Here is a 54,249-nt window from a genome sequence, read left to right on the forward strand (position 1 = left end):
AGACGGACCAGCTGGGTGACCATGCGGTCCCGGCGGGCCGTGTCTGCCCTGGAGGTGATCAGGAACAGTTCGGCAATCTCATCGATCAACACCACGATCGGCACCGGGCGCAGCTTCCTGGGCAGGCCCCAGATGTCGGAGGTGATGTCCTCCAGCGGGGTGCCCGGGGCGATGCCCTGGTGCAGGCACAGCAGGTCGAAGCGCTCTTCCATCTCATCCACGAGGGCGTCCAGCAGTCCGTCTGCCTGATCCGGCGTGATGGCCAACGCGGAGAGCCGCGGGGCGAAGGGACTCTGTTCGACTCCGCGCTTGCAGTCGATGCCGACCAGGGCGACTTCCAGGGGCGCGAGACCTTTGATCAGGCAGCGTTGGTACATCGACTTGCCCGACTTGTTCGCACCGAGCGTGAGGGCGTGCGGGATGTCCTGGTAGTTGCGGACGTAGGGCAGGCCGTCTTCCCGCAGGGCGACCGTCGCGGAGAGCGGTCCGGTGGGCAGTCGGCGCGGCATCCGCACGCGGTCGAGCACGTCGAAGCCGGTCAGGCGCAGATCCACCACACCGGGTTTGATCTCAGTGACGTGGACCGAGTAGATGGCCCAGGCGTGCCGCAGCCGCTCGGCCGATTTGACCACGTCGTCCGGAGCCAGGCCCGCAGCCAGCCGCAGGCGAAGGCGCAGACCGGTGCTGGTAGGGCGGATCCCGCGAATCCTCGGGATTCCGGGGCGGGCGACCTGCTCGCCGGCCGACAGCTTCTTGGCGAAGACCTTCCACCAGTGCGGGGTAACCGTGAGTTCGCAGGCTTCCATCGTGGGGCGGTAGGAGGACAGGACCCGGTACAGAGCGGCCGGAAGACCGACCAACGTCCAGTACACGGCAGGGGCCTTGACGCGGGCCACCAGGAGCAGAGCGGTAGCTATCACCACCAGGACTAAGAGCGTCCCACCGGACATGACGGTCAGCCCTGGCCGTTGGCGGCAGCCGGGACCTGCGCGGCCATCACCGCGGTCGCGCGGTAGCTGATGCCGTGCCCGAAGTCGTTCTCCCACGGGCGGGCCACCAGACCCGGCAGAGCCACCGGCACTCCAGGGAACAGGTCCGGCTGAATGCCATCCTCGGCAACCACGACCGTCACCGCGTCCGGCCGACCGTCCACGATCACGGCCACATTCACGTTGTAAAGAACCTTGCCCGACTGCTTGTCCTTCGCGACCTCACCGGTCTCCCGGTTCTTGACCTTCGGCTCGGGGGCCTGGATGAGCATCACCGTCATCACGGCGGTGTCCACGGGGATCTGACGCATGGCTTGCCTCCTGAGGGGATCGAGGGATGTTGACTACGTACATAGTCGGCTTGGCGTACCTAGTTGTCAAGGCGTTCTTGGCTTGCCTAGTTGAGCGAGTTGCCGCGAAACTGGATTCCGTGACGACCGCGAAGAGAGTGGACATGATCGAGAAGTCCGGCGTACCCGCTTATCTCCAGATCGCCGGGAACCTGCGCGAGCAGATTCAGCAGGGCCTGTTGACGCCCGAGGAGCCGCTTCCGTCGACTGCGGAACTCGGTCGGCAGTACGAAGTGTCAGCGAGCGTCGTCAAGGCCGCGATCAGCGTTCTTCGCACCGAGGGTCTCGTCGTTGGGCAACAAGGGAAGGGGGTGTTCGTCCGCCCCGCCGGCCAGGATCAGCGGCCGGAAGGCGTCGACGACGATGCGCTTGCCGCTCAACTCGGGGAGATCCAGAGCGCGATCCAGGATCTTTCAGGTCGAATGGCTGCGATCGAGGCCGCAGTGTTCCCAAAGAGTTCTCGAACTGGCCGATCCGACAAGTAAGTTCATCCAATTCTGCTCGGATGACACTCATCCGGCGCAGCAGGGCCTTTCTCTGATCTTGGGTCCGTGTCATTGCTAACCACTCCGTCTCTGGAGGCTCCGCCCCTGGCTAGCGGGCTTGCATCCATTGACGCTCAGTAGCCGCAACATCGCTATGGACCGGATGTGGACACGAGATCGGCCGGGTAACTGTCCACACGGGAGGGATGAATCTTGGCCCAGGAGCCCCGAAAGCTCACTCCTACCAGATCCGCTCAGGATCTTCTCGGCGCGGAACTCCGGCACTGGCGCAAGGTTCGAGGCCTCTCGCAGGACGAGGTTGGCGCGCGAGTCTTCACCAGCGGCGACACGTTAAGCAAGGTAGAGGGCGCAAAGCGCTTTCCATCACGGGAAGTGGTTGAGGGCTGCGACGTAGTCCTTGGCACTGGCGGGATCTTGACTCGGCTATGGGATCTTGCAGACGCCCAGCGTCTTGACGGGCGCACACGGTCAGCCAAGCAGTCAAACCATGTGGACACTTCCTCTCTCGATCTCCAGGGCGCCCTCTCCGCAGGCACGATGAAGCTGCGGATAGATGAGGAGGGCAACGTGTGGGCCGAGGTCAATCGACGATCGTTTCTCGTGGGCAGTGCTGCCGCATTACTCAGCCAAGGAGCTGCTAGCGGGGCCGCCGGTCTCAACAGCCTCTCTCACGGAGTGAGCACAGCGGATGATCCCTTTGGGTTCGCCAGAATGGCGACGTCGAACTGGCCCGACCTACGACTCTCCCGCCCAGTGCCCGACTTCGGAGTTGACTGGACTGCCCTCATGCCGGGGGGACGCTCGATGCTCGGTGCCAACATCCCGCTGCAACTGCACCCCGCCCGGATCGATGGCGGCCGGGCACTCGTCTCCATCCCCGACCAACGCCGCGCCAGCAGCTTCTTGGACCGCCCCGGACGCGGCTTGCTCGTTGGAGCTGCGGGCAACGACGATTCGCCCCAGTTCTATCTGCTCGACGGCCGGAACGCCCGAGGGCGCCTGAGCCGCACCGCAGGCATTCAAGAGATCACTGCCCCCCTTGCTTACGAGCTGGACGATCTGACCTACGGCATCCTCTGGGCTGTCTCCAACTACGACGATGCATTGCAGGCAGACGATCAGGACTTGGCCGAGACCCGGACCGATCTCGAACGGTACGACCGTCTGTCCTCGTCAGCCGTAAGCCGGGAAGCCGCGCCGGGACTCAACTCCGTTGCCCACATGTGGCTCGGATCGGACTTCTGCGCGCGCCACATCCTCAAAGCGCTGCCCGACCTGCCGGATCTACCAGCGTTCTGGACCCGAGAGCAGCGTGGCGAAGAAGCCAGTGCGTGGCTGATCTTCGATCACAAGTACCCGTACCTTCAAGCGACGACCCAGGCACTTGGAGGGCCGAGCACACGAGCGTTCTGCGTGCCCGAGGCCATCGTTCAAGCTTCACCCCGACATGAGCGGATCTTGCTCTTCCTGGCTGTGGCGCTCATGGAGTCTCTCGGCATCCATGCTCAGTTCACCACGGACGCGTCATACGAAGCCGTCGAAGGGTTCGTTGTCTCGCCCAACAAGGAGGCGATCATCGCCAACTGGGTCCGAGGCGACGGCATGTGGCATGTCGACGTGACTGGACGGACATCGATCGTCCGTGCATTCACCAACGCCGCAGGCGATGTCGCAGCAGATTCGATCACCGAGGCCCCAACGGCCGAGGAACGTCTGCGCGCCCTGGCGCACTACCTCGATCTTCCTTGGACCTGGTTGATCCATAGATGCGCCCAGCTCGGTAAGTACGGGACATCGGGCCTGATCCAGTCCCGAAGCCGACTCGTATCAGCAGTCGGCCTCGATGCGGCCTGTTCGTACGTCGGTGCACTGCCGATCGACAGCTAGCCTGCAAGCCGGAAACACAAAGGGGAAGGCTCAGATGACGGACACGCGTCGACGCGTTGCAGTGTTCTCACTCGGTGGCACCATCGCAATGACCTCGCAGGATGCGGGCGGTGCGACCCCGACGCTCTCAGCCGGTGATCTCGTGGCAGCCGTACCAGGTCTCGCCGAGACCGGTGTCGCGATCGAGGTCCACGACTTCCGACGACTGCCCGGTGCATCACTGGCCTTCCGGGACCTACTCGATCTCGTCGGGGAAATCGAAGCGCTCGATGTGGACGGCGTGGTGATCACGCAGGGCACGGACACCATCGAAGAGACCTCGTACCTGATCGACCTCGTGTACTCAGCCGAGATGCCGATCGTTGTCACAGGGGCGATGCGCAACGCGAGCATGGCGGGCGCCGACGGGCCGGCCAATGTGCTTGCTGCCGTCCGTGTCGCCGCCAGCATCGAGGCCCGGGGGACCGGGGCCGTGGTCGTGTTCGGCGAGGAGATCCACGCTGCCCGTTGGGTACGCAAGGCGCACGCCACCAGCCCTACGGCGTTCACGTCCTACCCAGGACCGATTGGCTACGTTGCCGAGGACCGAGTACGGATCTGGAGTCAGCCGAGCGAAGAGCCGAAGATCCCGCGCGAGCGACTCAGCAACGATGCCCGGACCGCGGTGGCGCTGATCGGACTCGGAGATGACGGGGTCGTACTGCGTGCCATCGGAGCGCAGGTCGATGGCTTGGTTGTTGCCGCGTTCGGCGCCGGGCACGTTCCTATGGGGTGCGTCGATGCGCTGGCAGACCTTGCCAAGGAGATGCCGGTGATCCTGGCGACGCGCACCGGAGCCGGACCTGTCCTGACCGATACGTACGGATTCCCCGGATCGGAAGCCGATCTGCTGGCCCGTGGGCTCCTCGCGGCCAACACTCTCGGGCCGATCAAGGCGCGGATTCTTCTCCAGCTCCTATTGATGCACGGTGCCGATCACAGCGAGATCGCAGAGCATCTCAGCCGCATCCACTGACCGAGGCCTACATCCCGAGAGGACTGTCTTGCGCAGCTACGAGTTGACCACCGGCCGAACCTTCGGGGTGGCCTTCGACCACGGCGACGACTTCTTTCCCACGCTCGCCGAGTTCTGCCGCAGCAACGGCGTTCGGCACGGATACATCCCCATGTTCATCGCGGGCTTCGCCGAGGCCGAGATCGTCGGCGCGTGCGAGAAGTTGGAAGACCCAGAGGCCCCAGTGTGGAGCAAGGTCCACTTGGCCGGGGTCGAGGCGATGGGATGCGGAACTCTCGCGTACGACGCCGAGACGGACACCGTGCTGCCGCACATCCATACGTCACTCGGAGAGAAGGCGCGCTCAGCCAACGGGCACACGAGTCATCTACTCAGCGCCCAGGTGCAATTCCTTGTCGAGATGCTCGTGGTCGAGGTGATCTCGCCGGTCATGACCCGTCCGCAGAATCCGGACCTTTACAACGTCCCGCTGCTGACCTTCGGTGCATGAGCTGCACACGCTGCCGCAACAGAGCGCGGACAGAGTTTCCCTACGTCTATCAAGGCTCGCTGCGCTCGCTGCCCGGGCGGTGTTCGGTCTGCGAGCGAGGCCTACCAGTCCAGCCGCCCCCCAGTCCAGCCACACGCGCACTGCCCTGTCCCATGCCCCCCATGCACCCGAGTGGCCCCCAGAAAGCAGCCGCAACGCCAGGCCACCAGCACCGGGATACCGCGGGGAAGCTCGGGAGAACACCACAGTTGACGCATCGAGCGTCTGCATTCCCGGCCTCCTGAACTGCGGTAGCAGTCTGACGCGAGGTCAGAGGGTGCCGCGCACAGCGCGGCGGCGCCGGCCGGACGCCGCCGCGCTTGCCCCTCCATGTCTACGCCACCGGGGCCGCACGTCGTCGCCCGCCCGCGCCCACAAGGGGGGCGAAAATACCAGGCCGGGGGTGGGGTCGGTCGGCTCCACGGCTTTACCCACACTCCCCGGTTCGGGTCCCGCGTCGAGCAAGACCAGGGGGCCACTCGGACACATTGCGGGCAGGGGTGAAGCCTGCCCGAGCAGCTGGCAAGCGTACGGCCCCCTGATCATGCTCGACCCCAAACCGGGCAGGACACCGGCCAAAGCCGTGGAGCCGACCTCACCAGGGGTTGCGACTTCCACCCGAATGGGCCCATGTCCAGTACACTCGGCGTTACGGCAAGTCGTGTACGCCGATCCGCAGCAGCCTGCGCCCACGTCGCATGCAGCACAGACGGTCAAGGCCCTCGGGGCCCACGCTGATCCTCTCACCCTGGCAACAGCCATGATCTGGTGGGGACGTGGGGCTCACCGAGATGTGGAGAAGGCTGTGACCAAGAAAGGCACCAACTCTCTCAAGCAGAAGGCCCGCAGGCTCGCCAGCTACGAGAACATCCCGTACAGCGCGGCCCTTGCCCGGCTTTCTTCTTTGGAAGCCCACGAGTGCGAGCTGGCGGCAACGACCGATGCGCCCACTCACTACGGCAATCAGGATGTCGGGCTCGTCGCGCGGCTGATGGCACCCGTCATCGCGTCGCAGCGGCAGTCGATCGCTCGGACCATGGCACCCGTCATCGAGATGCAGCGACAGTCGGCAGCCAGGATGCTGGCACCGGTCATCGAAGCGCAGCGGCAGTCGATCGCTCGGACCATGGCACCCGTCATCGAGGCGCAGCGGGCTCGTCAGGAAGTGACACGGCGGCTGATGGCACCCGTCATCGCGTCGCAGCGGCAGTCGATCGCTCGGACCATGGCACCCGTCATCGAGATGCAGCGACAGTCGGCAGCCAGGATGCTGGCACCGGTCATCGAAGCGCAGCGGCAGTCGATCGCTCGGACCATGGCAGCGCCGCCGGCCATCAAGGTGTTCCGGACGCCCATGGCGCGACTGCCGAAATCGGTGACGACCACGATCGCCCAGTCGATGTTCCGCGCATAGAGCTGCGGAAGCGGCCCCGAGGGAACCTCACCGTCGGGGCCGTCAAGCCCCGTTATTCTGCCGACATCAGCGGCTGACACCAACAGCAGCAAACCAGGGCGGTCCACGGCGAACCCGAGCGGAGCGCTGACCGGGCAAATCTCGCCAGCGAGTAGGGTGGGAGTTGGCTCCCGATCGACCTGATTAAGGATGCGGCCAGACCTCAAAGCCTGTGTACCGCGCGGGGCGCCGTTTTCAATCGACGGCGCCCCCGTCAGCTTGACTTGGCCATTGAGGCTCCGCCGACCTCAGGGACGCAGCCGCCGCTCGATCATGTCCAAACGGTCGACGGCTCGGCGGATAGCCTCCAATGACGCCTGCGCAGCTTCGTTCTGTTGATCGATCATGGCTTGGTCACGTTCGCCGGGTGGCTGGTTGAGGTTGGTGCCGAGAGCGAAGGCAAGGTGGTACTTCAGCCCCGCCTCACGTACGGCCGAAGCCAGAACCGGATCTTTCAATCGACCGGCATACCGAGACATGTCAATTACACCTGTGACTGCCTCATCGTCCTCCACCAGGTCTAGTGAAGGACTGCCGTGGACGGGTCGAGAAGCAATCGGCAGTACGTGGCTATATGCGGTATCCAGCAGCTGTCGCAGACCGTCAACGTCACGCGGCGCATGTCGGCGACGCCACGCTGTCACGGCCTGGGTGGTCAACGCCACCATTCCGGCCCCTGCACCAATGCCTTGGAGGACCGCCCATGCGTCTGCCACGGCCAGTCACCTTACGCAGCACGAAAGCAGCCTGCCGCAATTTTCCAAAGGATCCTGTGAGACAAGGGCTCGCGTGCCCCCTCTGTGCCTGATCGGCCGGGAAACCACGGAGAACAGCGGTCAATCACGGGGACCGGAAACGGAGAGAGCCCCCGACCAATGTCGCTGGTCAGAGGCTCTCACCCACTGCGGTGGGTGGGACTTGAACCCACGATGACTCGCGCCACGACGGTTTTCAAGATCGCTGGTGGACTTGGCTGGGCGCTTAGCACTCAGCGGACCGCGCTGTCTGCCAGAACAGAGGTACGGGTCCTCCAGGAAGCCTCGGCGGGCAGCTAAGGTAGCCATCCTTTACTCATGTCCAGACGCAAGGGCTGCGGCGTGGCGTACAACAGTCGGAGTGTTGGGCGCGGTCGTGATGCGCAGGATTGTCGATCCCTTGCGAACGTACGCTGCATACACGTGCCCGCTAGGCGGAGTTTCCACGTACGCGATCCTGCGTGGACCAAGCTGATAAATAGGTTGATACTGCATTCTTGCCAGCCACGTCCGTGAGGCCATGAGCCGCTTAGCCATGCTCTCTGTTGGGGCTGTCCACTCTACCGAAACACGTATTGTAGGCGCCCCGCCTCTATCTGGGACGAACGTACAGGCGGCAGGTTGCGGCAGCTTTACCCCAAAGACGCTGCGACGGCGCGGCACTGGAGTGTAGCGATGCGCTACTGAAAGCTTGCTGTGAGGTAACGTCGCACACGCATTGGGCCATGCGGAAGGAAACGCTCCACCGAGGGCCATAAAGCGGGTTGCCTCGCGCGAGCCCTGGGCATAGACGGTTAGGCGCCCAACCGTGATGTTAAGACCATCAGCGCTGGACTTCTGCCCAGTCTCTTCCCATGTGGCCAGGTGACCGTCCCCCACTCCCGCCATTGCGATGTGGAATTCGACTGCACCCAAAGGGATCTCATGAGGTCTCCCTCTTTTAATATCAACCTGCTCCAGGAAAGCCGGAAGAGGCCATTCCTCCTTACTTACCATTCCAATAAGTCGCCCACTCCAGAGTTCAAAGCCCCTCGCATATGTCGCAGTCTTCCACGCCACTCTTTCCGTGTTTACGTCGATCGCTTCAAGCAAGGTGGGACGAGAAGCAACCGTGTCGGCCGGAGCAAGGGATCGCGTAACATACAGCATGGACTCGATCCGAATCGGTTTGGAGACTGCCCCCTTCCCGGCACGCAGCAGACGTCCGCTACGGCTGTAAACGAAAAATTCATCTTGCCCATTGTTGAACGCGACATCCCCAGCCTCCGAAATCAACAATTCCTGTCGGTTGAGATAGCCAAGGTCGTCATAGAAGTATGGCGGTATTTCCGTCGGTAGCGATACAGGGCGCTCCCAGTACAGACGGCCTGAGAATAGGTCTCTATATCTGAGCAAGCCGAAGCCGTACATATTGGGGCACCACGACAGATCGACGAAAGCGTTTCCCGCCGACTGGAAGGCCACCTTACATTTAGGGTTAGAGTGTAAGGAAAATGCCGATTCTCCCCCTCGGAACTCCCAAAGCGGATCTCCTGTATGCAAGCTGTAGACCACAGCAGTCCCAGGTTCTGTTCCTGACGCAGCCACAACCGTTTGGTCGTTGAAGTAAATTCGTGGTTCCAGTACGTCAGCGTCCAATATGAAGAAACTGTTGCGCCACGTCGATCTCCCAGTTGCAGGATCAAAAATTCCGAACGCAACCTTGTAGGGCTCGTTAATCGGAGACGAGGCTACACCTAATTGACTCGTTCCTGCGATTTGAACTGTGTGCAGCTTTATCCTTCGTCCGCCCTCCGGGCGCATTTCTCTGATCTTCTCGCCGGTGGCGGCGTGCCTGACCTCTAAACCGGACTCATCCTTGGTGCGGTTGACGACGTACTGATCCACGAGCTCGGGCAGCGGTTGCTGCTGCATGTCGTCATGGACAGTAAGGTCCACGTGCCACACTTCTCGCAGACCTGGAAGCGTCGGATCACTACCGGATTTCCATCCGGAATTTCCGGTTAGCGGGCATAAGGCCAACGCAAGCATCGTCACTGCCACAAGAGCGTAAAGTCGTGCAGTGGGCCAGGAACGCTGGCTAACACTTCTCGTCACCGACAACTTTGCACCAGACCCTTCCGGCAGCCGGCGCCTGCACCCAAGCTTCACCTTGCTCCTTGAATACTTGGCTGTAACCGCTGGGCTTTGCTTGACGCGCCGTGATCAGGAATGGCTTTTTGCCCGGAAGCCTGATAGGCACATCGTGGATTTTGCCATCGGCGATTACGGTAGCAACAAAATCAAACTCGTACGCGGCGGCTTTAGCCGTCACGGAAATCGTTAACGTCACCTGCTCCCCGCGTGCCAACTCGAGTTGTTTTTCATGGAAATAATTCCTGCTCCCCTTTTTGCCTTGCGTGAAATGCGGATCGGGGTGATCTAGATCGGCAGATACTGAAATAGCTTCTACTTCACCCGCCGTTGCAGGTATGAAGTACGCTCCGCCCCAGCGAGTACTCTTGTGTAGAATGCGTGGCCGAAGATCTACTATCCGTATCTTACTTCGCCCGCCCTCCAGAACAATCTGCATATCCGCTCGATCCACCGGCGCTGCATTCTTTTCGCGAATGAAATTCTGCCACTCCCTGCTAGATGTAGGCTCTACCAGCATTGCCCTATCCTGTGGAGTCGTCACGGGCTTCTGCAGAGCAAAAGGAGCGGTTTGATCAGAGATATCGGCCGCGAAGCGCACTTCCAAAGCGGGAGAACCCAGAGCTCGACGAGATAGGTCTGGGGCGGCCTCCTGAAACCAACCCGTGAGAATTGCACTAACGACTGTGCCGACCACTGCTGCGGCCACTCCGGCAGTCCAGACCCATTTACCTCTGAAGGAAGAAAGGGCACTAACTGGTTCGCTAGCTGTAACCGTTGACGAGTCTATATCTGACGGTCGAGGCGGTATTGACCTGCCAGCGTCGCTCTCCGGTTCAATATCTCGCTGAAGACTGACCCTGAATCTTCTCCTTAAGGAGCTTATTGCGGCCTCAGTGAGTCGCCTCAACTTCAATCCTTAGAATTAGAGTCGGGAGTGGTCTTACGCACTTCCCATGATGGCACGCGGGTGACTGTCTGTAAACGGGCGGTGCAGATTGAGGGCCTCGGGAAAATACTCCGGTGTTCACTGTGGCCCGGGCAATTTATGATCGATTCTGCTCACCCTTGCCCACCCCTTACGAACTTGCTTACTGAGATCGAACTCATGGTGTCGTAGCGGCTGACAGAAGTTGATCCTCGCAGTACGCGTAGGACGGTGGATTGAGCGAAGATCGGCGGGAGTTACGCGAGAGCGTCCGGGCTGATGACCAAGGGACGATGTGCTCACATAGCACATCTCACATCAACGAGGGCGGACGCCAGCGAACGACGATGCTCGCGCAGGGAGTGGGCCCAACGCTGGACCGGCGAGCCTCAAAGGGTGAGGTGCTTACGGATCGAGAGTCCCCTGTGCCACAACCGCGCCAGATGGGGCGGGGACTCACGGGGAACTGCGGCTGCCGACGGGGCACAGCCAGCAGACGCCTTAGTCGGCGTCCCGCAGGTCAGGCCCCACCTCGCTCCTAACGCGGTGGTCAGAACACTCGGACACATGCCGAGCAGGGGGCAGTCGACCTCAGCGGCCGCCCCGCCGGTAGTTCGCATCGAGAGAGCCGGCCCGTGCCACAAGGTGTCAGAAGGAGCGGGGAGTCGTGGAGCTTCCCAGGGCCTGACGGCTCCTCAGACCGACACGTGCAGCCCGGCCGACCGTCGCATCCGGACCTGTCAGCGCGTCAATCGAGAGGCTACATCTGTCGAGGTGCTGTGCCGTCATCCACGCGACCCCGAACACCTCGATCGCCACACCGCTGAGAAGCATCACCCCCGCGAGTCCCGCGACAGGCAGCGGTACGGCGAGCGCGGCCGATGGCGCGGACAGCGGGAACACGCACAGCGTCCCGGCGAGCAGCATCCGGCGGGGCTTCCAGCGCATCATCAGCAGTGCCCCGCCGAGGGTGCCCACGCCGAACGCGGCGAGCGCAATGCCCCAGGGGCCCGCGCCGCCGAGCTCGTCCCGGGCGACCAGCGGCCCGTACACCGACTCGGCAGCCCCGACCACGGCGACGACCACCGAGAACTGGGCGACGATGCCCCACAGCCACGGCCGGCTGCTGAACTCCTTCCAGCCGTCGCGCAGATCGGCCAGCAGCCCGCCGCCGGGCCGGCGCGGGCGGATATGACTGACGTCGAGGAAAGCACGCAGCGCGCCCGCGACCGCGAATGCCGCTGCGTCCACGGCCAGGACCCACCCCGGACCGACCGCCGCGATCAGCGCGCCGCCGAGCGCGGCTCCGCCGATCGCCGCGCCGTGCATGGCCATGCGGAACAACGCGAAGGCCCGGCCGGCCTGTTCGCCGCTGACGCTGGACATCAGCATGCCCTCTGCGGCCGGGTTGAAGAACGCCTGGCCGGTGCCGCAGAGCGCGGTCAGCAGCATCATCTGCCACAGCTGCGGATCGCCGGCCAGGACGAGCACGGCGAAGACCGCCTGCGAGACGCAGTTGAGCGCGTTGGCGGCGACCATCACGCGGTGCCGCGGCACCCGGTCGGCGATCGCGCCGCCGATCAGCAGAAAGAGCACGAGGGGGAGGGTGCGGGCCGCCGCGACCAGGCCCACGTCGCCGCCGTCCCCGCCGGACTGCAGAACCGCGAACGCCGCCGCGATCAGCGCACCATGGGTGCCCAGGCTGGTGACGATCGCGGCGGCGGTCAGCAGGGTGTAGTTGCGTCCGGCCCACTCGGGGACGCGCGCACGGCGGCGGAGTTCGGCGGCGGGAGTGGTCACCTCGGGACTATCCCCGCTGCCGGACCGCCATGCCAAACGGATTAGCCGGTGGGCGTGCCCGCCAGCCGGACCGTGCTCAGGATCTGTGCGATGGTGGCGTCCGGGACCTCGTCCTTGACGCCGGTGTTGGCGTACAGGACCCAGCTCTTGAAGTCACCCTTGCTGTCCTTGAAGGTGAAGGCGATCGACTTGCCGTCGGTCTCGCACTTGTTCTCCTTCTTGACACCGAGCGCGGTGGCCGTCGCGACACTTCCACTGAGGCCGGACTTGGTGGTGTACGGCTTGGCCTTGGTGATCTTGACCGTGCCCTTGGGCTCGGTCTGCGCGTAGCCCGCCCACACCCAGTTGCCGGCCTCGTTGTAGGCAGCCGTGGCACTGTCGGTGGCGCCCTTGCCACCCTTGGTGCCGACCGAGCTCTGCCCCCACGTCTCGAGCTTGCCGTCCTTGTCGGTGTCGAACGTGCACCACTTGGACTTGTAGTGGGCCGGAGCCGACATGACGACGACCGGCGAGCCGTCGCCCTTCTTCTCGTCCTCGAAGAAGGTGCTGATGCTCGAACCGGCCACCTCCCAGGAGGGCGGGACGTCGAACTGCGTTCCGTGCTTCGGGTTGCTGACGACCTTCCAGCCCGCGATGGTCGGCTTGCCCTCATCGCCGCCGCGGGGGTTCTCGGTCGGCGACGCGGGAGCCTGGCTGGGCTTGTCCGCCGCGGGCGTCTTCGAGGAGCTGACCTTGCTGCCCTCGTCCTCGGTGCCCTTGTTGTCGTCCTTCAGCACGATGACGCCCGTGACCACCGCAGCCGCTACGACTGCCGTGGCCGCGACGATCGCGACGATGGTCGTCTTCTTCTTGTTGTCCTGCGGCGGCTGGGGCCCACCGGGCGGCTGCCCGGGCACGCCGTACTGCGGCACAGTCGGCTGCTGGTACGGGTTGGGCTGCTGCTGGTAGCCCGGCTGCTGGTGCCCAGGCTGCTGGTAGCCGGGCTGCTGGTACGGATTCGGCTGCTGGTACCCCGGCTGCTGGTACGGGTTCTGGTCCTGCGGGTTCTGCTCGCCCCCGGGCGGCTGCTGTCCTGGCCACATGGCGAGTAACGATAGAGGTGCCGTGTCACGGGGGCTACGGCCGCCCCCGACCAGGGATGGCCACTAGCGCTACTCGCGGGTAACATCCCGTCCATGAGCGCTGATCAGATGTCCGTCGGCGAGATGCTCGCCGCCACCGTCCCCATGGCCCGGACCCTCAACCTGGAGTTCGTTGAGACCACCGCCGAGCGTGCTGTCGTCCGCCTGCCGGACCAGCCCGATTTCCACAACCACGTCGGCGGACCGCACGCCGGGGCGATGTTCACGCTCGCCGAGTCCGCGAGCGGCGCGATCGTCATCGCCGCCTTCGGCGACCAGATGACGCGGGCCGTGCCGCTCGCCGTCAAGGCGGAAATCGGCTACAAGAAGCTGGCGATGGGAGTCGTCACGGCGACCGCCACCCTGGGCCGTCCCATCGCGGACGTCGTCGCGGAGCTGGACGCGGGCGAGCGCCCGGAGTTCCCGGTGGAGATCGCCATTCAGCGCGCGGACGGCGCGGTGACCGGCGAGATGACGATCGTGTGGACGCTGCGCCCGGGCGCCTGAGGCCCTTGGGGCTGGCGCATCGCTGACCAGGTAGGCTGCCCGGCGTACGCCGACGGGGGCGTACACCGGGCAGCACAGGCCCAAAAACTCGGGAGGAACCGGCGTTGCACGTCCAGGAGTGGCTCGAGACCGTCCCTGCGGTCAGCATCTACCTCCTGGTGGGGGTGGTCATCGGGCTCGAGAGCCTCGGCATCCCGCTGCCGGGCGAGATCGTCCTTGTCAGCTCGGCGCTGCTGGCCTCACAGCACGGGGACATCAATCCGTACATCCTCGGCGCCTGCGCGACCGCCGGCGCGATCATCGGCGACTCGATCGGGTACGCCATCGGCCGCAAGGGCGGGCGCCCACTGCTGACCTGGCTCGGTGGGAAGTTCCCCAAGCACTTCGGCGACGCGCAGATCGCCATGGCGGAGCGGTCGTTCGAGAAGTGGGGCATGTGGGCCGTTTTCTTCGGCCGTTTCGTCGCCCTGCTGCGTATCTTCGCCGGGCCGCTCGCGGGCGTGCTGCGGATGCCGTACTGGAAGTTCCTCATCGCCAATGTCTTCGGCGGGATCCTCTGGGCCGGCGGCACGACTGCCGTCATCTACTCCGTCGGTGTGGTCGCCGAGGCCTGGCTCAAGCGGTTCTCCTGGCTCGGCCTGGTCCTCGCCGTGCTGATCGGACTCACCTCGATGCTGGTGCTCAAGAGCCGCGCCAAGAAGGCGGCCGCACAGGCGCAGACCCGTCCGGCGGTGGCCGAACCGGAGCCCGTGCCCGCCGGTGACTGAGCGGCCCGAGATGAACCGGCCCCTGAACGAGTCCATGAACGAGGAGAAGGCGATGGCAGGACAGGCGCTGATCGCGGGGGTGGGCGGCAAGAAGCCGAGCATCGCGCCGGACGCCTTCACCGCTCCCACGTCCGTCGTGATCGGTGAGGTCACCATGGCCGCGGGCTCCAGCGTCTGGTATCACACCGTGCTGCGCGCGGACTGCGGTCCTATCGTCCTCGGCGCCGAGACCAACATCCAGGACAACTGCACGGTGCATGTCGACCCGGGCTTCCCGGTCACTGTGGGCGAGCGTGTATCGGTCGGCCACAACGCCGTGCTGCACGGCTGCACCGTCGAGGACGACGTACTTGTCGGCATGGGGGCGACCGTCCTCAACGGCGCGCACATCGGTACCGGGTCGCTGATCGCGGCGCAGGCGCTCGTACCCGAGGGGATGCGCGTCCCGCCCGGCTCCCTGGTCGCGGGCGTGCCCGCCAAGGTCAAGCGCGAGCTGACCGAGGAGGAGCGCGAGGGGATCAAGCTCAACGCCGCGATGTACCTGGTGCTGGCCGAGGGCCACCGCGAGGCGTCCGAGACGGACTGAGCGCCGGGGGCCTGCCCCCGGCCCCGTCGCGACTAGACGGACGGCCCGCCGTACCGGGCGGGCATGACGATCTCCGCCACCACTACGCTGCCGGCGTCCAGGCTGCGTGTGGTGATCCGTGTCGCGAAGGACTCCACCAGCCCCAGCCCATGACCGCAGTCGGCATGCGCGTCCAGCGGCTCCTGACGCCGCACCGGGCGGTGCTTCCACCGCCCGCCGTCCCTGACCTGGGTCGTCAGGGTGTTGCCGCGCACCTTGATGGCCACCGCGACCCACGGGCTGCCGCTGTGCAGCACCACATTGCTGACCAGCTCGGTGACGATCACCGACAGCGCCTCGTGGAAGTCGTCGGCCAGCCGCCAGCGGTGCGCCGCGGCGCGGGCGAAATGTCTCAGCATGCGCACCGCTTCTGGTGTCGCCGACATCGCACACTGGGCCAGACCCGAGATTCCGCTATGCGGCACAAGGCCGGAAGACGGAGGGTGGGAGGACTCCTCTGATGCGATCACGTCGGCTCCTTTTTTGCCCAGGGGATGCCCGGGCGGCAGCTCTAGGCTCATGGTCGCCGCGTACTCGCGCAATTGGGGAGACTGAAGTACGGATACGTAAAGAAATGAAATGACCGGAAATGTCGAGGAGAGTGAGCCGGTGAGCACGCTCAGTGACGAGGCCTGGGAACGGTGGCTGAAACAGACGCTCGCCCATCCCACCCGGCAACCGGCATTGCTCCTGATCGAGGGGTCGGCCGGAGTCGGCAAGAGCCGACTGGTCGACCGGCTGCTCGAGGCCGCGGAGACCGGCCCGCGACCAGGCGTGGTCCTGACCTTCACCGCGTCCGGCGTCGCATTCGCCCACCACGCTGTCCGCTCGGCGCGCTCGGATGCGGGCAGCGGCCGGGCCGCCGGGCGGGCGCGCCACGAGCCGCTTCCCCTGCCGCCGCGCCTGTACCCGGACGCAACCGCGCTCGCCGACGACCTGGTGCCGCTGCTGGAATCCGACGGTCCGGTCCTGCTGATCGCCGAAGACGTGCACCGCGCCGACCGGGGCGGCCAGGAACTGCTGCGACGAGTGCTGGAGCGGCCGCCCGCCGGGCTCGCTGCCGTACTGGCCTACCGGCCCGAGGAACTGGCCGAGCCCGGACTGGTCCTCGGCCGGGCCGTGACCTATCCCGCCCGGCTGTCGCTGCTGCGGATACGCCTCATGCCACTCGACGCCGAACAGGTGCGCCTGATGGTCGAGGAGCGGCTCGGCGCCGAGAGCTGTCCGCCGGAACTGGTCGCCCGCATCCATGAGCGCTCGGCCGGCGTGCCCCAGGTAGTCGTCGACCTGGTGCGCCAGCTCGAGGACGTGTGCGGGCCGAAGGAGCGGTACACCGCCAAGGACGTGGACGCCACGGGGACGCCCGTACGGCTGGCCGAGCTGGTCCTCGGCCGACTCGCCGCGCTGCGGGAGGAGCACCGGGCCGTCGTCCGGGCCGCGGCGGTGCTGGATGAGCCCAGCAGCGCCGAGGATCTGTACGCGGTGGGCGCGCTGCCCGCCGAAACCGGCCGGCAGGCGCTCGTCGCGGCCCTGCGCAGAGCCGTACTCCAGGAGGCCGGCCGGGACGTGTACGGCTTCCCCTCGCCGCTGGCGGGCGCGGCCGTCTACGAGGAAATGCCCGGGCCGCTGCGGCAGGAGATGCACCGCCGGGCGGCCGACGTGCTGGCGCAGCGGCAACCGGTGCCGTGGACCCGGCTCGCGGAACACCGGCACCGCGGCGGGCGGCTGCGCGGCTGGCTGAGGGCGGTCGAGCGGGCCGCGCGGCAGTGCGCCGAGGCCGGTGAGCACCAGACGGCGATCGACCTGCTGGAGCACGCGCTCTCCCACCACGCGGTCCCCCGGGAGATGCGGGCCCGGCTCGCGCCGCTGCTGGCCCACAGCGCGGTGCTGGGGCTGCACACCGACCAGACGGTGCAGGTGCTGCGGCAGATCCTCGACGATCAGTCCCTGCCTCCTGCCGTACGCGGCCAGATCCGGCTCGACCTGGGGCTGGTCCTTTACAACCAGGCGGGAATGGGCCTGCAGGGCTGGGTGGAACTCGAGCAGGCGGCCGGCGAGCTGGCGGAACGGCCGGCGCTCGCCGCACGTGCGATGTCGGCGCTCGCCATGCCCGTCATGTCCGCGGTCCCGCTGGAACGCAACCTGCACTGGCTCGAGAAGGTCCAGAAGCTGGCTGCCCACAGCGACGACGCCGAAGTGCGAACGGCGGTCGCGGCCAACACCATCGCCGTGCTGCTGGAGACCGGGGACCCCACGGCATGGGACGTGCTGGAACGGCTGCGCACCGATACGGACACCGATACCGATCACACCGAGCGGCTGCCGCATGTGGCCCGGGGTCTGGTGAACGGCGCGGACGCCGCCCTGTGGCTGGGGCATCCGCAGCGCGTCGGGGATCTCCTGGAGGAAGGGCTGGATCTGGCGGCCCGCAGCGGAGCCTCCTACGTCGAGCAGGACGGGCGTGGCAGCGGCCTGCTGCTGGACTGGTTCACCGGCCGGTGGACGGGACTGTCCGGGCGGGCCCGGGCCTTCGTCGCCGAGACCGGAGTCATGCCGGGACCCGCCGCCGACGCCCGGTTCGTCCTCGGCATGCTCGCCCTGGCCCAGGGCGAATGGCAGCAGATGGCGGCCTGGCTGTCGGGCGACGGGCATCCGCTGCCCGTCGGCTCGCCGCTGCCGCATGTGGCGGCGGCCGCCGGTGCCTTGATCCGGACCGCCCTGGCCCGCGGCGACGTCGACACGGCGGCGTCCGAGGCGGCCGCGGCCTGGGACAGGGTGCGCGACAAAGGCGTCTGGGTGTGGGCGGCGGAGCTCGCGCCCTGGGCAGTCGAGGCGACAGCCCGGGCAGGCCGCCAGGAAGCAGCCGAGGACATGGTCGCCGAGTTCGAGGCCGGGCTGAAGGGAAACGTCGTCCCGTCGACCGCGGCCGCACTCCACTGGTGCCGCGGTGTCCTGGCGCAGACGGCCGGCGAACAGGCCCTGGCGATAACCTACTTCCGCCAGGCGGCGGCCGTGTACGCCGAGATGCCCCGGCCGTACGCCGTGATCCTCACCACCGAGGCGGCCGCCCAGTGCACGCTGGAGTCGGGTGCGGACGCCGAGGCCGCGGCCGGCGCCGTGGAAGACCTTGCCTCCTGTGTGCAGCAACTGACGGAGGTGGGCGCGGGTTGGGACGCCGCGCGGGTGCGGGCCACACTCCGTGCCCACCAGCCTGCGGCCGAACAGCGCCGTCGCGGCCGCCCGAGCTACGGGGACCAGCTCTCCCCTCGCGAACAAGAGGTCATCGACCTGGCCAACGCGGGGCTCACAAACAGGGAGATCGCCGCTACCCTGCACCTGTCGCCGCGTACGGTTGAACAGCACGTGTCCCGGGCCAGGCGGAAGCTCGAATCGCAGTCCCGGCAACAGCTGAGCCGGACCTGGAACACCCGCCCCGGCTGATTTATTTACGTATCCGTAGATCGCCTGCACGGATAGGCGCGTGTCTGCGCCCGGGCTTAGCTTCCAGGCACCGAAAAGCGGAATGCACCGTTGCCGTGTCTGATCACGGCAGCCGGAGTGCCCGCGTTCGGTGCTGTGCCCGGGTTGCCGGAATGCCGGGCGAGTGTGCGCCACGACCCCACCTAGGTGGCTGCCCTCGTTGCGGCAAGGGGAGGCCCGGCCCCGGGCACGGTCCCCCGTCGGTCAATACCCTTGCGGGCTTTGCCCGTTACTGCTTGAGGGGGCCGGGGCCTCGACCTGGGACGGCAGCCGAGGCTCGGCGCGCAGATGTTCGCCCATCTGCTCGACCAATTCGGTCATCCGGTGGCCGACCACGCCCGGATCGGCGCCGTCCTCGGCCACGACGGCCAGATGCGCGCCGTCTCCCGCCTCCACGACGAACAGCAGTCCGCCGTAGAACTCGGTCATGGAATGCCGTACGCCGCCGTTGCCGTTGCCGAACTCGACCGAGGCGCCCTGGGCGAGCGCCTGGATGCCCGAGCAGATCGCGGCGAGCTGATCGGCCTGGTCGAGCGTCAGATGCCGGCTCCAGCAGAGCTTCAGCCCGTCGCGCGAGACCACCAGGGCGTGTTGGGTCCCCGGGGTGCGTTCCAACAGGCTTTCCAGGAGCCAGGTGAGGCTGTTGTCAGTGGTCTGCATCGTGTGCGTGGGGCGGGTGCTGCCAGGCAATCCGGTCACCGGCCCGTGCCTCCTTTCCTACCTTCTCGTACGGGGAGATGGGCGCCAGTGCCCCCGGGCGCCGGACGGGGTGGGTCGCGTTACTGCTCCGCGGGCGTCCCGGACGGATCCGCCGGGGCCTTGAGCGAGCGGTGGAAGGCGCCGAACTGCGCACCGGCGTCGCGTCCGGGCGAGTCGTGGCCCTCGTCCGGCGCGGCGGCCCCGGTGCGGCCGCGGTCGGCGGCGGCCATGGTGCGCCCCGGCGGCCGGACCGGCAGCCCGCCCGGCGCGGCCACCTGGGGGCCGCCCTGCGACGGGATCGCAGTGGCGGATCCGGAGGGGATCGTCGCCTGTCGGCCCAGATCGTCGGCCGACTGCGCCAACTGGTTCTGCAGCGAACGCAGTTCACCGTGCACCACGGCCAATGCGCCACGCAGCCGCCGGGCGGACAGTGCGGTGGCCCCGACAGCGACGGCCAGACAGAGCCAGGCGGCCGTGCGTATCCGGTGCGGTTTCGGGGCGACTGGCACTGACATTCCGCGATCCCTCGCTTCTCGAGTGCGGGAAACAGACGGGCCGGCGGGCGCGCGTCGGCCGCACATACTGCCGTAGGGCACCAAGTTGACGGTGATCTTCCGCATGTATGTGGCGCATATGTTAGCCACGCGGTGATGCTGGTGAGACCGGAGTGGTTCGACTGCCCACAGAACGGAGGACTTGGGTTCGAACGCGCAGTCCCCGGCGGCACGACGTGGTAAGCGGCGTCGGCTTGGTGGGGTGAACATCACAGCGCACCGCTGTGATCGGGCCAGGTCCGGCGACTACCGTGTGCGGGTGCCGAAGAACAGAAACACGTTCTCATCACTCGCCGCCTGGCGGCGCCGCGTCCTCGCACGGGCCGTCCACCGCGGCTGGCGCTGGGTGCAGGAGACGGGTGCTGTCACCGCCGAGCACCCGGGACGGCTGGGTTTCCGCCGGCTCGGCGCCGGCACCCGGCTGGCCTTCCCCCAGGGCACCGTCTTCGGCGAGGCGTGGATCGAGCTCGGAGACCACTGCATCATCGGCGAGCAGGTCACGCTCACCGCGGGAATGATGCCGGGACTGGACCTGGGACCCGACCCGATCCTGACGCTGGGCGACGGCGTGGTCCTCGGCCGCGGCAGCCATGTCATCGCCGACACCAGGGTGACCATCGGCTCGGACACGTACTGCGGTCCGTACGTCTACATCACCTCGACCAACCACAGCTACGACGACCCCCGTCAGCCGGTAGGCAAGCAGTGGCCGCGCACCGAAGCGGTGGAGATCGGCCCCGGATGCTGGCTGGGCACCGGCGCGGTGGTCCTGCCCGGCGCGCGGCTCGGCCGCAATGTGGTGGTCGCTGCGGGCGCGGTCGTGCGGGGAGAGGTCCCCGACCACTCGGTGGTGGCCGGGGCCCCGGCCCGGGTCGTACGGAGCTGGGATCCGGTCCGCGGCTGGCAGCCCCCGCTGCGTACGCCCGCTCCCGTGCCGATTCCGGACGGCATCACGCCCGAACAGCTGCTGGCGCTCGCGGAGTTGGAGGAGAGCTGAACCGGGCGCTCAGCCGCCCGCCAGCAGTACGGTGCCCACCAGCGCGAGCCCCGCGCCGGTCGCCTGGACCACGCGCAGCCGCTCCTTGAGGAGCACCAGCGCCGCGAGCACTGTCATCACCGGGTAGAGGTTCGCGAGTACGGCGGCGACGGTGACGGGCCCGTTCTGCGCGGCGATGGAGTAGGTGCCGTTGGCCGCGACATCGGCGAGGCCGACAAAGGCGAGGGCCGGGAGCGAGGACCAGATGACCCGCATTCCGCCGTCCTGCGGCAGCGCCCGCGCCCCGCGCTTCACCGACGCGTACAGCGCCGCGCCGCCGACCGCGACATTGGTGACGCGCTGTACGAAGAGTGCGAGGAAAAGCCCGGTGATGGTGGTCGAGGCCTCGGCGATCAGGGTCATCACCGCGCCGAAGCCGAAGGCGGCGACGAGGGTCAGCCCGATCGCCTGCCGCTGCACCGGCGCGCCGCGCAGCTCGGGCCCGCCCGCCAGGACGATGCCGGTCACGGCCACCGCGATACCGGCGAACTGGAGCAGCCCGGGCCGCTCGCCGATCACCAGGCCGACGCCGACGGGCACGGCGACACCCAGCGATCCGAGCGGAGAGACCACGCCCATCGGTCCGAGGGCGAGCGCCTTGTAGAAGGAGAGCATGGCCACCGGGCCGACGGCGCCCGCCGCGACGGCGTACCAGAGCTGCGGTCCCGCTTCGTGCCAGCCGCCGGTGGCCACGACGATCGCGCCGAGGACGACCACCGCGATCGACTGCGAGGCGACGACCACCGTGAGGGCCGGTGCACGCCGTGTGAGCAGCCCGCCGCCGAAGTCGGCCAGGCCCCACAGGAAGCTCGTGGCCAGGGCGAACAGTGCGGTCATGGCAGGCCTCGCAGTACAGTGCAGTGAACGTTTGGGTGCACCACACCGTAGTGCAGTTTATTGGACCCTGTCATTCAGAATATTGGACGGAATGTGTCGGACCTCGACCAGCTCACGCAGTCGCTCGCCCGCAATCTCAAGCGCTGGCGCGGCGAGCGGGGGTTCACGCTCGACGCCCTCGCAGCCCGCGCGGGGGTCAGCCGCGGCATGATCATCCAGATCGAGCAGGCGCGTACGAATCCGAGTGTGGGAACCACGGTGAAGCTCGCCGACGCACTTGGCGTCAGCATCACCACGCTCCTCGACTACGAGCAGGGCTCACAGGTCCGCCTCGTACCCCCGGAGCAGGCCGTACGCATGTGGTCCACCTCGACGGGCAGTTTCACCACCCTGCTCGTCGGCACCGAGCGCCGCGGGCCACTCGAACTGTGGGCCTGGCGGCTGATGCCCGGCGACCGCAGCGAGTCCGACCCACACCCCGACGGCACGATCGAGCTGCTCCATGTCACCGCGGGCGAACTCACCCTCGTCGTCGACGGCGAACCGCACGCCGTACCGGCCGGGACCTCCGCCACCTTCGAGGCGAATGTCCCGCACGCCTACCGCAACGACGGCGCCGAGACGGTCGAGATGACGATGGCCGTCTCCATCCCGCCCGTGCGCTGAGACGGCCGATCGCGCACGGGACAGCCGCTGTTAGCGTGATGCGTATGCGCGCTCCCATCGGAAACTTCGACGACGCCAGACCCGCCCCCGACTGCCTCGACCTGTTCACCCCGCCGGTCGCCGACGCCGTGCGCGCCTGGCACGGCGACGTACCCGCCGAGCAGCTGATCTACGTCGACACCGACCCGGACATCGCCGACACCGCCGTCTTCGTGGAGCACTACGGGCAGGAACTGCTCGACGAGTCGGCGAACTGCGTGGTCGTGGCGGGCAAGCGTGGCGGCGAGACTTCGCTCGCTGCCTGCGTCGTCCTGTCCAGTACGCGCGTCGACGTCAACGGCGTCGTCCGCAAGCAACTGGGCGCCCGCAAGGCGTCGTTCGCGTCCATGGACACCGCGACCGGCGAAACCGGCATGGAGTACGGCGGCATCACGCCGATCGGACTGCCTGCCGACTGGCCGCTGCTGGTGGACTCCGCGGTCGTGGACACGGAGTGGGTACTCATCGGCAGCGGCCGTCGGCGCGGAAAGCTGATCGTGCCCGGGAAGGCCTTCGCCGGGCTGCCGGGCGCGATGGTCATCGACGGCCTCGGGATCTGAGGCCCGGCGCCGTGGGCCTGCCGAGCCGCGCTGCTCGGTTCAGCCGAGGCGCGGGATCTCGATCGCCGGGCAGCGGTCCATCACCATGTCGAGCCCGGCCGCGCGAGTGCGCTCGTACGCCTCCTCGTCGACCACCCCCAGCTGGAACCAGACCGCCTTCGCTCCGATCGCGGCGGCCTCGTCCGCGACCGGTCCGGCCAGCGAGGAGTTCACGAACACATCGACCACGTCGACCTCGAAGGGGATGTCCGCGAGCGTCGCGTAGCCCTGCTCGCCGTGGACCGTCTCGGCCTTGGGATGCACCGGGACGATGCGCTTGCCGAAGCGCTGGAGGACGCCGGCGACGCCGTGCGCCGCCCGCGCCTCGTTGTTGGACAGGCCGACCACCGCCCAGGTCTCGCCCGTCGAGGTCAGAATCCTGCGGATCGTCTCTGCGTCTGCGTACATGCTCCGGACAACCGGGGGCCCGCGCGGAGCATTCCCGTCCGGGCGGCACATAGGGTGGCCGGATGCAGGAGCAGTACCGGACGGTCGCCCGCGAGGGCGTGCACGAGACCGAGATCAACAGATCGCGCTTCATCTGCGCGCTCGCGCCCGCCGCGACCGAGGAGGAGGCGCAGGCCTTCGTCGCACGCATCCGCAAGGAGCACCCGACCGCCACGCACAACTGCTTCGCGTACGTCATCGGAGCCGACGCCGCCGTACAGAAGGCGAGCGACGACGGCGAACCGGGCGGCACGGCGGGCTTGCCCATGCTGCAGATGCTGATGCGGCGCGAAGTCCGTTATGCCGTAGCCGTCGTCACCCGGTACTACGGCGGTGTGAAACTCGGCGCGGGCGGCCTGATCAGGGCATACGGCGGAGTCGTCGGCGAAGCCCTGGACGCGCTCGGCACCCTCACCCGGCAGCGCTTCCGGCTCGCCACCGTCACCGTCGACCACCAGCGGGCGGGAAAGCTGGAGAACGATCTGCGGGCGACCGGACGGGATGTGCGCGAAGTGCGGTACGCGGAGGCGGTCACCATCGAGATCGGGCTGCCGGACGCCGACGTCGAGGCCTTCCGTGGCTGGCTCGCCGATGCCACAGCGGGGACCGCGGTACTCGAACTCGGCGGTGAGGCTTATGGAGACGCCTGAAGCCGCCCGTGATGTCCGACCCCACCGATACTCTCGGGGATCATGAGATTCCTGCATACGTCGGACTGGCACCTGGGGCGGTCGTTCCACCGGGTGAGCATGCTCGACGCCCAGGCGGCGTTCCTCGACCACCTGGTGGCGACGGTGCGCGAGCGCGACGTGGACGCGGTGCTGGTCGCAGGGGATGTGTACGACAGGGCAGTGCCGCCGCTCGCGGCCGTGCAGCTGTTCGACGAGGCGCTGCACCGGCTCGCCGCCGCCGGCGTGCCGACCGTGATGATCTCCGGGAACCACGACTCGGCGCGTCGGCTCGGCGTCGGGGCCGGGCTGATCGAGCGCGCCGGGATACATCTGCGCACCGATCCGGCCGGGTGCGACACACCCGTGCTGCTGAGCGACGCACACGGCGATGTGGCTTGCTACGGACTGCCGTATCTCGAACCCGCCCTGGTGAAGGACGAGTTCAAGACGGACAAGGCACGGCACGAGGCCGTCATCGGCGCCGCTATGGAGCGCGTACGAGCCGACCTGGCGACGCGTGCGGCCGGCACCCGGTCCGTCGTCCTGGCCCATGCCTTCGTCGCGGGCGGCGAGGAGAGCGACAGCGAACGGGACATCACCGTCGGAGGCGTGTCCGCGGTGCCCGCCGGGGTCTTCCGCGGCGTGGACTATGTCGCGCTCGGACATCTGCACGGCTGCCAGACCATCGCCGACCGCGTGCGCTACTCCGGATCGCCGCTCGCCTACTCCTTCTCCGAGGCGCGGCACCGCAAGACCATGTGGCTCATCGACCTCGGCGGGCGGGGCGAGATCGAGGCCGAGCGCATCGAATGTCCCGTGACGCGGCCGCTCGCCCGGCTGCGCGGCGCGCTGGAGGAACTGCTCGACGACCCGGCGCTGGCCCCGCACGAGCAGTCGTTCGTCGAGGCGACCCTCACCGACCCGGTGCGCCCGGCCGAGCCGATGGCGCGGCTCACCGAGCGGTTCCCGCACACCCTCAGCCTCGTCTTCGAGCCCGAGCGCACCGGCGACGACGCTGTCGCCTCGTACGCGCAGCGACTGAAGGGGCGCGACGACCACCAGATCGCGGAGGACTTCGTGGCCCATGTGCGCGGCGGCAGCGGTCCCGACGATCTGGAGCGCACCGTGCTGCGCGGTGCTTTCGACGACGTACGAGTTGACGAGGGCGTGCGCGAGGTGGCCGGGTGAGGCTGCACAGACTGAGCGTCACCGCCTTCGGCCCGTTCGGAGCCGGCCAGGACGTCGACTTCGACGCGTTGTCCGCCGCCGGGATCTTTCTGCTCCACGGCCCGACCGGCGCGGGCAAGACGTCCGTCCTAGACGCGGTCTGCTTCGCGCTGTACGGAGCGGTGCCGGGCGCGCGTCAGAGCGCCGGGGGGTCCCTGCGCAGCGACCATGCCCCAGTCGGCACCTCCACCGAGGTCTGCCTCGAACTGACCGTGGGAGGGCGGCGGTTGGAGATCCGGCGACGGCCCGCCCAGCCGCGCCCCAAGAAGAACGGCAAGGGCTTCACCACCGAGCGGGCCCAGAGCTGGCTGCGCGAGTACGACTTCGAGGCCGGCCAGTGGCAGGCGTTGAGCCGCTCCCACCAGGAGATCGGCGAGGAGATCAGCCAGCTCGTCGGGATGAGCCGCGACCAGTTCTGCCAGGTGGTGCTGTTGCCGCAGGGCGACTTCGCACGCTTCCTGCGCGCCGACGCGGAAGCGCGCGGCAAACTGCTCGGGCGGCTCTTCGACACCCGCCGCTTCGCCGCCGTCGAGGAGCGCCTCGCCGAACAACGCCGCGCCGCCGAACAGCAGGTGCGTGCCGGTGACGAGCGGCTGCTCGCGGCCGCCCACCGGATGGAACAGGCCGCGGGCCCAGCGGCGGGGGACTGGCCGCTGCCGCCGCAGCAGCCGGGCGATCCGGGACTCGCCGCGGCCGTACTGCAGTGGGCGGCCGTCGCCCGCGCGGGCGCCCGGGAGAGGCTGGACATCGCCGAATGCGCGCTGGCCGCGGCGGAAAGCCGGCAGGCCGCCGCACGGCGTGAGCTGGAAGCCGAGCGTGAACTCGCCCGGCTCCAGGAGAGATACGCGGACGCCCGGCGGCGCAGCGAGGCGCTTCAGGCGCGGCGGCCCGAGTGGGAGGAGCTGCAGGCCAGGCTGGAACGGGCCCGCAAGGCTGAGCTCGTCGAGCCCGCGCTGCGGCTGCGCGACGACGCCGAGCGCGAGCACCGGCGCGCGAGCGCGGACCGGGAGCGGGCGCGGGCCGGACTCCCGCCGGAGCTCGCGGAGGCCGGTGCGGAACAACTGGCTGCGCTCGAACGCAAGCTGAGTCAGGACCTGGGCGGACTCGAAGCCGCCCGGCGGGCGGAGCGACGCAGCGCGGAGATCACCCGCGAGCGCGCGGACCTCGACCGCCAGGCCAGGGCCGACGACGACATCCTCGCCGACGCGGCGGGCTGGCTGGCCGGCTGGGAGACGGTCCGGCGCACCCACCAGGACCGCATCGCGGCCGCCCAGGACGCCGCAACCCGCGCCGAACACCTCGCTGGCCGCCTCGACCCGGCCCGCCGCCGACTCCGCGCGGCCCGCGAACGCGACCGGCTCACGGCCCGCACCGAGCAGCTGGAGGACCAGCTGCACACGGCCCGCGAACGCGCCAACACGGCCCGCGAGAGCTGGCTCGACCTCAAGGAACGCCGCCTGCGCGGCATCGCGGCGGAACTGGCGACGGTCCTGGTCCGGGGCGAACCCTGCGCGGTCTGCGGCTCGGCGGACCACCCCGCGCCCGCCCGCGCGGGGGACGGCCATGTGGACCGCAGGGCGGAGGAGTCAGCGTACGAGAGTTACACGCGGGAGGACGCGACCAGGGCAGAGGCGGAGCGTGAACTGGCGGTGGTGCGGGAGTCGTTGACCACGGCGAGGGACCAGGCGCGGGCGGCGGAGCGGGGCGGTGATGCCCCGGTGGTGGGTGGCGTGCCGGGCACCGCCGATGCCCACGGGCGGCCGCAGGCCGCGGATTGCGGGATCGGGGACGAGCCCGAGGTGTCCGAACTGCTCTGTCGCGTCGAGCAGTTGGAGCGCGACCACCTGCACGCGCACAGCCTCGCCTCCGGCATGCACGCCGCTCGCGAGGCGCTCGATCAGGCCGAGCGTGAGCACGAGGAGCGGCTTGCCGCGCAGCAGCAGGCCGAGCGGCGGGTCGCCGCGCGGACCTCGCGGCGGGAAGGCCTCGATCGGGAACAGACCGCGCTGGAAAGCGACTTGGCCCAGGCCCGGGGCGGCGCGGGCAGCGTCGCCGAGCATGCCGCGCTGCTCGAGCGCCGGGTGCGGCTGCTGACCGATGCCGCTGAGGCCGTACGAGCCGTCGACCTCACCGCGCAGCGCCTGAAGGAGGCCGACGACCGGCTGTCCGACGCCGCGTTCCGGGCGGGGTTCGACTCGCCCCGTGCTGCTGCCGCCGTGCTGCTCGGCGAGGCGGAGCAGCGGGATCTGCAGCACCGTATCGACGCCTGGCAGACCGAGGCCGCGGCCGTCGCCGACCGGCTTGCGGAGGCGGACGCCGACAGCGCCGCCGAGCATCCGCCCGCCGACCCCGATGCGGCGCGGGCCGCGCATGACGAGGCCGATTCTGCCCTGCGCGCCGCCGTGTCCGTGCTTGCCGCCGCCCGCGACCGGTGCGCCGAACTCGCGCGGCTGTCGCGGCAGGCCGTCGCGGAAGTGCTCCGCCTCGGCCCGCTGCGCGATGAGTACGACCGGGTCGCTCGCCTCGCCTCGCTCACCGCCGGCACCTCCGCCGACAACGAACGCAAGATGCGCCTGGAGTCGTACGTCCTGGCCGCCCGCCTCGAACAGGTCGCGGCCGCAGCCACCCTACGACTGCAGCGCATGTCGTCCGGCCGCTACACCCTCGTTCACTCCGACGCCCGCACCGGCGGTAAGCGCTCCGGACTCGGCCTGCATGTCGTGGACGCCTGGACCGGAAGCGAACGCGACACCGCGACCCTCTCCGGCGGCGAGACCTTCTTCGCCTCGCTCGCCCTCGCGCTCGGCCTCGCCGACGTCGTCACCGACGAGGCCGGCGGTGTACAGCTCGAGACCCTCTTCATCGACGAGGGCTTCGGCAGCCTCGACGACCAGACCCTGGACGAGGTGCTGGACGTGCTGGACTCGCTGCGCGAACGGGACCGCAGCGTCGGCATCGTCAGCCATGTCGCAGATCTGCGCCGCCGCATCCCGGCCCAGCTGGAGGTCGTCAAGGGCCGCCACGGCTCCACGGTGCGGCTGGGCGGGGTGCCGCTCAGCGGCTGATCGCGCGGCGCGGCAGCGGGGAGGAGTAGACGACGCTCGTGGTGACCGAGCCGAGCGCGCCGATCTTGCCCGAGATCTCCTCGAGATGGCTCATGGACCGGGTGGCGACCTTCAGTACGAAGCAGTCGTCGCCCGTGACATGGTGCGCCTCGAGGATCTCGGGCGTCGTCTCCAGCAGATCGTGGAACGGCTTGTAGTTGCCGTTCGGATACCGCAGCCGTACGAACGCGAGGATCGGCAGCCCGAGCCGGTCCTGGTCGACCACCGCGGTGTAGCCGGCGATCACCCCGGCCTCCTCCAGCCGCCGCACCCGCTCGGTCACGGCGCTCGGGGACATCGAGACGGCCCTGGCCAGTTCGGCGAAACTGGCCCTGCCCCGACTCTGCAGGGCTGCGAGGATGCGCCAATCCGTGGCGTCCGGCGAATATCCGGTCATCCCCGAGAGATAGCAGGGGAATCCCCGGCCGATCAAGACCAGTGCCGGGGATTGTCACTTCATGGAGCCGATCACCGACCGTAGATTCTGAGTCATGACCACGACGCAGCTCGTCTCGAACCCTGTCCTCCGTGTCCCGCCGGCCTCGCCCGTCGCGGCCGCCGCGTACTTCGGCGCCGCCCTGGCCTTTCACGCCGACGTCTCCGATGTCGCCGCGGCCCTGGCGGCCGACGGCGACCCCGGAATCGTCGTTCTCGACTCCCGTTCCACCGAGTCCTGGGACCAGGGGCACATTCCCGGCGCCGTCCACCTGCCGACCGCGATGATCGCCGAGCAGGCCGAGCAACTGCTGGACAAGTCCGTGCCGGTGGTCACGTACTGCTGGGGCCCCGGCTGCAACGGCGCGACGCGCGCCGCCCTCGCTCTGGCCGAACTCGGCTACCAGGTCAAGGAGATGCTCGGCGGTTTCGAGTACTGGGCCCGTGAGGGCTTCGAGTTCGAGACCTGGGAGGGCGGGCGGCGGCGCGCCGCCGACCCCCTGACCGCGCCCGCCGACGCGGACGACTGCGGCTGCTGAACCGGCGGGCGCGACGGCGGGGGAGGGGTGCCGGGAACGGCGCGCCCGAGTGGCCGGTTTCGCCCAACGAACGCGCCGGCCGCAGGTCGCCCCCGGGTCGCCGCCTGCGGCGCGCCCCCCGCAAGTCGCCGCCCGCAGGTCGCCGCCCGCAGCGCGCCGGCCGCAGGTCGCCCCCCAGGGCGCCGCATTCGGCGCGTCACCCGCAGACCGTCACCCGCAGACCGTCACCCGCAGCGCGCCGGCCGCAGGTCGCCGCCCGCAGCGCGCCGGCCGCCGCCTGCAGACCGTCACCCGCAGCGCGCCGCCTGCAGCGCGCCCCCCAGGGCGCCGGCCCGGGCCCGCTCCGGCCGCCGTCCCGTGCGTCGGAGCGGGTCCGTCGTCAGAGCTTCGACAGCTCGTCGACCAGGTCGTCCAGCCCCAGCGAGCCCTGCGACAGCGCCGCCATGTGCCACGCCTTCGCGTCGAAGGCGTCGCCGTGCGCCTTGCGGGCGTTCTCCCGCCCGAGCAGCCAGGCCCGCTCACCGAGCTTGTAGCCGATTGCCTGCGCCGGCATCGACAGATACCTGGTCAGCTCGCTCTCCACGAAGTCCGCGGGCCGCCCGCTGTGGCTGCCGAAGAACTCCTGCGCCAGCTCCGGAGTCCACCGCTCGCCCGGGTGGAACTCCGAGTCCGCCGGAATCTCCAGCTCCAGATGCATTCCGATGTCCACGATCACCCGACACGCCCGCATCATCTGCGCGTCCAGATAGCCGAGCCTGCGCTCCGGGTCGGGCAGAAAGCCCAGTTCGTCCATCAGCCGCTCCGCGTACAGCGCCCAGCCCTCCGCGTTGGCGCTGACGCCGCCGATCGTCGCCTGATAGCGGGAGAGCTGGTCCGCGACATGCACCCACTGCGCGATCTGAAGGTGGTGGCCGGGCACACCTTCGTGATACCAGGTCGACACCAGGTCGTACACGGGAAAGCGGTTGGCGCCCATGGTCGGCAGCCAGGTGCGGCCCGGCCGGGTGAAGTCCTCCGACGGAGCGGTGTAGTACGGCGCGGCCGCGCCGCCCGGCGGGGCGATCCGGGACTCCACCTTCCTTACCCGCTCCGCGAGTTCGAAGTGCGTGCCGTCCAGCGCCTCGATCGCCTCGTCCATCAGCTTCTGCAGCCAGACCCGCACCTCCTCGACACCCTCGATGTGCTCGCCGTGCACATCGAGATGCGCGAGCGCCTCCCACGGCCCGGCGCCCGGAAGGATCTTGTCGGCCTCGGTCTTCATCTCGGCCAGCAGTCGGTGGTACTCGGACCAGCCGTACGCGTACGCCTCGTCGAGGTCCAGATCGGTGCCGTTGAAAAAGCGCGACCAGCGGGCGTAGCGCTCCCGGCCGACCGTGTCGGGGGCGTCCACGACGGCCGGCGCGTACACATCGCGCATCCAGTCGCGCAGCTCGCCCAGCGCAGTCGTCGCCGTGCGGGCCGCGGCGTCGAGCTCGCTGCGGAGCGTGCTGGGGCCGTCCGCCACAAGGTCCTCGAACCAGCTGCGGTCCGTGCCGAGCCACTCCGTCATCTGGCCGATATTGGTCTGAGTGGCACGGGGGCCGCCCAGGAGCTTGCGCTCGAGCCCCAGCTCCAGCGAGGCCCGGTAACCCTCCAGCGCGTGCGGCACGGCACGGAGCCGCTGCGCGATGGCCGCCCAGTCCTGGTCGGTCTCCATCGGCGTCACGGTGAACACCTCGCGCACCGTATGCACCGGCGAGCGCATATTGCTCACCGTACGCAGCCCCTCATCGGCCTCGTGCACGGCGAGTTCGGCCGTCAGACGCTCTCGCAACAGCCGGCCGCAGCGCCGCTCCGCATCGCTCTCGGCGCCCGGCAGCTTCTCGGCATCGTCGAGCCGGGCGAGCGTCTCGCGGGCGAGTTCGGCGATGCCCTCCTGGCCAGCGGGTGAGTAGTCGGGAAGGAAACCCGAACTCTCCTTGATTCCGAGATATGTGCCGATGGTCGGGTCGAGTTCGATGAGTGCGTCGACGTAGGCGTCGGCGACCTGGCGGGGCAGCACGCTGCTGAGGGTGACTGGCATGCGCATATCCTCATACGAGTGGGGGCTCCGCGTCACCATCATCGATGCCCAGTGGCCTGTCAGGTATGCGTCAGATCTGTCGACGGCGGGAGCAGCGGGCCACAGTCCCACTGCTGGAATATCAACCGCGTCTCGACGCGGGCGACTTCGGGCCGCGAGGTGAATTCGTCCACCACCAGACGCTGCAGATCCGCCGTGTCCGCCACGGCCACATGCACCAGGTAGTCGTCGGGGCCCGTCAGATGGAACAGCGCCCGGGACTCGGGCAGCGCGCGGATCCGCTCCACGAACGGGCCGATCAGTTCGCGCCGGTGCGGACGCACCTGGACCGAGAGCAGCGCCTGCAGTCCCCGCCCCAGCCGGGCAGGGTCCAGGGCGAGGCGGTGCCCGAGAATCACACCCGAGCGACGCAGCCTCGCCACCCGGTCGAGACAGGTGGAGGGAGCCACTCCGACCTCCGCCGCCAGCTCGCGATAGGTGGTCCGGGCGTCGTTCTGCAGCAGGCGGAGTATGTGGAGATCCACCGGGTCGAGAGCGACAGTTTCAGCCATTCGTCGAACGTAACACGGGCCATGGTCCGTACCCTCCGGTAGGTGTTCAGGGTGCGGGCATGGAGAACGAAGCCTTCCCCGCACCCGCACCCCGGGCGCTGGCCACCGAAGCAGTCCACGCCGGACGCGAGGACCTCGCGCAGCTCGGTCTGCACGCCCCGCCGCTGGACATGTCCACCACCTACCCGTCGCACGACGCCGCCGGGGAGGCCAAGCGGATCGACGAGTTCGCCCGCACCGGCGCGCGCCTGGAAGGGCCGCCCGTCTACGCGCGGCTGGACAACCCGACGACGGCCCGCTTCGAGGCGGCGCTGGCCAGGCTCGAGGGGACGGAGAGCGCGGTGGCCTTCGCCAGCGGGATGGCGGCGCTCACCGCCGTACTGCTGGCACGGGCGAGCCTGGGCCTGCGCCATGTGGTCGCCGTGCGGCCGCTGTACGGATGCAGCGACCATCTCCTCAGCGCCGGGCTGCTGGGGACCGAGGTGACCTGGACGGACCCGGCCGGCATCGCGGCGGCGATCCGTCCCGACACCGGTCTGGTGATGGTGGAGACGCCCGCCAATCCGACGCTCGCGGAGGTTGATCTGCGTGCGGTGCGGCACGCCTGCGGCTCCGTGCCGCTGCTCGTGGACAACACCTTCGCCACCCCGGTGCTTCAGCGGCCGGTGGAGCACGGTGCGCGGATCGTGCTGCACAGCGCCACCAAGTATCTGGGCGGGCACGGCGATGTGATGGGCGGCGTGGTGGCCTGCGACGAGGAGTTCGCGCGCGTGCTGCGCCAGGTGCGCTTCGCCACCGGCGGCATTTTGCACCCGATGGCCGGATATCTGCTGCTGCGCGGGCTGTCCACGCTGCCGGTGCGGGTCCGGGCCGCGTCCACCACTGCCGCCGACCTGGCCCGCCGGCTGTCCGCCGACCCGCGCGTCGCCCGCGTCCACTATCCGCAGGTGGGTGGGGCGATGGTCTCTTTCGAGGTGTACGGCGACCCGCACCAAGTGATCGCGGGCGTACGGCTGATCACGCCGGCGGTCAGCCTCGGCAGCGTCGACACACTGATCCAGCACCCGGCCTCCATCAGCCACCGCATCGTGGCTGAGGGAGACCGGCGCTCGGCGGGCGTCAGCGACCGGCTGCTGCGGCTGTCGGTCGGGCTCGAGGACGTCGAGGATCTTTGGCGCGATCTCGCCGAGGCGCTCAGCGCTCAGCCTGCTCGAACCAGGAACGGGGGCGCACGGCGGTCGAGTCCAGTCGGGCGGTGATCACCAGCGTGCCCTCCTCGATCTGGTAGTCGAGCGGCAGGCCGAGGCCGCGCATGGCAGCGACCATGGCGGTGTTCGAGGACTGGGTCACCGCGTACACGCTCTCGCAGCCCGCCTCGACGGCGAGCGCGACCAGTCGGCCGAGCAGCTCCGAGCCGATGCCGCGGCGCTGCCAGGCGTCCTCGACGAGCAGGGCGACCTCGGTCTCGTCGCCGTCCCAGAGGAGATGACCCAGGGCGACGATGCGGCCGGAGGCCGTCTGCACGGTGAGGGTGCGGCCGAAGCGCGGGCTGAGCAGGTGGTTGAGGTAGCGGCCGGCGTCGCCGACCGGGCCGTGGTACCGCATGCTCAGGGTGCGGTCGGAGCAGCGCTCGTGCATGGCCGTGGCCGCCTCGACGTCGCTCTGGTCGGCACGTCGCACGGTGATCTCGTTGCCCTCGGGGAGGGTGAGGACGTCCTCGCTGCGCGGGATGCGCGGGCCGAGGCGGGCATCCAGCTCGACCAGGGCGCGGGCCCGGGCGAACTCCGTGGGTGTGAAGGGGAGATAGGGCCGCTCGATGGTGATCGCGCCGCCGTTCGGGTCGCGCAGCCGCATCACCGTGTCCTCCAGTACGCCCTCCACCGGTGGGGTGTCGCCCAAGGGGCGGCCGGTGAGCGTGACGGCGGGCAGCGAGTGGATGGTGCAGCGGCCGAGCAACTGCCGTAGTGCGAGTGGCAGTTCGGCCGCGTCGAGCGCCGTACGGGTGGCGAGGCCGAGCACCCGGGTCGGGGTGTCGACGAGATCGTGGGCGTCGGCGCGCTCGATCCAGGTGCTGCTGCCGCCCGCCGTCGAGATCTCCCGGGTGAGGTGCTGGGCCTGGAGGGACGCGGGGGCGCGCAGCAGGAACTCGTCCACGGTGCCGTCGGCGAGCGGGTGCGTCTGGAGGGTGAGGATGTCGACGCCGTACCGGGCGAGGGCGATGCACAGCGCGGCCAGGCTCCCGGGCGTGTCCTTCACGGTGGTCCGCATCCGCCACAGCACGGTCTCGTGCACGTCGTCCTGTCCGGCGGGCCCGGTCGCGGCCTGCGTGTACGCCGCGGCGGCCGGTTCCGCGCCGCGGGCGGTGTGGGTGATGACGGCCGGAGGCGCATGGCTGTGGTGTCGTGCCCACCATGTGTGGAAGGTGGCTGTGGCAACGAGGATCACGGCCGAGGTGATGAGCAGGAACGGCCCGTCCGGCCCGTGCCCGATCATGTTCGCCACGGCGTCGGCGACCGCCACCGCCGTGAACAAGGCCGCCAGCTCGATGAGATCCCGCCGCCAGTGGTGCGGGCGGCGGGCTGTCTTCGCAGAAGTCACATCAGTCATGACCCCACTGTGACCGAACGGTGTTGCGTGATCACGAACGCTTTGTGACTGATGGGTTAAGCATGGATCTAGACCACTATCGGCTGTTTTTCGCCGTTCCTGGCGCGGAGTGTTCGGTTCCACGATTCAAGGCGGTCACCAGCCGGGACGCCTTGCCGAACGGCTGGGAAGAGCCCCGCCGTCTGGCGACCTCCGTCAGTCCGGCTGTCCCTTCCGCACCCATGATCCCGCAGCGGCCGGCCCACAGCGCTCGACGCAGTCGGCGGCCACGGCCAGTATCTCCCCGAGTCCGCGGACGGGAGCCTGAGAGGCCGGCAGTCCGGGCAGCGCCCCCGCGAGCACGGACCACGTTGTCTCATACGCACCGGCCGAGGCGGCCGTACGGGCAGACTCGGCCAGCCGGTTGGGGCGGGCGGGATCCGGCGGCGGATCAGCTACTGGCCCACTCGCCCGGGCTGAAGCACCTTGCTGAACAGGACAGTTCCGCCCTCCGCCCGCAGCCGCACCGTCAACTCACCGCTTCCGCCGTCGATGTCGACTTCCCCGAAATACTGCGGGGACTCCATCGGCGAGACATTCGCCCGCTGCGGCGCCCGGACGAAGACGCGGTCCGGACCGAAGGTGGCGTCCAGCGCGTTGGCCGGGAAGCCGCCGGCGGCCAGCGGGCCCGAGACGAACTCCCAGAACGGCGCGAAGTCCTTGAAGGCCGCACGCTCCGGTGCGTAGTGCTGCGCCGAGGTGTAGTGCACATCCGCGGTGAGCCAGAGCGTTCCCGTGATCCGCCGGTGCTTGATGAACCGCAGTAGCTCGGCGATCTGCAGTTCACGACCCAGCGGCGCACCCGGATCGCCCTGCGCCACGGCCTCGAAGTTCGCCGCGCCGTCCGGCACGACAAGGCCGAGCGGCATGTCGGAGGCGATCACCTTCCACACCGCGCGCGAGCGCGACAGCTCACGCTTCAGCCAGGCGAGCTGCTCCGCGCCGAGGATGCCCTGCGTGTCGTCGGCCTGCCGGCCGGGGGAGTTGGCGTTGCGGTACGAGCGCATGTCGAGGACGAAGACGTCGAGCAGCGGACCGTAGCGCACCACCCGGTGGACGCGGCCCTCGCGCCCGCCCGCGGGGAGCGTCGAGATCGGGAAGTACTCACTGAAGGCGCGCATCGAGCGCTCCGCCAGCAGATCCACGTTCTTCTCGGTGTAGCGCGGGTCGTCCAGGATCTGGCCGGGATACCAGTTGTTGCGCACCTCGTGGTCGTCCCACTGCACGACCGTCGGTACCTGGGCGTTGAAGCGCCTGACGTTCTCGTCGAGCAGGTTGTAGCGGAAGTTCCCGCGGAAGTCGGCCAGCGTCTGCGCCACCCTGGACTTCTCCTCGGTGGTGATGTTGCGCCAGATACGGCCGTCCGGCAGCGTCACGGTCGGCTGGATCACACCGTCCGCGTAGACCGTGTCGCCGCTGCACAGGAAGAAGTCCGGGTCGAGACGGCGCATTTCCTCGTACGCCCGGTAGCCGCCGATGTCCGGGTTGATCCCCCACCCCTGGCCCGCGATATCGCCCGACCACAGGAAACGCACGCCCTCGCGGCGCTTCGCGGGAGCCGTGCGGAACGTCCCGTACACCGGCTCACCGGTGCGCCGCGGGTCGTAGGGGTCCGCCAGCGTGACCCGGTAGTGCACCTGCTCGCCCGCGGGCAGACCGCGCAGGGACGTCGTCCCGGTGAAGTCCGTGCCGGACCCTATGAGCGGGCCGTGGTGGCGGTGCGCGCGCCGGAAGGAGTCCGTCGCGGACGTCTCCACGATCATCCGGGCGGGCCGGTCCGAGCGTACCCACACCAAGCCGGACGAGGCCGTTACATCGCCGGTCTGCACACCCCACGCGGCGCGCGGGCGGCCGGACAGCGCAAGCGCGGGCGCCGCGCCGAGTGCGGGCAGTGCCAGCGCCGCCGATGCGGCGACTGTGCCGCGCAGCAGGGAACGGCGGTCGGGGGACGAAATCCGCGGGTTGTGCGACATCGCTGCGCCTCCAGGGCAGGTCGGGCGGGTGTGCCGTGCCATGCCTAGCGCCCGGCCGCGGCCGTCACACGAACCCCAAGTGAATAACTTCTCCCGTGGCGTTCGACCGACGACCGGCGCCCGTCGACCCCGTCAGCGTGCCGTTCCGGCCGCCTGCGCCATCAGCCGTACCCCGCGCGCGATCTCGGACGGCGTCAGATGCGCGTATCCGAGGACCAGCCGCACCCCGGCGTCCTGGATGAGCGCCGCCGCGTAGTGGGCCAGCGGGTGTACAGCCACAGCGGCGCCGGCCGCGCTCTGAAGGAACCGCGGCTCTGGACCGTACCGCTCGGGCAGCCGGGCGATGATGTGCAGACCGGCCGCGATGCCGCTGACCTCGGCGCCCGGGAAGTGCTCCGTCAACGCGCCGACGAGGGCGTCGCGCCGTTCCCGGTAGGCGCGCTGGCAGCGGCGCAGCTGCCGGTCGTAACCGCCGCGGTCGATGAAGTCGGCAAGGAGCGCCTGGTCGAGGGTGGGATTGTCGAGATCGAGGGTGCGTTTGCGCTCCACGACCTCGTCCATGAGGTGTGCCGGTACGAGCAGCCAGCCGAGCCGCAGCCCTGGTGCGAGGGACTTGCTGACCGAGCCGGTGTACGCGACGCGCTCGGGGTCGAGTCCCTGGAGAGCGCCGACGGGCGCCCGGTCGTAGCGGAAGTCGCCGTCGTAGTCGTCCTCGAGGATCAGGCCGTCCACGGCCCGCGCCCAGTCGAGGAGTTCGACGCGCCGCCGCGCCGAGTAGGCGATTCCGGTCGGGAACTGGTGGGCCGGGGTGGTCACCACGGCACGTACGCCGGACCGTTCCAGCGGCCCGGTCGCGAGCCCTTCGTCGTCCAGCGGCAGCTGCGTCATTTCCAGCCCGGCCGCCGCGAACAGCGGCCCGTGCCCGGGGCTCCCCGGGTCCTCGACGCCCAAGGTCCGCAGGCCGTGTTCGTGCAGTACGAACCCGAGCACCGTCATCGCCTGGGCGACGCCCGAACACACCACGACGCATTCCGGATCGGCCACCACACCCCGCCGCCGGGTCAGCAGCGAGGCCACCGCTGTGCGCAGCTCCGGGAGACCGCGCGGATCGGGATAGCCGAGCGCCCGGTGCGGCAGCCGCGCGAGGACGGACTTCTGCGCCGCTGCCCAGGCGGTGCGCGGGAAGAGCGAGAGATCGGGCGTCCCTGGGCGGAAGTCCACCAGCGCGCCGGGAGCGCGCGGCGCGAGGTCGCGCGCCCCGGGCACGGCCGCGCGCGCCGCGTCCCCGACCCAGGTGCCCGCGCCCCTGTCGCTGCGCAGATAGCCCTCCGCCGTCAACTGCTCGTAGGCCTCAGTGACGAGTCCGCGTGAAACGCGCAGGTCGGCGGCGAGTTCGCGGCTCGAAGGCAGCCGCGTTCCCGCAGCCAGCCGTCCCGATCTGACCGCCTCGCGCAGCGCCGACTGCAACGCATGCCCGCGCTGCCGGGCGGGAGCGGTCGCCGCGGGCAGCAGCAGTTCCCAGGCGGCGTTCCAGGAGTCACCCCGGGAAGGCCCGCCGGGCGGCCCGGGCTCGCTGGGCTCGCCGGTCGCGGAAGTGGTCCCCGATGACGTCATGGAAGTGGACCTTAAACCGGACCGCCCCGATCCATAGCGTCGGCATCATGCCGCATTCCGGGGGACAGCCCTCGGACCCCCGGCCGGCAAAAGGGCCGATGGGCTCATGGCCGCACAAGCGTGAGACGGAAGCAGATGCACCTGAACTCCCTGCGTGGCGCGCTCCTCGTCACCTTCGCCTACACCCTCGTCGGCGCCTCCTTCACCGCCAACAGTGTCCTGGGCGACTATCCGTACGCGGGTGGCCAGGCGCTGCGTTACGCCTTCGCCTGTCTGCTCCTCCTGCCCCTGCTCGGCGGCCGGGCGGCGCTGGCTCCGCTGCGTGCCCTCAGCCGGCGGCAGTGGGGGCGCCTCGCCCTGCTCGCCGCCGTCGGCATGGTCGGCTTCAATCTGGCGATCCTGGCCGCTGAACGTACCTCGGAGCCCGCCGTTCCGGGCGTGTTCGTCGGCTGCGCGCCCGTCATCGTCGCCGTGCTCGTACCGCTCCTGGACGGCCGTCGGCCCGCCCGGCCCGTACTGTACGGGGCCCTGCTCGTCGCCGCCGGAGCCTTCACCGTGCAGGGCTGGGGCCGTACCGACCCGGCGGGCATCCTCTGGTCGGTGGGCGCACTGGTCGGCGAGGTGGGCTTCGCCGTACTGGCCACCCCGGTGCTGCGACCGCTCGGACCCAAGCTGCTGACCGCCACCGTCTGCGGCATCGCGGCCGTCGAGTCCACCGCCGCCGGCCTGGTCCTCGACGGCGCGGGCTTCGTGCGGACGCCCGACCAGGGCGAGACCCTGGCGCTGCTGTGGCAGGCGGCTGTCGTCACCGTCGTCGGCTTCGTCACCTGGTACATGGGCGTGCAGCGCATCGGGGCCGAGCGCGCAACGCTCTTCACCGGGCTTATCCCCGTCGCCGCCGCCCTCACCGCGCCCCTGGTTGGCACAGGGACGTTCGGTCCGGCCCAGGCGGCGGGCGGTGTGCTGGTCGGAGCGGGCGCGGTCCTCGGCTCGGGGGTGTTCGAAAGGCGGTCAGCGGCTGCCGTCCAGGATGACGCGAGAGACAAGCGCGGGGTCGTCGTTCATGGGCACATGACCGCAGCCGGGCAGCCGCACCAGCCGGGCCCCGGGGATGACGTGCTTGGCCCTGATGCCCTGGCGGCGCAGCAGCAGCCGGTCCCGCGTCCCCCAGCCGATGGTGACCGGCACATCGGGGACGTCGTTGCGGAACAGGACGGATCGCCCGGCGGCAAGGGTCTCGTGGAAACCGGTGGCCCGGCGCAGCGCGAGGGTCTCGGCGACAGCCGCCTCGGGTGAACGTCGTCCGGGCCGGGCGTAGATACTGCTGGTCAGCGCCGCCCGGCCGGCCGCCGTGCGGGACAGGCTCTCGATCAGTGGCAGCGGCATCGACTGCGCCCCGAACCGCATCGCGCGCAGTGTCCCGAAGGCGTAGAGCCGCTCGCGCTCCGTCCAGAAACCGGCGGGCGAGAGCGCCGTCACCGACCGTACGAGCTTCTCCCGGCCCAGCTCCAGGGCGAGCAGCCCGCCGAGGGAGTTCCCCGCCACATGGGGGCGCTCGATCTCCAGCGCCTCGCAGAGCGAGCCGAGGAGTGAACCCACGGTGGTGAGGTCGTACGACACGCCGTCGGGCAGCGCCGGAGAGGTGCCGAAGCCGGGCAGGTCGACGGCGATGACATCACGCTCGGCGGCCAGGATCCCCAGGACCGGCTCCCAGGCCTGCCAGTGGTGCCCGATGCCGTGGAGCAGCAGCAGCGGCTCACCCTCGCCGGCGCGCTCGTAGGTGACGGACAGCGTGTGGCTGCCCATGGGGGACTCGACGGAGAACGAGATCTTCGCGGCCATGCTTGCTGCTCCCTGGTGTCGCCCACGGTGGTGCGCGCATCGGCGCCCACGTGAAGGCGTTTTAGACGGCTCGTCAGTAACAATTACCGCTCAGTAGCTTCCAGTTCAAGGGGGCATGCGGGTTGAGGCTGCCTGGACATACGGTGCGCGGTCGGTTGGGATGAATGCGTGGCAACAGACACCGTGACTGACGTCTTCGAAGAGCACCGGCCCGTGCTGACCGGGGTGGCCTACCGCATGCTCGGCCGGGTGGCCGACGCCGAGGACGTGGTGCAGGACGCCTGGCTGCGCTGGTCGGCCGACGACCGCAGCGACGTCCGGGAACCACGCGGCTTTCTCGTGCGGATCACCACCCGCCTCGCCATCGACCGGCTGCGGCACGTCCAGTCGCGGCGCGAAGCGTACGTCGGCCCCTGGCTGCCCGAGCCGATCGCCACGGACTTCGGGCCCACCCTCCCCGACACGGCCGAGCGCGCCGTCCTCGCCGAATCCGTCTCTCTCGCGGTCCTCGTGGTACTGGAGTCGCTGTCGCCCCTGGAGCGTGCCGTGTTCGTGCTGCGCGAGGCCTTCGGATTCCCCTACGGAGAAATCGCCACCACGCTCGACCGGTCCGAGGCGGCCGTGCGCCAGCTCGCGGGCCGGGCGCGCCGTCATGTGGAGGAGCGCAAGCCCCGCTACGACGTCGACCCGGGCGAATGCCGCGACCTCACCGAGCGCTTCCTGGCCGCCGCGTCGGGCGGCGACCTGGATGCGCTGCTGACCCTGCTGGCGCCCGATGTGCGCCTGGTCGGCGACAGCGGCGGCAAGGCCAAGGCTCCGCTGCGGGTCATCGAGAGCGCGGACAAGGTCGGCCGCTTCCTGTTCGCCGTGGCCAAGGAGCCGGTCCAGGAGCTGGACGTCCGCTTCGTGGAGCTCAATGGCGCGCCCGCGCTTCTCGTGCTCTCCGCCGGAAAGCCGGACAGCGTCATGCAGTTGGAGGTTCTGGACGGACGCATCCAATGCGTCTACATCATTCGCAACCCCGACAAGCTCGCCTCCCTGGCTGCTGCCTAGCCACTCCCGTCGCCGCACGTCGGACCCCGTGTCCCAAAGAGGCGCGGGGTCTTGTGCCGGCTGCGTTTCACGGGGGCACGAACGTCCTGTGAACGCTCTGCGAAGCCGGTTGGTTTCAAGGCGTAACCGGCGGAGGATTGGTCTTGACCAAGGGGGAGTGCCGTCCTATGGTCGGCAGAGTTAGTGCAGGAACCTTTAATAAACAAGGGCGCGGAATAGCCGCCGCTGACACGGCGATTGCGGAGGATCAGGGTGGGGACCACGCAGCTGGAATCGGTGCCGGAACCTAAGTACTGGCACCTCAAGACCGTGCTCGGCGAAGCGCTCGACTCGGATTTCGCGGTGGGGGAGATCCTGCCCAACGAGCGAGATCTCGCCGCTCGCTTCGGAGTCGCCCGCGCCACGCTCCGACAGGCGCTCGAACAGCTTGAGCTGGAAGGCCGGTTGCAGCGGCGTCGCGGCGTCGGCACGACCGTCGCCCCGCCGCGTATGGGCGTGGACGTCTCCACCACCGAGCACACCTGGCCGGGCGCCGGAGAGGAAGCCTGGCAGTCCGTCGACTGCACAACGGTGGTGCCGCCACTGGCGGTGGCCCGGCTGCTCGACACCGACACGGGCGAAGAGACCCACACCGTACGAAGGCTACGCGTGACGCACGGCCAGTCGGTCGCCGCCGAGCTGCTGTACGTCCCGGCCTCGTCCGTGCCCGAGCTCTCCGCCATCGACGCGCCGTCCGGGCCCGCCCGCGCCCGCGCCGTACTGCGTGAGCTCCAGCGCCTCGACCTCGAGGGCCAGGACCGGGCGGTGGAGCTGGGCTCTGCCCGTGTGGACGACGCCAAGGAGCTCGACCGGCTGCCGGGCGCGCCCGTGCTGGTCGTCACCACTCGGTACTTCTCCAAGGGCGGGACCGCGGCCGTGTCGGTGGCCACCTACCGGGCCGACACCTGCAGGCTCACCTTCGGTGACTCGGGTGACCTGGAGATCAGCCACCCCGACGAGGAGCGCCGCGCTTCCTGAATCCGGCTCTGTCCAGTACGGCCCGTCGCACCGAGCTCGCGCTCAGCGGCGGGCCGTCACCGTTGTCTCGACGGCGAAGAGCTGTTCATCGACATGGTCGAGCGCGAGGCGCAGCGCACCGGTCGCCACGGCTGCCTCGCCGAGCAGCGACAGGGTCACCCGCGGCGGCCGCAGACAGTACCGCGACAGCTCGTCGCGCAGCGGATCGAGTACGCCGTCGAGCCCCGCGGCCCAGCCGCCGACCACCACCAGCTCGGGGTCGAGCGCCAGCACCAGTGCCGCCACATCGTGCACCAGGCGCTGGATGAACCGCTCGACCGCCTCCTGCGCCCGGGGATCGCCCTGCCTGGCGAGGGCGAAGACATTGGCCACCGCCTGCTCGTCCAGCGGGTGCAGCGGCTCGTCCGTCGTCGACAGCAGCTTCTCCGGGGTCACCTCGCGGCCCAGCAGATGCAGCGCTCCGATCTCGCCCGCCGCTCCGCCGTAGCCGCGGTGCAGCCGCCCACCGATCAGTGAGCCCGCACCCGGGCTGAGCCCGGCCAGTACGAACACGATGTCGTCGGACTCGGTCGCGGCGCCCTTCCAGTGCTCGGCGACCGCGGCCGCATTCGCGTCGTTCTCCACCAGCACCGGGCAGCGAAACGACCTGCGCAGCCTCTCGCCCAGCGCGAGCCCGGTCCAGCCGGGCAGCGCGGTCCCGAGCCGTACGGTTCCGTCGGCCTCCACGATCCCCGGGGAACCGACCCCGACGGCGCGCAGACTGCTGCGCGCGACCCCGGCCCGCCGAAGCACATCGGCGACGAGCACGCGCACCCGCTCCAGCCGTTCGTCCGCACAGGCCGTCTCCGACACATCCCGGGACCCCGCGCCGATGATGCGCCCGTCCAGGCCCGACAGCAGCGCCGCGATACGGTGCGCGCCGATCTCGACACCCAGCAGATGACCGGCCTCGGCCCGGAACCTGAACCGCCGGGCCGGGCGTCCCTGACGGCGCGTACCGCCCTCCTCGGGCACGGTCTCGACGACCAGGCCGGCCTCGATGAGCCCCTCGGTCACGCCCTCGACGGTCGGCCGGGAGAGTCCGGTGATCCGGGTCAGGTCTGTGAGCGTGGGGGAGTCAGCGCCCCGCAGTGCATGGAGTACCACCGCGGAGTTGATCCGCCGCAGCAGCGACGGGTCTCCGCCGGTCAGCCGCCCCACCGTGTGTCCTCCCAGCTCGAGCGCGTGTTTGCCGGATCGTACTCGCTGGCCGCGACGGCGGCGAGCGTCTGCGGGACGGAGCCGGAGTCAGGCAGGGGCCACGAATCCGGACTCGTACGCGGCGATGACGGCCTGGGTGCGGTCGCGGGCGCCCAACTTGGCCAGAACCGCGCTGACATGGGACTTCACCGTCTCCGCGCCGACGATCAGCTCGGCGGCGATCTCCGCGTTGGACAACCCCCGGGCCATCAGCCGCAGCACCGCCGCCTCGCGTTCGGTGAGCGCGGCCCGCTCCATCGCAGCGCGGGCGGTGCGATTCCCGTACTCGGCGGCCAGGGAGCGGACCGCCGCCGGGAACAGCAGCGACTCACCCTCGGCGACCAGCCGCACCGCGTGGACGATCTCGGCCGGCCGGGCGCGCTTGAGCAGAAAGCCGTCCGCCCCTGCGCGCAGCGCCTCGTACACGTACTCATCGTTCTCGAAGGTCGTCACGACCAGGATCTTCGGCGGCTCAGGGATCGTGCGGAGCACGATCCGGGTGGCTTCGATGCCGTCGAGCAGCGGCATCCGCACGTCCATCGCGACCACGTCGGGCCGCAGTTGCCGGACGAGGGGGACCACGGCCGCGCCGTCGGCCGCCTCGCCCACCACCTGGATGTCGGGCTGCGCCTCCAGCACGGCGCGCAGACCCGCACGGACCAGGGGTTCGTCGTCAACGAGCAGAACGGTAACCGGCATCCGGTCAGCGTAGGCCGTCCAGCGGCAGTCTCACGCGCACCCTCCATTCTCCCTCGTACGGCCCGGTCCGGGTCTCTCCCCCGAGCAGCGCCGCCCGCTCCCGTATGCCGCGCAGGCCGCTGCCGCCCTGACCCCTCGGTGCCGTGCCGCCGGTGAGCGGATTGGTCACGTCCATCTCCAGGCGCTGCCCGATGACGGCGATCCGCACGTGCACCGGGACGGGACCGGAGTGGCGCAGCACATTGGTGAGTGCTTCCTGGAGGATGCGGTACCCCTCCCGGGAGACGGGCCCGGGCACCAGCTCCAGCGGGCCCGTCATCTCGGCATCGACCTTCGCCCCTGAGGCCCGTGCCGACTCCAGCAGCCGGTCCGACTCTTCGAGAGACGGCCGCTGGCTCACCGGCTGTCCGGTCTCGCGGAGGACGAGCAGAACGCGCTCCAGAGACCGCGACCTTCGCCGACCACCTCGTCGTCCTCGGCCGGGGCCGACTGCTGGCCGACACCCCGATGCAGGACTTCATCGACTTACGCATCCAGCCGAGCGTCCGGCTGCGGACCACGGCAGGGAGCCGGTTGCGCACTGTCCTGCTCGGCAAGGGCTTCGCACCCGTCCACAGCGAGGACGGGCTCTGGACGGTCGAAGGCGCGCGGGTGGAGGAGATCGGGCGGATCGCCGCCCACGAGGGCATTCCGATCCTCGAACTGACCAATGAGGCAGCCACGCTGGAGCAGGCCTATCTCAACCTGACCGCAGACCAGGCGGAGTACACGTCCGTATCTACGACCGTGACCCAGGAGGCATGAACCGTGTCGTTCCCCGCAGTTGTCCACGCCGAGTGGATCAAGATTCGCTCGCTGCGCTCCCTTGCCGGTTCGCTGATGTCCGTCTTCCTGGCGACTGCCGGCTTCTCCATCCTCGTCTGCGCCGCGCTCGGCCGTCCGGAGCCTGGCGTTACCGACTTCGATCCGGTGCTGTTCTCCTACTACGGCCTGAACTTCGGCCAGATGGCGGCCCTCACCTTCGGTGCCATAGCCATGGCGGCCGAGTACAAGAACGCCGGGATCCGGGTCTCCCTTTCGGCCGTTCCGAACAGGGGACTGTTCTACGCGGCCAAGCTGGCAGTAGTGGGCGGGCTGGCTTTCGTCGTCGGCCTGGTCACGAGTCTGACCTGCTTCCTGTCCGGGCAGGCACTCATCGACAAGGGATTCGGCATAGGCATCGGCGACCCGGGAGCGCTGCGCGCGGTCGTCGGGTGCGCCCTCTACTTCGCGCTGATCAGCCTGCTGTCGGCCGGGCTCGCAGCCCTGCTGCGAAGTGTGACCGGTGCGCTGAGCCTGCTCGTTCCGCTGTTCCTGATACTGCCTTTCGTGATCGGGGACGTATCGCGCGACAGCAGCGCCGCCGAGTTCCTCCCGGACCGGGCGGGGCAGCAGATCCTGCTGCAGGATCCGGCTGGGACGCTGGGACCCTGGAGCGGCATGGCGGTCCTTGCGGTCTGGAGCGCACTTGCGACGGGCTGGTGGGCCCTGCGGCAGCGGGACGCCTGACAGGCAGCCAAATGTCAGTGCCGGCAGGTTTACTGAGTGCAAGACCACCGCACGGCATCTCGAAATCATCGACCTGCTGAGCACCCGTGCCTTCCCCGCGGAGCGCGGCCCGTCGGACGTCGGCTCGCAAGGCCCGGGATTTCACATTTCGGAGCTGAACGGGCACTTCGGCGACGGCGCGGATCCGGGCGCGGACGGAGAGGCGGAGGCGGAACAGCGTCTGGCCGAGCAGGAGGGCCTGTTGCGGGGGCTCACACAACGCTGGGGCGAGCCGGACCTGGTTCAGCCGGCCAGTACGCGGCTGCGCGTAGAGAGGGACGAAGAAGTGCCGGACCCGTGGCGGCGGCTCAGCGAGCAGAGAGCGACCGCCCCTCTCCCCGCCTCCGCACCTGCGCCTGTCTGGGCTCGCCGCGCCGCCCACGCCATCGCTCTGTGCGCCGTCCCGTCCGGCCTGTGGCGCATCGCCATGGCATCCGGTGTCTATGTGGGCTACAGCGACCAGGTGCTGCGCGACGTCTTCGACATCCCAGGCTGGGGGATCGCATACGTCGTCGGCCTCTCCGTCCGCGCCGAGCTGGCCGCTCTGTTTCCGCTGCTGCTCGTCAGCGACCGGTGGCAGCCGCTGCACCCCAGGGTCCTCGCCCCGCTGGCCTGGACCGCCTCGGGCGTCCTGGTCCTGGTGGCACTGTGGCAACTCGTGGTCGCTTTCACCGTCGAGAGCCAGACGTACATGTCGAGCGGTACGGCACAGACCCTCTGGGGCTTCGCTTTCGCCCCGCTGTTCGCCATCCCGGCCCTGATGACCGCGGTGACCTGGTCGTACGCAACGCGGCACCGGGCACGGGGACAGGCATAACCCATACCACGTCCTTGACATCGGCTACCCCTGTCCCACCGCTTCCCGGCCCGACAAGCGTGGCCGATGGCTGAGCTGCCCAGTGATCGTTTCCGGTCACCGGGTTGAGCGGTCAGGCTGCTGTGGTGAGGGGGCGTCCGCCGCAGCGGATGCCCTTCTCGCTGGATGCGGGCGCGTTCCTTGCGCTGGGCGGCGAGCACGTCAGGATGGCGGGCGTTGGCGTTGCGCCAGCGCAGGTAGCGGTGCAGGGCCTGGGTCTGCGCGGGATGGCTGCGATGGTGGGAGTTCGCCAGGGTCAATTGCCGCCGCGGGCCGAAGTGCGCCTCGCTGTTCGGCCCAGCAGGAGCCTGCGGTGGGCCGGATCCCGAGGGGCCCGAATTCGTCGAAGGCGAAGTCCCGGTCCGGGAATCGTTCCTGTACCTGCTCGATGCGGTCGAGCTTGGCGTCGCCCGCGCGGGCAGGGCGCCGCGGCCTGCGGGTCAGCGGCGAGGCGTGAGGAACCCGTCGACCACGCGGCGGACCTTGTTGACGGCGTCATGGTCGCCGAGGCGCACTGCGGTGTTCGCGGCGGCGAGCACCGCGTCGATCTGGAAGGCCACGAGGTCGACATCCAGGTCGGCGATCTCCCCGGTTTCGACGGCGTGCCGCAGCTCGCCGGCGATGAGGGCGAGCCAGTTCTGATGGTGGTGGAAGAGCGCGTCACGGACCTTGCCTGGTCGGCTGTCGAAGTCGGGCAGGTTCGCCGCCCAGAAGCAGCCGCCGGCGAACAGCGGTGTCTCGACATACGAGATCCAGCGTTCTGTCAGCGCGCGCAGTCGGGCAGCACCCTCAGGCACGGTCTGCACGGGATGGATGACCGCGTCGGTGAACTGCTGACGCGCCGACTCGACGGCGGCGAGCTGCAAGTTCTCTTTCGTCCGGAAGAGAGTCTGGATGCCGCTTTTACTCAGCCCGAGGTCGGTGGCCAGCCGACCGATGCTGAGCCCGTTGAGCCCCTCCAGCGACGCGACGTCGACGGCATGGCGGGCGATGGTCCGCCTGGTCCGTGCACCGCGCACGAGGCGCTGGTCGGATACCGCCGCATCAGCTCGTGCGGGCGAGGGGACACCCGCATCCGAACCCGATTGCTCCGCATGCTCGCTCATTTGGTTCCATCCTGCCACACCCTTGCATTCAACGTACGACCGGTCGTATGTTGAGTTTGCGCGGACGCTCGGGGATTTCCCCACCGGGGAGCTCGGGTCTCCAGGGCGTGAGGAATGCTCGATTGGAGGGGACGTGCATGAAGGGCCATCGCATGTTCGAGCTGGCGCAAGCGCTGGCTGTTGCCAAGAGCCGGCAGGACGTGCCTGCGGCCATGAGGCTTTTCCACCACGACATGGTCCTTGAGACCCCGGCCTTCGGGACGACGGCTCGAGGCCTGGCCGAGAACGAGAAGGCGCTGAGGCGGTTCTTCACGTCGTTTCCGGACTACAACGTCGTCCTGCAAGGTCACGCCAGCAACGGCGACCATTTGATCTGCTGGGGGACGGTGCAGATGACCATGACCGGCGATCGGTTCGGCGTGGTCCCGAACGGCGTGCGCGCCGAGCTCCCGGTGTTCATCCAATTCGCCTTCAGGGGCGACCTGATCGCCGACGAGCGGTTCTTCTTCGACCTGTCGGCGCTCTGCGCTCAATCGGGCGTCTCGACGGACGCGGTCCGGCGGAAGTTGTTCGGAGGCGCCGCGGGTCTGCGAAACCAGTAGGCAGGCGTGCAGGGAATGCGGCGCCCTGCCGACGTCCCTCCCCCCTGCAGTCAAACGTCCCTCCCCCCAACAGTCAAAGGTGATGACATATGGCTTCAGACTCACGGGTGAAGGTCGTAGGCGAGATCAAGACGGCGCATCTCTTCGACATGATCGTTGATTTGAATCCGCGGCTGAGCTTCGGCAGTGGCCCGTTCGGTCGGCGGACTCTTTTCGGCGCTGCCGGCGGATCGTTCGAAGGCCCGAAGCTGCGCGGCGAAGTGCTGCCGGGCGGTGGCGACTGGGCGCTGTTTCGTCCCGACGGAGCGATGGCACTGGATGTCCGACTGACACTGCGCACGCACGACGCGGCCCTGGTGCACATGACCTATGGCGGTCGCTGGATCACCCCACCCGACGTGCGATCCGATATGGCCGATCCGGTCAAGAGATATCAGGTCGACCCTGCTCACTACTACTTTCGGACGACCCCGCTCTTCGAAACAGGGGCGGAGCAATACGCGTGGCTGAACGACATCGTCTGCGTAGGGTCGGGGTACCTGGTCGAAGACGGGATCGCCTACAAAATCTCTCAGGTTGTTTGAGGGAACGTCGGAACGTCGCTGCTGTGGATGACGGTGCGTCGCGGTCTGGCTCTCGGCTCCCTGGGACTGATCAGCATCGGTGCTCGGCTGGTGTTTCCCGGCACGACGAAGGACACATCGGGTCGTCTTCCAGATAGGTCGGTGGACCGGCTGCCGGTACTACTGCCGCCCAGCTGTCCCCTTCAGCGCCCGGCTACCGGGCCAGGGTGAGCAGGACCCTCTCCAGCATCTGTCGCAGGGCCGCCCGGTCCGTGGTGTCCGGTCCGGGTCGCGTCACCCCGTCGTACGTGAGTCCCTCGGCGAAGGCGACCACGATCCGCCCGCCCTCTTTCGGATCCGGGCTGCCGAGCGCCGTTGCCAGCAGCTGCGCCTGGCCGACGAAGCTCTCCCGGGCGCGGAGCAGTTCGGTGCCCAACTCCCCTTCTGGGTGGCGCGCCGTCAGGAGGATGATCTCCAGGCGGGCGCGGGTGCGGTCGCGTTGGGGGCCGAGCCAGTGGGCCAGTACGCCCGCGAAGCGGTCGGCCACCTGGCGTACCGGCGGCGCCTCGGCCAGCTCTTCGGAGACGGTCGCCGCTTCGATGTCCGCCACTTCCTGTTCGGCGATGAACGCGACCACGCCGGCGAGTAGTGCCTGCCGGGTACGGAGGTAATAGCTGGTCGATCCGGCCGGAACCTTCGCCTGCCCGTCGACCGCCCGGTGGGTGAGCCCTCGCAGGCCCTCATCGGCGATGACCGCCACTGCCGCGGTGAGCAGCGCCTGTACGCGGGGGCTTCTGGCACTGCTCATGCGACGGCCCGCTTCCTGAGCCTGCTGAGCATCGTCCGGCGGACGAGGCCGCTGAACGGCTCGATGAGCCGCCAGTACCGCCCCATGGCACGACGAGCCGCCTCGTCCAGGCACAGGACCCGGGTCTCGGTGACGACCCGCGTACCGCCGGTGGCGGCGTCCGCGGTGAATCTCATGCTGAAGGTCGCCTTCGCGTAGCCCGGTTCGTCGAATGCCAGGAACTCACGCGGGCCTGTGACGTCCGGCCGTCCGTCGGCTGCTCCCATGGTCCACCACTGCCCCACGATCCCCCGGACCATCTCTCGCGGTGGGTCTTCGGCCAGCAGCAGAAAGCTGTTCCTCAGTTCCTTCTCCGGTACCTCGCCGCCCCCGCTCTTCAGCCGGCCGAGCTGCCGCCGCACGGTGAACAGCGTCCGGACAATCGGCCCCCACCCCTCGCCGCCGGCCTGCTCCATCTCCTGCCACGCTGCCCACACCGCCTCCACCGGAGCCGGGATGACCGTCTGGTGCCGGGAGCCGAAGTCCGGGCGGGGAACGAAGGTGCCTGCAAGCCCACTCATACCCGGGACTCTACATTTGTAGAGTGCATGGGGTCAGGCGTTCGGCATGATCAGCGCGGATCCGCCTGGATCGGGGAATGACGAAATGGGCCGTCCAGCGTGACGAAAGTGACTCCCGGTTCGTCTCCCCGGCCTGGAACTGAGCCCGGCGTCCAGCCGCACCCGCTCCCGGGCTGCCCTCTCGGCGCCGGTCAACCCACCGCCCTGCGCGTACCTCACGCTGACAGCAGTACAGCGCACACGGCTTCCGGCTCAGCCCAACTCCCCGACATTACCCATTCAAGTTCAGTACTTGGAAGAAAGGCGTGCGCTCATGAGAGCGAGTAGGCTCATACATGAGGCCAGAGGACTGAGCAACCTGGAGTTTGCATGGCAGCGATTAACGGCATCTACCTCCCCGGCTGGGAATACAATCGCATGCTTGCGAATGATCCGTTTGAGCCTCGAAACAGTGCTCTGCCTGGTGCCATTTTCTGGAACGGCGCCGCTCCGTTGTGGATGTTTGAGATGGTTTACTGCACCAAAGAATCTCTCGAGAACGAAAGATTTGCCGCACAGGAGCTCGGTTGGGCAACGAGTAGAATTTTTGGGCAACTTGCAGCAGGCATTAGCGGCGGCGGGCCGATCCTGGAGCCCGTGGACTGGAAGACCGTTGGCAACGGTCCTCGCGATCTCCTCAATCAAATCCATGGAGACTTTCGCAGGGACAACCCGGACCGTCAGATACGGCATTGGATTGACGAGGCAAATGACCCCGAGCTTGAGCGAATTAACTGTGCCATCTTGCAGCCGATAGCAACCTCGAAGCAGAGCATTGTTGCTGGATCCATGAGCGGATTGCGCCACTGGCTGTCACCAGCAACGACCAGCCCTGACCCAGATGTTGCAGGGCGCCAGGAGCAAGTGCGGAAACTTCTCTCATTGATCAGCAATCCAATCTCCAGTGCACAGTCTCGCAATGGGATTCAACTCGTGAGACATCCGCGAGAGTGGGACCCGGCGGCTCTCCTCAGGCAGGATGAGGTCAAGGGGAGAGTTGAAACACCATTCATTCGCGACTTGCAGGCGGGAGAAGGGGCCTTCGCTGGAGAAAGAGGATACGAGCCATATATCCTCAACGTTGCGACGGAGCGAGCTGCTTACCGAAATATCGATGCCCCGCTTCTCGCGGATTGGGAACAGAACCTTCCTAGCCTTCTGCGGCTCCGAGACGTGGCAAGCAGGCACCTCTGGCCGAAACTTCACGGTGACTGGCTGCCAGCGCTTCTCAGAGAGGACCCCGAGGCCGTCAAGGATTTTCCACGATATATCAAGAGCGCTCTAGTCTCGCGTCATTTCGCAAGTCTGCTAAACCTCAACACTAAGCAAGTGTTCGGAGTGATTGCCGCCGCACTGGCGGCAGCGGCAATCAGTGAGCCTTCGGTTCGAGACGTTGCCGCTTATTTCAGTACTGGATCAGGAGCTGTCGCGCTTTTCAGTGAACGAGGAATCGCTCCTAATGTCGGACCCCTTGCAGTATTTTACCAAGAGGCGTTTCGCACTCTTCGGGGGTAAGCCCGCGGGGATCAGGAGAGAGGGACGGGTACCGAGCAGCCGGGGGCAATGTCCACGCGGGCGCCCTCCAGACGTTCGATGACGAGATGGCTGTCGAAGTGGCCAGGTCCAGGCCGCCCAGATGTGTGGTCTCCATCACGTCGGCGCTTCCGCAATGCAACACGGTCCACTGCCGTGGTTGCGAACGCAGTTACGGACTTTTGCCCTGCTCAATGTCCACACCAGTCCACCGGCACACGGCCTCTGCGGGGACAAGGCACATTTGCGAATCCGAGCTCTACCTCGGCGGTCTTGATCTGCTCTCGATGCAGGAGGTCCTCGGACACTCCTGGATCCGCCACGACGATGCGGTACATCAACCCTCGGGAATTGCATCAGGCAGGCGAGAAGCCGCAGGTCGCGGCTCGCCGCAGCCATGCCGTCCTCGCCCGCACAGCCTCTCCCTGGCTCTTCCCTGGCGGCCAGTCAGGCCGCCCAATCAGCGCCTGGGCCATGGAAGAACGTCTCCGCAAAAGTCTCGGCATCCGCCTCGCAGGAAACTCGGTCAACAGCCCTGTTTCAACTGGCCACCGAGCTGCCCGCCGCGATCCTCGCCCGCACCCTCGGCATCCACATCACCGTCGCCGTCAAATGGCAGCGGGCCGCTGCCGGAGACTGGGGCGCCTACGCGGCCGAGATCAGCCGCCGAAACTCGAAAGCCTGACCCATGCACCGATGTCAGACCTCGCGGACATGATCCTTCTCATGCCGCACGGAAGCACGCTTGACCTCGCCCAGATAGCCGATCCGCTCCGGGCCACCCCGGAACTCCGACGACAGCTGATCGACTGCTGGATCGCGGTCACCAACTCAGGCGGTGCCGCCGGGTTCCCGTTCCCGCCGGTCCGGGACGACGAGGTCGCGCCCGTCGCTGACCAGCTCGTCGGCCGTCTCCACCCGCAACAGAGCCGTCTCATCACCGCCAGGTTCGACGGTGTTCTCGCCGGATGGGTCATCCTCAGCCGCGATCCCTACCGGCTCGTGGGGCACTGGGGAACGGTCAACCACCTGCAGACCCACCCCGCCTTCCGCGGCCGCGGCGTCGGCTCCGCACTCGTCCGCGATCTGCAGAGGATCGCCCGCGATGAACTGGAGCTCGAACAGCTGCATCTCGCGGCCCGGGGAGGCGAGGGACTGGAGGACTTCTACGGGCGGCTCGGATGACGTGAGATCGGTCGCTGGCCCGGAGCCCTCCGCCTCGCGCCAGACGACACCCGCGACGAGGTCCTGATGATCCTCGCCCCGCTCTGATCACAGAGGCATTCGGAGAGTTCCAATACCCGACTCCACCATTAGCGGTCTTCGACGAGGACGTCGTCCGCCACTACCAGGAGCATCTGCACCGACGGCGTCAGGTTCGGCCCGAGGGCGACTACCGCGGCACGACGGACCAGGAATGGGAAGGGTTCGAGGAGCACTTCGACCGCCGAAAGGTCGAACTCGGCTCCTGCGGACGCGCCTACGGCACCCCCTGCCAGCACGAACATGCCCCGTTGACTGAACGAAGCACGGAGATTCTGCACTTCAGGGGGTGGATGGGGTCTTCGGTCGCTACGGTCTCCGGTCGTGATGAACAACGTTCCCGGACGGGACCTGGCGGCGCTGGTGGTGCTTCTGTGGGGCCGGCTGGTGGAGACCGACGATCGGTACGAGCCCAGAGTGCGCCGCCCAGCACGCCGTCAGCGATGTTCAACGCGGCCATCGAGCCCACGTCGAACCGCAGGCCCGGATAGGCGTGTCGGGCCAACTTGATCACCGCAGGGGAGACATCAACACCAAACGCCGCCAGCCCCAGCTCGTCCAGATAAGCGGTGATATGGCCAGGCCCACACCCCAGGTCCGCGACCTGACCGTCCCCACTCGCACTTACGACCTCGGCGAAGGCACCCAAGATCGCGCGGTCCAGGGGACGGTCACGCAGCGTGTCGCGGAACAGCTGCGCATAGGTGGGGGCAGCAGCGTCGTAAGCCTCGCGGGTCGCAGTGAGGGCATCGTGTTCGACCATGCTCGCGACAGTAGTTCTTGGCCCCGAGGCGAGCCGAGAGAATCACGATCTTCCCTCCCGCCCGTTCGCCCGGGCTATCGCTAGTGTCCTGCGTCAGTAGTTGATCGTTAGTTGTTGTGTGACTTCTGCTGCTGGTGCGTCAGTTCCTCGTCGGGGCCCGAAGTTGGAGCCGCTG

At 68.7% G+C, this 54,249-nt stretch carries 50 protein-coding genes and 6 pseudogenes (1 of these 56 cut by a window edge); 28 read left to right on the forward strand and 28 right to left on the reverse strand.

What is annotated here, in order from left to right:
* Both ACH492_RS35140 and ACH492_RS35145 read right to left on the reverse strand, forming a co-directional pair.
* Positions 1 to 950 carry the 5' portion of an FtsK/SpoIIIE domain-containing protein gene (locus tag ACH492_RS35140; protein ID WP_398992723.1) on the reverse strand. 409 nt of this gene lie to the left of the window's left edge, so only the first 950 of its 1,359 coding nucleotides appear in the window; its start codon is at positions 948 to 950; its stop codon lies off the left edge, out of view.
* A gap of 5 nt (positions 951 to 955) precedes the next feature.
* The gene (locus tag ACH492_RS35145) at positions 956 to 1,300 is read right to left on the reverse strand and encodes a hypothetical protein (RefSeq protein ID WP_398992725.1); all 345 of its coding nucleotides are present in this window, start codon (positions 1,298 to 1,300) and stop codon (positions 956 to 958) included.
* Positions 1,301 to 1,419: 119 nt separating this feature from the next.
* On the opposite strand from ACH492_RS35145, the gene ACH492_RS35150 reads away from it, so the two are divergent.
* The 6 genes and pseudogenes from ACH492_RS35150 (at position 1,420) to ACH492_RS35175 (ending at position 6,690) form a co-directional block, all read left to right on the forward strand.
* Positions 1,420 to 1,824, forward strand: coding sequence for a GntR family transcriptional regulator (locus ACH492_RS35150; protein ID WP_398992727.1), 405 nt, complete (start codon positions 1,420 to 1,422; stop codon positions 1,822 to 1,824).
* Between the two features lie 213 nt (positions 1,825 to 2,037).
* A pseudogene (locus ACH492_RS35155) lies at positions 2,038 to 2,259 on the forward strand (helix-turn-helix domain-containing protein); the annotation flags it as partial.
* 390 nt (positions 2,260 to 2,649) lie between these two features.
* Positions 2,650 to 3,732, forward strand: a complete 1,083-nt coding sequence (locus tag ACH492_RS35160) for a transcriptional regulator, XRE family protein (RefSeq protein WP_398992818.1) — start codon at positions 2,650 to 2,652, stop codon at positions 3,730 to 3,732.
* Positions 3,733 to 3,766: 34 nt separating this feature from the next.
* The gene (locus tag ACH492_RS35165; RefSeq protein WP_398992729.1) at positions 3,767 to 4,747 is read left to right on the forward strand and encodes an asparaginase; all 981 of its coding nucleotides are present in this window, start codon (positions 3,767 to 3,769) and stop codon (positions 4,745 to 4,747) included.
* Positions 4,748 to 4,775: 28 nt separating this feature from the next.
* On the forward strand, positions 4,776 to 5,237 hold the full coding sequence (locus ACH492_RS35170) for a PPC domain-containing DNA-binding protein (RefSeq protein WP_398992731.1): 462 nt from the start codon (positions 4,776 to 4,778) through the stop codon (positions 5,235 to 5,237).
* A gap of 700 nt (positions 5,238 to 5,937) precedes the next feature.
* Positions 5,938 to 6,690: a hypothetical protein gene (locus tag ACH492_RS35175; RefSeq protein WP_398992733.1), complete on the forward strand. Its 753-nt coding sequence runs from the start codon at positions 5,938 to 5,940 to the stop codon at positions 6,688 to 6,690.
* A gap of 287 nt (positions 6,691 to 6,977) precedes the next feature.
* Here ACH492_RS35175 and ACH492_RS35180 read toward each other — a convergent pair whose 3' ends face one another.
* The 5 genes and pseudogenes from ACH492_RS35180 to ACH492_RS35200 form a co-directional block, all read right to left on the reverse strand.
* Positions 6,978 to 7,244 (reverse strand): hypothetical protein, encoded by a 267-nt coding sequence (locus ACH492_RS35180; protein ID WP_398992735.1) that lies wholly within the window; start codon positions 7,242 to 7,244, stop codon positions 6,978 to 6,980.
* A 552-nt stretch (positions 7,245 to 7,796) separates the two neighbouring features.
* Complete coding sequence (locus tag ACH492_RS35185; RefSeq protein ID WP_398992737.1) at positions 7,797 to 9,422, reverse strand: PQQ-binding-like beta-propeller repeat protein; 1,626 nt, start codon at positions 9,420 to 9,422, stop codon at positions 7,797 to 7,799.
* 142 nt (positions 9,423 to 9,564) lie between these two features.
* A complete protein-coding gene (locus tag ACH492_RS35190; protein WP_398992739.1) occupies positions 9,565 to 10,326 on the reverse strand; it encodes a hypothetical protein in 762 nt (253 codons plus the stop codon).
* Between the two features lie 993 nt (positions 10,327 to 11,319).
* Positions 11,320 to 12,345 (reverse strand): annotated as a pseudogene (locus ACH492_RS35195) (MFS transporter); the annotation flags it as partial.
* 41 nt (positions 12,346 to 12,386) lie between these two features.
* A complete protein-coding gene (locus tag ACH492_RS35200) occupies positions 12,387 to 13,427 on the reverse strand; it encodes a hypothetical protein (RefSeq protein WP_398992741.1) in 1,041 nt (346 codons plus the stop codon).
* A gap of 108 nt (positions 13,428 to 13,535) precedes the next feature.
* Here ACH492_RS35200 and ACH492_RS35205 point away from each other — a divergent pair, with 108 nt between their 5' ends.
* The 3 genes from ACH492_RS35205 to ACH492_RS35215 all read left to right on the forward strand — a co-directional run bounded on the left by ACH492_RS35205 (position 13,536) and on the right by ACH492_RS35215 (position 15,326).
* Positions 13,536 to 13,973, forward strand: a complete 438-nt coding sequence (locus ACH492_RS35205; RefSeq protein WP_398992810.1) for a DUF4442 domain-containing protein — start codon at positions 13,536 to 13,538, stop codon at positions 13,971 to 13,973.
* A gap of 104 nt (positions 13,974 to 14,077) precedes the next feature.
* Positions 14,078 to 14,740 carry a DedA family protein gene (locus ACH492_RS35210; RefSeq protein ID WP_398992743.1) on the forward strand — a complete coding sequence of 221 codons (663 nt, stop codon included), beginning with the start codon at positions 14,078 to 14,080 and terminating at the stop codon, positions 14,738 to 14,740.
* Between the two features lie 52 nt (positions 14,741 to 14,792).
* Positions 14,793 to 15,326 (forward strand): gamma carbonic anhydrase family protein, encoded by a 534-nt coding sequence (locus tag ACH492_RS35215; RefSeq protein ID WP_398992812.1) that lies wholly within the window; start codon positions 14,793 to 14,795, stop codon positions 15,324 to 15,326.
* 32 nt (positions 15,327 to 15,358) lie between these two features.
* Here the strand turns inward: ACH492_RS35215 and ACH492_RS35220 are convergent, their stop codons facing one another.
* Complete coding sequence (locus ACH492_RS35220; RefSeq protein WP_398992814.1) at positions 15,359 to 15,886, reverse strand: ATP-binding protein; 528 nt, start codon at positions 15,884 to 15,886, stop codon at positions 15,359 to 15,361.
* An 88-nt stretch (positions 15,887 to 15,974) separates the two neighbouring features.
* Here ACH492_RS35220 and ACH492_RS35225 point away from each other — a divergent pair, with 88 nt between their 5' ends.
* Entirely contained in the window at positions 15,975 to 18,806 is a 2,832-nt protein-coding gene (locus ACH492_RS35225) for an ATP-binding protein (RefSeq protein WP_398992745.1), read from the forward strand.
* 243 nt (positions 18,807 to 19,049) lie between these two features.
* Here ACH492_RS35225 and ACH492_RS35230 read toward each other — a convergent pair whose 3' ends face one another.
* Both ACH492_RS35230 and ACH492_RS35235 read right to left on the reverse strand, forming a co-directional pair.
* The gene (locus tag ACH492_RS35230; RefSeq protein WP_398992816.1) at positions 19,050 to 19,505 is read right to left on the reverse strand and encodes a roadblock/LC7 domain-containing protein; all 456 of its coding nucleotides are present in this window, start codon (positions 19,503 to 19,505) and stop codon (positions 19,050 to 19,052) included.
* Between the two features lie 119 nt (positions 19,506 to 19,624).
* On the reverse strand, positions 19,625 to 20,059 hold the full coding sequence (locus ACH492_RS35235) for a hypothetical protein (protein WP_398992747.1): 435 nt from the start codon (positions 20,057 to 20,059) through the stop codon (positions 19,625 to 19,627).
* 298 nt (positions 20,060 to 20,357) lie between these two features.
* Here ACH492_RS35235 and ACH492_RS35240 point away from each other — a divergent pair, with 298 nt between their 5' ends.
* Positions 20,358 to 21,095 carry an acyltransferase gene (locus ACH492_RS35240; protein ID WP_398992748.1) on the forward strand — a complete coding sequence of 246 codons (738 nt, stop codon included), beginning with the start codon at positions 20,358 to 20,360 and terminating at the stop codon, positions 21,093 to 21,095.
* A gap of 9 nt (positions 21,096 to 21,104) precedes the next feature.
* Here the strand turns inward: ACH492_RS35240 and ACH492_RS35245 are convergent, their stop codons facing one another.
* Positions 21,105 to 21,971, reverse strand: coding sequence for an EamA family transporter (locus ACH492_RS35245; RefSeq protein WP_398992751.1), 867 nt, complete (start codon positions 21,969 to 21,971; stop codon positions 21,105 to 21,107).
* Between the two features lie 93 nt (positions 21,972 to 22,064).
* Between ACH492_RS35245 and ACH492_RS35250 the strand changes: the two genes are divergently transcribed.
* Positions 22,065 to 22,637: a helix-turn-helix domain-containing protein gene (locus ACH492_RS35250; protein ID WP_398992753.1), complete on the forward strand. Its 573-nt coding sequence runs from the start codon at positions 22,065 to 22,067 to the stop codon at positions 22,635 to 22,637.
* 44 nt (positions 22,638 to 22,681) lie between these two features.
* Positions 22,682 to 23,236, forward strand: coding sequence for a YbaK/EbsC family protein (locus ACH492_RS35255; RefSeq protein ID WP_398992755.1), 555 nt, complete (start codon positions 22,682 to 22,684; stop codon positions 23,234 to 23,236).
* A gap of 39 nt (positions 23,237 to 23,275) precedes the next feature.
* Here the strand turns inward: ACH492_RS35255 and ACH492_RS35260 are convergent, their stop codons facing one another.
* On the reverse strand, positions 23,276 to 23,683 hold the full coding sequence (locus ACH492_RS35260; protein WP_356218808.1) for a CoA-binding protein: 408 nt from the start codon (positions 23,681 to 23,683) through the stop codon (positions 23,276 to 23,278).
* Between the two features lie 62 nt (positions 23,684 to 23,745).
* Between ACH492_RS35260 and ACH492_RS35265 the strand changes: the two genes are divergently transcribed.
* The 3 genes from ACH492_RS35265 to ACH492_RS35275 are packed head-to-tail and all read left to right on the forward strand — an operon-like array spanning position 23,746 to position 28,685.
* Positions 23,746 to 24,372 carry a YigZ family protein gene (locus ACH492_RS35265; RefSeq protein WP_398992756.1) on the forward strand — a complete coding sequence of 209 codons (627 nt, stop codon included), beginning with the start codon at positions 23,746 to 23,748 and terminating at the stop codon, positions 24,370 to 24,372.
* A gap of 42 nt (positions 24,373 to 24,414) precedes the next feature.
* Positions 24,415 to 25,581, forward strand: coding sequence for an exonuclease SbcCD subunit D (locus ACH492_RS35270; RefSeq protein ID WP_398992758.1), 1,167 nt, complete (start codon positions 24,415 to 24,417; stop codon positions 25,579 to 25,581).
* Positions 25,578 to 28,685, forward strand: a complete 3,108-nt coding sequence (locus tag ACH492_RS35275) for an AAA family ATPase (RefSeq protein ID WP_398992760.1) — start codon at positions 25,578 to 25,580, stop codon at positions 28,683 to 28,685. The genes ACH492_RS35270 and ACH492_RS35275 overlap by 4 nt, the downstream gene beginning before the upstream one ends.
* Here ACH492_RS35275 and ACH492_RS35280 read toward each other — a convergent pair.
* The gene (locus ACH492_RS35280; RefSeq protein ID WP_398992764.1) at positions 28,675 to 29,121 is read right to left on the reverse strand and encodes an Lrp/AsnC family transcriptional regulator; all 447 of its coding nucleotides are present in this window, start codon (positions 29,119 to 29,121) and stop codon (positions 28,675 to 28,677) included. The genes ACH492_RS35275 and ACH492_RS35280 overlap by 11 nt on opposite strands.
* A gap of 94 nt (positions 29,122 to 29,215) precedes the next feature.
* On the opposite strand from ACH492_RS35280, the gene ACH492_RS35285 reads away from it, so the two are divergent.
* Positions 29,216 to 29,698 carry a rhodanese-like domain-containing protein gene (locus tag ACH492_RS35285; RefSeq protein ID WP_398992766.1) on the forward strand — a complete coding sequence of 161 codons (483 nt, stop codon included), beginning with the start codon at positions 29,216 to 29,218 and terminating at the stop codon, positions 29,696 to 29,698.
* A gap of 379 nt (positions 29,699 to 30,077) precedes the next feature.
* Here ACH492_RS35285 and ACH492_RS35290 read toward each other — a convergent pair whose 3' ends face one another.
* Positions 30,078 to 31,760, reverse strand: a complete 1,683-nt coding sequence (locus tag ACH492_RS35290) for a DUF885 domain-containing protein (RefSeq protein ID WP_398992768.1) — start codon at positions 31,758 to 31,760, stop codon at positions 30,078 to 30,080.
* Between the two features lie 59 nt (positions 31,761 to 31,819).
* Positions 31,820 to 32,311: an Lrp/AsnC family transcriptional regulator gene (locus tag ACH492_RS35295; protein ID WP_398992770.1), complete on the reverse strand. Its 492-nt coding sequence runs from the start codon at positions 32,309 to 32,311 to the stop codon at positions 31,820 to 31,822.
* A gap of 59 nt (positions 32,312 to 32,370) precedes the next feature.
* Here ACH492_RS35295 and ACH492_RS35300 point away from each other — a divergent pair, with 59 nt between their 5' ends.
* Positions 32,371 to 33,570 carry a trans-sulfuration enzyme family protein gene (locus ACH492_RS35300; RefSeq protein ID WP_398992772.1) on the forward strand — a complete coding sequence of 400 codons (1,200 nt, stop codon included), beginning with the start codon at positions 32,371 to 32,373 and terminating at the stop codon, positions 33,568 to 33,570.
* Here ACH492_RS35300 and ACH492_RS35305 read toward each other — a convergent pair.
* From ACH492_RS35305 to ACH492_RS35315, 3 genes are all read right to left on the reverse strand, one after another.
* A complete protein-coding gene (locus tag ACH492_RS35305) occupies positions 33,506 to 34,918 on the reverse strand; it encodes a GNAT family N-acetyltransferase (RefSeq protein ID WP_398992774.1) in 1,413 nt (470 codons plus the stop codon). The two genes, ACH492_RS35300 and ACH492_RS35305, sit on opposite strands and share 65 nt — an antisense overlap.
* Before the next feature lie 434 nt (positions 34,919 to 35,352).
* Positions 35,353 to 36,930 carry an alkaline phosphatase D family protein gene (locus tag ACH492_RS35310; protein ID WP_398992776.1) on the reverse strand — a complete coding sequence of 526 codons (1,578 nt, stop codon included), beginning with the start codon at positions 36,928 to 36,930 and terminating at the stop codon, positions 35,353 to 35,355.
* Between the two features lie 132 nt (positions 36,931 to 37,062).
* On the reverse strand, positions 37,063 to 38,544 hold the full coding sequence (locus tag ACH492_RS35315) for a PLP-dependent aminotransferase family protein (protein WP_398992778.1): 1,482 nt from the start codon (positions 38,542 to 38,544) through the stop codon (positions 37,063 to 37,065).
* Between the two features lie 135 nt (positions 38,545 to 38,679).
* Here ACH492_RS35315 and ACH492_RS35320 point away from each other — a divergent pair.
* Positions 38,680 to 39,519, forward strand: a pseudogene (locus ACH492_RS35320) (DMT family transporter); the annotation flags it as partial.
* Positions 39,520 to 39,555: 36 nt separating this feature from the next.
* On the opposite strand, the gene ACH492_RS35325 reads toward ACH492_RS35320, so the two are convergent.
* Positions 39,556 to 40,386, reverse strand: a complete 831-nt coding sequence (locus ACH492_RS35325) for an alpha/beta fold hydrolase (RefSeq protein ID WP_398992780.1) — start codon at positions 40,384 to 40,386, stop codon at positions 39,556 to 39,558.
* Positions 40,387 to 40,554: 168 nt separating this feature from the next.
* On the opposite strand from ACH492_RS35325, the gene ACH492_RS35330 reads away from it, so the two are divergent.
* Positions 40,555 to 41,439 (forward strand): RNA polymerase sigma-70 factor, encoded by an 885-nt coding sequence (locus ACH492_RS35330; protein WP_398992782.1) that lies wholly within the window; start codon positions 40,555 to 40,557, stop codon positions 41,437 to 41,439.
* A 252-nt stretch (positions 41,440 to 41,691) separates the two neighbouring features.
* Complete coding sequence (locus ACH492_RS35335; RefSeq protein ID WP_398992784.1) at positions 41,692 to 42,456, forward strand: GntR family transcriptional regulator; 765 nt, start codon at positions 41,692 to 41,694, stop codon at positions 42,454 to 42,456.
* A 42-nt stretch (positions 42,457 to 42,498) separates the two neighbouring features.
* On the opposite strand, the gene ACH492_RS35340 is transcribed toward ACH492_RS35335, so the two are convergent.
* The 3 genes and pseudogenes from ACH492_RS35340 to ACH492_RS35350 form a co-directional block, all read right to left on the reverse strand.
* Complete coding sequence (locus ACH492_RS35340) at positions 42,499 to 43,656, reverse strand: ROK family transcriptional regulator (protein ID WP_398992786.1); 1,158 nt, start codon at positions 43,654 to 43,656, stop codon at positions 42,499 to 42,501.
* Between the two features lie 87 nt (positions 43,657 to 43,743).
* Positions 43,744 to 44,394, reverse strand: a complete 651-nt coding sequence (locus tag ACH492_RS35345) for a response regulator (RefSeq protein WP_398992788.1) — start codon at positions 44,392 to 44,394, stop codon at positions 43,744 to 43,746.
* Positions 44,395 to 44,398: 4 nt separating this feature from the next.
* Positions 44,399 to 44,839, reverse strand: a pseudogene (locus ACH492_RS35350) (sensor histidine kinase); the annotation flags it as partial.
* Between the two features lie 62 nt (positions 44,840 to 44,901).
* Here ACH492_RS35350 and ACH492_RS35355 point away from each other — a divergent pair.
* From ACH492_RS35355 to ACH492_RS35365, 3 genes are read left to right on the forward strand one after another with little or no spacing between them, the layout of a single operon-like run.
* The gene (locus ACH492_RS35355; protein ID WP_398992790.1) at positions 44,902 to 45,198 is read left to right on the forward strand and encodes a hypothetical protein; all 297 of its coding nucleotides are present in this window, start codon (positions 44,902 to 44,904) and stop codon (positions 45,196 to 45,198) included.
* A gap of 3 nt (positions 45,199 to 45,201) precedes the next feature.
* On the forward strand, positions 45,202 to 45,942 hold the full coding sequence (locus tag ACH492_RS35360; RefSeq protein WP_398992792.1) for an ABC transporter permease: 741 nt from the start codon (positions 45,202 to 45,204) through the stop codon (positions 45,940 to 45,942).
* Complete coding sequence (locus tag ACH492_RS35365) at positions 45,902 to 46,798, forward strand: hypothetical protein (RefSeq protein WP_398992794.1); 897 nt, start codon at positions 45,902 to 45,904, stop codon at positions 46,796 to 46,798. Before ACH492_RS35360 ends, ACH492_RS35365 begins: the two co-directional genes overlap by 41 nt.
* 112 nt (positions 46,799 to 46,910) lie before the next feature.
* On the opposite strand, the pseudogene ACH492_RS35370 reads toward ACH492_RS35365, so the two are convergent.
* Together ACH492_RS35370 and ACH492_RS35375 are read right to left on the reverse strand one after the other, a co-directional pair.
* Positions 46,911 to 47,245, reverse strand: a pseudogene (locus ACH492_RS35370) (hypothetical protein); the annotation flags it as partial.
* A gap of 32 nt (positions 47,246 to 47,277) precedes the next feature.
* Positions 47,278 to 47,943, reverse strand: a complete 666-nt coding sequence (locus ACH492_RS35375; protein ID WP_398992796.1) for a TetR/AcrR family transcriptional regulator — start codon at positions 47,941 to 47,943, stop codon at positions 47,278 to 47,280.
* Between the two features lie 152 nt (positions 47,944 to 48,095).
* Here ACH492_RS35375 and ACH492_RS35380 point away from each other — a divergent pair, with 152 nt between their 5' ends.
* Both ACH492_RS35380 and ACH492_RS35385 read left to right on the forward strand, forming a co-directional pair.
* Complete coding sequence (locus ACH492_RS35380; RefSeq protein ID WP_398992797.1) at positions 48,096 to 48,545, forward strand: ester cyclase; 450 nt, start codon at positions 48,096 to 48,098, stop codon at positions 48,543 to 48,545.
* Positions 48,546 to 48,634: 89 nt separating this feature from the next.
* Positions 48,635 to 49,129 (forward strand): DUF3237 domain-containing protein, encoded by a 495-nt coding sequence (locus ACH492_RS35385; protein WP_398992798.1) that lies wholly within the window; start codon positions 48,635 to 48,637, stop codon positions 49,127 to 49,129.
* 193 nt (positions 49,130 to 49,322) lie between these two features.
* On the opposite strand, the gene ACH492_RS35390 is transcribed toward ACH492_RS35385, so the two are convergent.
* Positions 49,323 to 49,916 (reverse strand): TetR/AcrR family transcriptional regulator, encoded by a 594-nt coding sequence (locus tag ACH492_RS35390; protein ID WP_398992800.1) that lies wholly within the window; start codon positions 49,914 to 49,916, stop codon positions 49,323 to 49,325.
* Positions 49,913 to 50,476, reverse strand: coding sequence for a hypothetical protein (locus tag ACH492_RS35395; protein WP_398992801.1), 564 nt, complete (start codon positions 50,474 to 50,476; stop codon positions 49,913 to 49,915). The genes ACH492_RS35390 and ACH492_RS35395 overlap by 4 nt, the downstream gene beginning before the upstream one ends.
* 369 nt (positions 50,477 to 50,845) lie before the next feature.
* Here ACH492_RS35395 and ACH492_RS35400 point away from each other — a divergent pair, with 369 nt between their 5' ends.
* Together ACH492_RS35400 and ACH492_RS35405 are read left to right on the forward strand one after the other, a co-directional pair.
* Positions 50,846 to 52,030 (forward strand): hypothetical protein, encoded by a 1,185-nt coding sequence (locus tag ACH492_RS35400; RefSeq protein ID WP_398992802.1) that lies wholly within the window; start codon positions 50,846 to 50,848, stop codon positions 52,028 to 52,030.
* Positions 52,031 to 52,774: 744 nt separating this feature from the next.
* Positions 52,775 to 53,233, forward strand: a complete 459-nt coding sequence (locus ACH492_RS35405) for a GNAT family N-acetyltransferase (protein ID WP_398992804.1) — start codon at positions 52,775 to 52,777, stop codon at positions 53,231 to 53,233.
* A gap of 128 nt (positions 53,234 to 53,361) precedes the next feature.
* Here the strand turns inward: ACH492_RS35405 and ACH492_RS35410 are convergent, their stop codons facing one another.
* The gene (locus tag ACH492_RS35410) at positions 53,362 to 53,556 is read right to left on the reverse strand and encodes a hypothetical protein (RefSeq protein WP_398992820.1); all 195 of its coding nucleotides are present in this window, start codon (positions 53,554 to 53,556) and stop codon (positions 53,362 to 53,364) included.
* A gap of 140 nt (positions 53,557 to 53,696) precedes the next feature.
* Positions 53,697 to 54,074: pseudogene (locus ACH492_RS35415) on the reverse strand (class I SAM-dependent methyltransferase); the annotation flags it as partial.
* Positions 54,075 to 54,249 lie beyond the last annotated feature (175 nt).

Origin of the sequence: Streptomyces sp. NPDC019443 (assembly GCF_044389785.1) — a bacterium.
Taxonomy (GTDB): domain Bacteria; phylum Actinomycetota; class Actinomycetes; order Streptomycetales; family Streptomycetaceae; genus Streptomyces.

What these genes read in the sequence shown, in the direction of transcription:
- ACH492_RS35260 (WP_356218808.1), bottom strand. Translation starts at nt 23,683, where the DNA reads ATGTACGCAGACGCAGAGACGATCCGCAGGATTCTGACCTCGACGGGC.
- ACH492_RS35325 (WP_398992780.1), bottom strand. Translation starts at nt 40,386, where the DNA reads ATGGCCGCGAAGATCTCGTTCTCCGTCGAGTCCCCCATGGGCAGCCAC.
- ACH492_RS35395 (WP_398992801.1), bottom strand. Translation starts at nt 50,476, where the DNA reads ATGAGTGGGCTTGCAGGCACCTTCGTTCCCCGCCCGGACTTCGGCTCC.
- ACH492_RS35345 (WP_398992788.1), bottom strand. Translation starts at nt 44,394, where the DNA reads ATGCCGGTTACCGTTCTGCTCGTTGACGACGAACCCCTGGTCCGTGCG.
- ACH492_RS35295 (WP_398992770.1), bottom strand. Translation starts at nt 32,311, where the DNA reads ATGGCTGAAACTGTCGCTCTCGACCCGGTGGATCTCCACATACTCCGC.
- ACH492_RS35410 (WP_398992820.1), bottom strand. Translation starts at nt 53,556, where the DNA reads ATGTTCGTGCTGGCAGGGGGTGCCGTAGGCGCGTCCGCAGGAGCCGAG.
- ACH492_RS35355 (WP_398992790.1), top strand. Translation starts at nt 44,902, where the DNA reads ATGCAGGACTTCATCGACTTACGCATCCAGCCGAGCGTCCGGCTGCGG.
- ACH492_RS35205 (WP_398992810.1), top strand. Translation starts at nt 13,536, where the DNA reads ATGTCCGTCGGCGAGATGCTCGCCGCCACCGTCCCCATGGCCCGGACC.
- ACH492_RS35380 (WP_398992797.1), top strand. Translation starts at nt 48,096, where the DNA reads ATGTTCGAGCTGGCGCAAGCGCTGGCTGTTGCCAAGAGCCGGCAGGAC.
- ACH492_RS35390 (WP_398992800.1), bottom strand. Translation starts at nt 49,916, where the DNA reads ATGAGCAGTGCCAGAAGCCCCCGCGTACAGGCGCTGCTCACCGCGGCA.
- ACH492_RS35405 (WP_398992804.1), top strand. Translation starts at nt 52,775, where the DNA reads ATGCCGCACGGAAGCACGCTTGACCTCGCCCAGATAGCCGATCCGCTC.
- ACH492_RS35265 (WP_398992756.1), top strand. Translation starts at nt 23,746, where the DNA reads ATGCAGGAGCAGTACCGGACGGTCGCCCGCGAGGGCGTGCACGAGACC.
- ACH492_RS35235 (WP_398992747.1), bottom strand. Translation starts at nt 20,059, where the DNA reads ATGTCAGTGCCAGTCGCCCCGAAACCGCACCGGATACGCACGGCCGCC.
- ACH492_RS35160 (WP_398992818.1), top strand. Translation starts at nt 2,650, where the DNA reads ATGCTCGGTGCCAACATCCCGCTGCAACTGCACCCCGCCCGGATCGAT.
- ACH492_RS35165 (WP_398992729.1), top strand. Translation starts at nt 3,767, where the DNA reads ATGACGGACACGCGTCGACGCGTTGCAGTGTTCTCACTCGGTGGCACC.
- ACH492_RS35315 (WP_398992778.1), bottom strand. Translation starts at nt 38,544, where the DNA reads ATGACGTCATCGGGGACCACTTCCGCGACCGGCGAGCCCAGCGAGCCC.
- ACH492_RS35290 (WP_398992768.1), bottom strand. Translation starts at nt 31,760, where the DNA reads ATGCCAGTCACCCTCAGCAGCGTGCTGCCCCGCCAGGTCGCCGACGCC.
- ACH492_RS35245 (WP_398992751.1), bottom strand. Translation starts at nt 21,971, where the DNA reads ATGACCGCACTGTTCGCCCTGGCCACGAGCTTCCTGTGGGGCCTGGCC.
- ACH492_RS35280 (WP_398992764.1), bottom strand. Translation starts at nt 29,121, where the DNA reads ATGACCGGATATTCGCCGGACGCCACGGATTGGCGCATCCTCGCAGCC.
- ACH492_RS35270 (WP_398992758.1), top strand. Translation starts at nt 24,415, where the DNA reads ATGAGATTCCTGCATACGTCGGACTGGCACCTGGGGCGGTCGTTCCAC.
- ACH492_RS35220 (WP_398992814.1), bottom strand. Translation starts at nt 15,886, where the DNA reads ATGAGCCTAGAGCTGCCGCCCGGGCATCCCCTGGGCAAAAAAGGAGCC.
- ACH492_RS35145 (WP_398992725.1), bottom strand. Translation starts at nt 1,300, where the DNA reads ATGCGTCAGATCCCCGTGGACACCGCCGTGATGACGGTGATGCTCATC.
- ACH492_RS35230 (WP_398992816.1), bottom strand. Translation starts at nt 19,505, where the DNA reads ATGCAGACCACTGACAACAGCCTCACCTGGCTCCTGGAAAGCCTGTTG.
- ACH492_RS35400 (WP_398992802.1), top strand. Translation starts at nt 50,846, where the DNA reads ATGGCAGCGATTAACGGCATCTACCTCCCCGGCTGGGAATACAATCGC.
- ACH492_RS35215 (WP_398992812.1), top strand. Translation starts at nt 14,793, where the DNA reads ATGGCAGGACAGGCGCTGATCGCGGGGGTGGGCGGCAAGAAGCCGAGC.
- ACH492_RS35305 (WP_398992774.1), bottom strand. Translation starts at nt 34,918, where the DNA reads ATGACTGATGTGACTTCTGCGAAGACAGCCCGCCGCCCGCACCACTGG.
- ACH492_RS35285 (WP_398992766.1), top strand. Translation starts at nt 29,216, where the DNA reads ATGACCACGACGCAGCTCGTCTCGAACCCTGTCCTCCGTGTCCCGCCG.
- ACH492_RS35200 (WP_398992741.1), bottom strand. Translation starts at nt 13,427, where the DNA reads ATGTGGCCAGGACAGCAGCCGCCCGGGGGCGAGCAGAACCCGCAGGAC.
- ACH492_RS35375 (WP_398992796.1), bottom strand. Translation starts at nt 47,943, where the DNA reads ATGAGCGAGCATGCGGAGCAATCGGGTTCGGATGCGGGTGTCCCCTCG.
- ACH492_RS35310 (WP_398992776.1), bottom strand. Translation starts at nt 36,930, where the DNA reads ATGTCGCACAACCCGCGGATTTCGTCCCCCGACCGCCGTTCCCTGCTG.
- ACH492_RS35255 (WP_398992755.1), top strand. Translation starts at nt 22,682, where the DNA reads ATGCGCGCTCCCATCGGAAACTTCGACGACGCCAGACCCGCCCCCGAC.
- ACH492_RS35300 (WP_398992772.1), top strand. Translation starts at nt 32,371, where the DNA reads ATGGAGAACGAAGCCTTCCCCGCACCCGCACCCCGGGCGCTGGCCACC.
- ACH492_RS35385 (WP_398992798.1), top strand. Translation starts at nt 48,635, where the DNA reads ATGGCTTCAGACTCACGGGTGAAGGTCGTAGGCGAGATCAAGACGGCG.